Below are 57671 nucleotides of genomic sequence, written 5' to 3' on the forward strand. Positions count from 1 at the left end.
AACTATAGAATAGGAAGCGAAAAAGATACACCTAGAAAAAATATAGAAAAAATATATAATAAATCTTTAGCATATATAGATAGATTTAGATATCATAATGACAATCTTTTGTTTTATGGAAATTCTGGCACAGGAAAAACTTTCTTATCTAACTGTATAGCCAAGGAATTATTAGATAAGGGATACTTAGTAGTTTATAGAACTTCTGATGAGTTGATGAAAAATCTTAAAGATTTAAGATTTAATGAAAATAAAAACTTAGATCAGCTTATATTTAACTGTGATTTGCTTATAATAGATGATTTAGGCTCAGAGTCTATCACTGATTTTACTAGAACGGAGTTTTTTAATCTTTTAAATAAAAAATTATTAAACAAGAAGAAAATGATTATATCTACTAATCTTACCCTAGAACAACTTCTTCAAAATTATTCTGAAAGAATAACTTCTAGACTCTTAGGAAATTTTGATATAAACAAATTCTACTGTGAGGACATAAGAGTTTCAAAAAATTTAAATAAAATAATATAAAAAAAAGACTTCTAAAATTAGAAGTCTTTTTTTTGGAGCTGGCAATAGGAATCGAACCTACAACCTGCTGATTACAAGTCAGCTGCTCTACCGTTGAGCCATGCCAGCAAATTTGGCGACCCAGAAGGGACTCGAACCCTCGACCTCCGGCGTGACAGGCCGGCACTCTAACCAACTGAGCCACTGGGCCATATATAGTGGTGGGAACAACAGGGATCGAACCTGTGACCCTCTGCTTGTAAGGCAGATGCTCTCCCAGCTGAGCTATGCTCCCACATTATGGTGACTCCTAGGGGAATCGAACCCCTGATACCACCGTGAAAGGGTGGTGTCTTAACCGCTTGACCAAGGAGCCAGGTTTATTAAGTTTTATATGGCGACCCAGAAGGGACTCGAACCCTCGACCTCCGGCGTGACAGGCCGGCACTCTAACCAACTGAGCCACTGGGCCATATATAGTGGTGGGAACAACAGGGATCGAACCTGTGACCCTCTGCTTGTAAGGCAGATGCTCTCCCAGCTGAGCTATGCTCCCACATTATGGTGACTCCTAGGGGAATCGAACCCCTGATACCACCGTGAAAGGGTGGTGTCTTAACCGCTTGACCAAGGAGCCATATTTCACTTTTGTCTAGTCGCTTTATTTGCAAACCTGACATAGACTATAATACATAAAAAATCTTCCTATGTCAACATATTTTTTTAAAATTATTTTATTTTTGTTTATTTTTTAGGAAAATGTGGCTTTATAGCTGTTTTAAACTCATAAAACCACATTAAATCTCATAAACCTTAATTTTTACATTTTTGAAAGTTCCACTAATGCGCAACCTTCTATAGCTGTTATTTCATTTTCTCTGCAAAAATCTATTATTTCTTTGCTTTCTGCTCCTGGTTGAATAAGTATATATTTTATACCTACCTCTTTAGCTTCCTTTACTACGTTTATACCCTTTGATGGATGTATACAAAGATCTAACACATCAACAGCATAAGGTACATCCTTAACACTCTTATAAACCTCATTACTTTCAGACTTAGGGTTAACCCCTTTTACGTTATAATCTGAAGCCTTTAACCTATTTAATATCTTATATGCAAATTTGCTTTGGTTTAAAACATCTCCAACCACTACCCAATTTTTATATTTCATAAAATCCTTAGCTTGCATAACACTACACACCTCCAAATAATTAGAATATTAATTAAATTATATCTTACTTACAAGGATTTATGTTTAAAGATAATGTTAAATTTTATAATAGTTGTAGTCTTTATTATTTACATATTGTAAAATTAAATTCATAACTATAAAAAGGTGGTTAAAATTATGAGAGTTGGGTTAGGTCAAATAGATATAGCTTGGGAAAACAAGGGTGCAAACCTGTTAAAATGTGAAGATTTTCTTAAAAGAGCTAAAGATAACTCTATTGAGCTTTTAGTGTTTCCTGAAATGACACTTACAGGATTTTCAATGAATATAGAAAATATAGCAGAAGGTCCTCCTAAACAATCTCCATCAGTAAAATGGTTCTCTGAAAAGGCTATAGAGTATAATATAAATATCGCTTTTGGATATACAGAAAAATGTGGTGAAAAAGGACTAAACAATTTAGTTATAATATCAAACAAAGGTGAAGTTTTAAGCAAATACTCAAAGCTCCATCCTTTTTCATATGGCGAAGAATCAAATTATTATATAGCTGGAGATTCTTTTACCCTAACCAAATTAAAGGATTTTGTTGTAGGAAGTACAATTTGCTACGACTTGAGATTTCCAGAGCTTTATCAGGTTTTAAGTAAAAAAGCTGAACTTATATTAGTTATAGCTAATTGGCCTGAAAAAAGAAATAACGCCTGGATTACCCAGTTAAAATCCAGAGCTATGGAAAATCAATGTTATATAGTCGGTGTGAACAAAGTGGGGTTCTTTGGAAGCAATTATTATTCTGGGGATTCTATGATAATATCACCTTTAGGGGAAGTTCTGAAAAGCTTATCCCATAGTGAAGATTTAGTTTATGAAGACATTAATATAGAAGAAGTAACAACTCTAAGAGAAAACTTTGCATTAAAAAAAGATAGAAGAAATAACCTTTATATAAAAGGACTTACTTCAGATATTGCTATAATCAACGAAGGAGAGGTTTCTCATGATGTATCATGATATTTTAATAATAGGTGGAGGTGCCTCTGGCATATTTGCCTCCATAGTTGCTAAAGATTTTGGTAAAGATATAGCCATTATTGAAAGTAGTGATAGAATAGGCAAAAAAATTCTAACTACTGGTAATGGTAGATGCAATATTACTAACAATACTATAAAAAAACCATACTTAGCTTACCATAGTGAAGAAAATGAATTTTTTCACTATGTACTAGACAGCTTTACTGTAGAAGATACTGTAAATACTTTTTACTCTATGGGATTACCAATTATAAACTTAGAAGGTGGTAAAATGTACCCTATGTCACTACAAGCCACTTCAGTGTTAGATATATTAAGAATGTCCCTAGAGGATAAAAACATACCTGTATACCTAGGAAATAAAGTAAATAAAATAACATCCTCAAAAAAAGGATTTTTAATAAAAACTAATTCTGAGGAAGAGTTTTCTTGCAAAAGTCTAATAATAGCAACAGGAGGTAAGTCAGCAGCAAATACAGGTTCTGATGGTTCTGGATACAAATTAGCTGAAAGTCTAGGCCATAGTATAATTACTCCTGTACCTGCCTTAGTTCAATTAAAACTGAATTATAAAAATCTAAAGGCTTTATCTGGTATAAAGTTTGACGGAAAGGCTTCTATCTTGTTAGATGATAAAATTATAAGAGAAGAGATAGGCGAAGTCCTTTTTACAGATTACGGTGTTTCAGGGCCACCTATACTACAATTAAGCAGAATAGCTTCTAAGGGATTAAATAAAAATAAAGAAGTAAATATAACTATAGATATGATGCCTAATACCTCAAAAGAAGAGCTAACTATATTTTTAGAAAATCACTGGGGTCTTTTTTCTTATAGAAGTATCTATGAATCTTTTATAGGCATAATAAACAAAAAACTTATACCTATATTCTTAAAGGAATGTGGTATATCAGATATCCATACTCCCTGCTATCAGCTAGATTGGAAAGAAAGAGATAGATTAATTAATACGCTAAAGTGCTGGAAGTTTAAAGTTATTGATACAAATTCTTTTTCAAGCTCTCAAGTTACCGCTGGAGGAGTGAATACAAATGAGATATCTCCTGTAACTTTAGAATCCAAGATTGTAAAAAATCTATTTTTCTGTGGAGAAATAATAGACGTGGATGGTGACTGTGGAGGTTTTAACTTACAATGGGCTTGGAGCTCCGCAGCTGTAGTAGCTAAATCAATATAATAAACCAAACAAAAACTACTGGATTTTTGACTAAGTAATCCAGTAGTTTTTAATATATTTATTATATTTAAAATAAGAAAATAACTCCTACTGTTTTTTCCAAAATGTCTCTAAGAGTGTAAGTTCTTTTCCTTCCTCATCAAATATTCTATGTATACAGTACATGGAATCATCTTTATCCTCCACTTGAACCTTAGAATTTATACTATGACCATAGGTTGTCTCTTTTTGATATGTTACCTTTACTCTCTCTAATCTATATTTTAGTATCACATCTAAAGGTACTGCTTCTATAGCCCAGGAAATATATTTTGCATTATTAACATGCTTATTGGTATCTATGTCACTATATCTTATAGTAAAACTCTGCTCATGATCTACTCTGCTTAGCTCATTTATATCATCTATATGTAGCTCTTCTTTACAATTTTCATCAATTTCATAAACCTCATAAAATCTTTTTAAAATCTTAACAGGTCTTCTCTTTTTAAAATTAATTAAAAACCATATAGATTTGGCAGTACCTATTACTTGTCCCTTATCATTACAAATTTCATGCTCTCTAAAGGCATAGAATTTTTTTAAGGAAAAAGCACTAGTTTTAACAGTTATTTTATCACCATATGTAGGAAATTCTTTTATATCAATATCCCATTTATATAGCACCCAAGCAACCTCATTTTTCATAAGATAGTCAATGCCTACTCCTAGTTCTTCACTTTGATAAGTTGCCACATCTCCCAAAAAATTCACTAGGGATGTTATAAGAGCTTTTCTATTATAATCTATATCATGATAGTATATTTCATATTGTTTTTCTGTAATAACACCTCTCACTTAAACCCCTCCTAGAAATACTAAAAAATAAGTCCTTATAAATACAAAGGTGATTTACCCAAATCTGATTATCTTTTAAAGATTTAAGGCAAATCACTTATTGTTAACTTATATTAAATTCTACTATGCATTAAGAGCATTCAGTAATTCTTCTACATCAAACCCATGTACCATAGCAGCTTCTTCTAAAGTTTCCATTTGGGATGCTGGACATCCAACACAACCCATACCAAAACTCATTAAAACCTCAATAGTTTCTGGATATTGTCTAACTATTTCTCCTATTGTCATATCCTTTGAAATTTCCATGTATATCAACTCCTTTTTCTTAAAGAATATAATATCTTATTATACCCCTCAGAGCTACTTTATACAATAGAAATGCTGTAAGATATTCCCTAAATGTAAATTTAACTTAATACTTTATACTATTTATTTGAAAGACTAAATGCCCTTCAGTTAAATCTGAAGGGCTATAAAATTATATTTAGATATCACTTACCATTATTGTTTGATCTCTTCTTGGTCCTACAGACACTATAGATACCTTTATTCCTGTAAAATCTTCTATTCTCTTTAGATAAATCTTCGCATTATCTGGAAGTTCATCATAACTTCTAGCTTCTGCCACTGAATCATCCCAACCATCAAATTCTTCATAAATTGGTTCACACTTAGCAAGATCTTCTAAACTTGCAGGAAAATAATCTATAACCTTATCTTCAAACTTATATCCTACACAAATTTTTATTTTATCAAGCCCTGCTAAAGTATCTATCTTAGTTACTGCAAAGCTTGTAAGCCCAGACACTCTAGCTGTAGTCTTTAGTATTACTAAGTCAAGCCATCCACATCTTCTAGATCTTCCAGTAGTTACTCCATACTCATGGCCCTTTTCTCTTATCCAATCTCCTGTTTCATCTATAAGTTCTGTAGGGAAAGGTCCCTTTCCTACTCTAGTTGTGTAAGCCTTAGCTATACCTATAGCATTAGTTATCATAGTAGGTCCTATGCCAACACCATTAGATACTCCACCTGCTGTAGTGTTTGAGGATGTTACATAAGGATATGTTCCATAATCTATATCTAAAAGCATTCCTTGAGCACCTTCAAATAACACCTTTTTATCCTTCTTTATTTCATCATATACCCTTACAGAAGTATCCTCTACAAAAATCTTTAATCTTTCTGCATATTTACTATACTCTTCATATACTTCTTCAAAGTTTAAAGCTTCTCCGCCTAATACTTTAACTATATATTCATTTTTAAGCTCTATATTAGCCTTTAATTTTTCTTTGAATACTTCAGGCTTTATGAAATCACATACTCTGATACCACTTCTTTCAAACTTATCTGTATAGCAAGGGCCTATACCTTTTCCTGTGGTACCTATATCATTTTTTCCTCTAGCTTTTTCTTTTAGAACATCTAAGGTTTTGTGATATGGTAATATGATATGAGCCCTATCACTAACTACTAATTTTTCTCTTGTTATGTTTACACCTAGACTTTCTAGATATTCTATTTCATCAAAGAAAGCCTTTGGATCAACTACTACACCGTTACCTATAATATTTAACTTATTATCATATAGCACACCTGAAGGTATAAGATGCAACTTATACTGTTTATCTCCTACCTCTACAGTGTGACCTGCATTATTCCCACCTTGATATCTCACAACCACATCTGCAGATTCCGCAAGGTAATCTGTCATCTTGCCCTTTCCTTCGTCTCCCCATTGTGCACCTAATACTATAAAAGCTGACATTAATATCACTCCATTTCAATTAAATATTAATTTTTTTCTTTAGTTACTATGTCTCTAGCTACCACTACTCCAGTAACGGAAGCTTGCATAAGCCCCCTAGTCACTCCTGCTCCATCACCTATGGTGTATAAGTTTTTTATTTCTGTTTCAAACTTATTATTTGTTTCAAATTTACTAGAATAAAATTTAACTTCTACTCCATATAAAAGGGTGTTTTTACTATAAAGTCCTGGAGCTATCTTATCAAAGGCTTTTAGTGCTTCTACTATAGAAGTTAAATGCCTTTGAGGTAAAACAAAACTTAAATCCCCTGGTACTGCTGACTTTAATGTGGGAATGGTAGTAGATTTCTTTAATCTATCAGCATCTGTTCTTCTACCACTTAATAAATCTCCTAATCTTTGAACCATTATGCCTCCACCTGTTAACATATTACCTAATTTAGCTATATATTTACCGTAATTAATTGGTTCATTAAAAGGTTCTGTAAAGGTTGTGGAGACAAGTACTGCAAAATTAGTATTTTCTGTTCTTAATTCTTTTTCTGAATAACTATGTCCATTAACTACAGATATCTGTCCATCATCATAATGTTCTTCCGACACAACTCCTCCTGGATTCATACAGAAGGTTCTTACTTTATTTTCAAAGGTATCAGAGTAATATACTAGTTTAGCTTCATAAAGATCTTTTGTAAGGTGATCAATAACCGCATTTGGTACCTCTACTCTTACTCCTATATCCACCGCATTGTTGGTAACTTTTATATTAAGATTACTAGCCTTTTCTGATAACCAGCTAGCTCCTCCACGCCCTGGCGCTAATACTATATATTTTCCTTCAATCTCTATATTTTTTCCATCTTTATTATTAATTATAACCTTTTTAACTTCATTATTTTCGCATATAACATCTTGCACTTCTGTAAGTTCTAAAAAAGATGTGTTAGTCTTGTTTACAAGATGCTCATACATGCTTTTTAATACATTATAAGCAAGTTCAGTTCCCAAATGCCTTACAGGACACTCCACTAATTTAATGTTATGTTTACTTGCTTCATATTTTATTTCTTCTACTCTTTCATTATTAATACCATAAATCTTTTCATTTGCCCCAAAACTTAAATATATATCATCACAATAATTAATTAGTTCCTTACTTTCTTTTTCACTATAAAAATCTAATAATCTTCCACCTACTTCAGGGCTTAAAGATAGTTTACCATCTGAAAAGGCTCCTGCTCCAGACCATCCGTAAGTTATTCCACAGGGAGTACATTTAACACATCTACCAAGAGTTCTAGCTGGGCAAGTTCTCTTCTCTATACTCCTTCCTTTATCTATTATTAAAACAGATAAATCTTTATTGAGTTTAGTAACTTCTAAAGCTGTAAATATACCTGCAGGACCAGCTCCTACAATAATAACATCATAAAAATTATTCATTTTACAACCCTCCCATAACATAGTAGCAGAGGCAATAATTCAAGTCAATAAAAAATACGAATGTTTTTCATTAATTAACAGATATAATTCGTATGTATTTTCTTAAAAAAGCAACTCTGTAGTAGTTAATGTTACTACATAATATAGTGAAATATTAACTTTAATAGTATAAAGATATATGATATTATATACTTAAAATTCACTTGAGAATGGTAACAAAACCTACTATTGAACTCATATGTTATAATAGGTCTTTTAATTAATATAACCTTATTGTAGGAAGTTTACTATCATAAAATTCAAGGAGGTGAAAGTACTTTAATAAGTACAATTTATTATGAATATACCTAATATGTTAACCATTTTTAGACTTTTACTTATACCTGTTTTCTTAGTGGTGTTCTTTTCAAATGTTCCTAATTACTTATTATACTCTATAGTCGTGTTTTTAGTAGCTGGTGCTACCGATGTATTAGATGGATATATTGCAAGAAAATATGACATGGTTACAAAGTGGGGTATAGTGCTTGACCCATTAGCAGATAAACTAATGCTTTTAACTGTTCTTTTCAGTTTATCATACAAAGGAATTATACCTTATTCAATTTTTATAATAGTATGTTCAAAAGAAGTTCTAATGATAATTTCAGGCATATTTTTATATAAAAAAGATACAGTCATACCTTCCAACTTTTTTGGGAAAGCTTCTACTGTTCTTTTTTATGTTTCCATACTTACCGTAGCCTTTAATAAAAATATAGGTAAGATTTTATTAGATATTGCTGTGATTAGTGCTATAATAGCATTAATAAACTATGCAATCATTTACTTGAAAAATCAAAAAAACAACAACTAGTAATTGTTGTAAATATACTCTACGAAAGGAGAATACTAATGTCTATTTATGATGAAGCTTTAAAATTCCATGAGGAAAAAAGAGGAAAACTTGAGGTGGTTCCTAGAGTTGAGGTAAAGGATGCAAGAGATTTAAGTCTTGCTTATACACCAGGAGTCGCACAGCCATGTCTTGAAATTCAAAAAGATCCTAATAAGGCGTACATATACACAAGAAAATGGAATACTGTGGCAGTTGCCTCTGATGGTACTGCTGTTTTAGGTCTTGGGGATATAGGACCTCTAGGTTCTTTACCTGTAATGGAAGGAAAATCAGTACTTTTTAAAACTTTTGGTGATGTAGATGCTATTCCAATACTACTAGACACAAAAGACACAGATGAAATAGTAGAAACTTTAATAAGAATAGCTCCTAGTTTTGGAGGTATAAATCTTGAAGATATTTCTGCTCCAAGATGCTTTGAAATAGAGAAAAAACTTAAGGAAAAACTAGATATTCCTATATTTCACGATGATCAACATGGTACAGCCATAGTAACCTTATCCGCTTTATTAAACGCACTAAAAATAGTTAATAAAAAACTTGAAGACTTAAAAGTTATAGTTAATGGAGCTGGAGCTGCTGGTGTTGCTATTACAAGGCTTTTACTATCTTCTGGTGTTAAAAATGTAATTCTTTGTGATAGAACAGGAGCTATTTTTGAAGGAAGAGAAAATCTAAACTCTTCAAAATCTGAAATAGCTAAAATTACTAACCCAAATAAAGAACAAGGTTCTTTAAAGGAAGTATTAAAAAATTCAGATGTTTTTGTTGGAGTATCCGCCCCTAATACACTAAATGAGGAAATGGTAAAATCTATGAATAGTGATGCCATAATATTTGCTATGGCAAATCCTATTCCAGAAATTTTCCCAGAGGATGCTAAAAAAGCTGGTGCTAGAGTTATAGGTACTGGAAGATCTGATTTTCCTAACCAAATAAATAATGTACTTGCTTTCCCTGGAATATTCAGAGGAGCTTTAGATGTAAGAGCTAAAGATATAAATGAAGAAATGAAGCTTGCCGCAGCTTATGCTATTGCTAACTCTGTTAATGAAAGTGAATTAAATGAAGAAAATATAATGCCAAAATCCTTTGATACAACTGTTCAAGCAAAGGTAGCTGAAGCTGTTAGAGAGGCAGCTAGAAAGAGCGGCGTAGCTAGAATATAAAATTAATATTTAGTATGAAAAGCAACAATTCTTAAATTAGGAATTGTTGCTTTTTTATATGTTTTTGAATTTTATGATATTTTTGTAAACTATTTGTAACCATTGTCTAAATTTTTCGTATATTCATATAACATTAATATTTATATTAAATTTCAAAATTGGGGGGCTATATAATGAAAAAAGAGAAAAAAAATCTTAATCCTTGGAAGAAAACCGCCATCTTCTCTTTAGTTTCACTATCAACCATAACAATTCTAAGTGGTTGTAACTTATTTCCTAAAGAAGAAGCTGTAATGGCACCGCCACTTATTAAAAGTGCTCAAGCAAATTTAAACACTGCTAAAGTAGAACTAGGAACCATTTCCCACGATGTTAACGATACTGGATACCTGGTGCCTACAAATATATTTTTATGTGCTTTTGATGGAAGATCTGGCTATTTAAAAAATATAAACGTTGCTCCTGGAGATTCAGTGTCAAAAGGCGATGTATTAGCACAGCTAGACTCTGATGATCTAGAAAATAAGCTAAAACAACAAGAAATAAGATATAAAAAAGTGAAATTAAGATACGACAGCCTAGCGTCAAATCCTGAAGCCTCAGACGCAGATAAGCAAAACGCTAAACTAGATTTAGAGCTTGAGGAATTACAATTGCAAAACACAAAAACAGAATTATCCAAAACCACATTAGTAGCACCTACTAGTGGCATTATAACTTATAAGGCTGACTTACTTGTAGGTGATATGGTAAGAGGAGCCACGCCTTTATTTGCCGTAAGCAATACTTCTGAATTTATCGTAGAATATTCAGGAGAAAACTTGAAAAATTTAAAGGTAGGTATGGAGGCAAATTGCAAAATAGGTGATGATGAAATAAAAGGTACAGTATCAAGTATAGATGAAGGTTCTCCTGTTACATCTTTTCTTAAAAGTACAGAAAAAAAGGATAAAAAACAAACTGCTATAATCACACTTGAAAGCATGCCAAAAGAGCCTAAACTAGGAGCTCAAGTTCAATTAGAAATAAACATTAATAAAAAGTCGGATGTACTTATAGTTCCTAAAAGTGCAGTTAAATTTTTTAATCAAGCCGCTTATGTAAAAGTAGTAGAGAAGGACGATAAAGTAGAAAAATTTATTAAAATGGGAATTGATAACGGAAAAGATGTTGAAATACTAGAGGGATTAGAACAAGGCCAAGAAATAATAATTAATTAGGGGAGGGACTATTATGATTGCATTTTTATATCGAAAATTCTTAAAAAATAAATGGTTGTTTTTAAGTCTTCTCTTAGGCTTTACCCTCTCAGTAGCTATAGTTTCTTCTGTACCTATGTATTCTGCAGGTATATTTAAAAGAGTATTTTTGAAAGATATGGAGTCATTCAGTAAAAAAGAAGGGCTATACCCTGGAACCTTCTCTGTAAGAAAACGTGTTAATCTTATTACTCCAAATGAATATATAGACTTTTATAATGAATCAAATAAAACCATATCTTCCTCTGTAGAAAACTTAAATTTACCCATACAAGCTAGTAAATGCATTATGAGCACTGAAGATCTTCTTATAGGTAAATTAGATTCTAATGGAGTACCCTATGACGAGCAAGGTCCAAGTTTTAGTATAGAAACTATAACGGGTCTAGATAAAAATATAAATATTGTAGAAGGAAGACTTTACTCTGATAAACCAACAGAAGACAATATTTATGAGGTAATGATATCAGATAAAACCCAAAAAGTATTAGACTTAAAATTAGATCAAATTTATTCCATAAGAAGATTAGGTACTAATACTAATTTTGCAAAGGTAAAATTAGTAGGTATATATCAAGTTGATAATCTTAAAAATCATTACTGGCTTGATACAAAGCATTCCTATTCCAACGCTCTTATTATGCATGAGGATGTTTATTTGGATCACTACCTATTAGAAAATGATGGTTACATTTCTTTAATTGACTGGTTTTTTGCTTTGGATTACAACCAAATAAATCTATCTGATTTAAAAGGGTTTTTAAGCACTAACAGTAAAATTGTAAAAAACTTAACTTATGATCATAATCTAGATTGTTTCTTTCCAATGAATGAACTATTAACTAAATATCAAGATAAGCAAGGTAGGTTAAAAGTTACATTATGGACCCTACAAGCACCAGTAATTCTTATGGCCTTACTTTATGTTTTTATGTTATCTAGATTAATATTGGAGAAAGATAGCAATGAAATAGCCCTATTAAAAAGTAGAGGTAGTAGTAATACGCAAGTATTTTTATTATATTTTCTACAATTTTCCATGATGGCATTTTTAGGTGCTATTATAGGCCCTTTTGTAGCACTTTTTGCTTGTAGGTTATTGGGGGCTTCTGATGGATTTTTAAAGTTTGTAAATAGATTGCCATTGGATCTTAATATCTCTTTAAAAGAATGGAGATATTCATTTGTTACAGCTTTAGTATTCCTTCTTATAACCTTAATACCCATAATGAACCTATCAAAAAGCACAATTGTAGAAACAAAACGTAAAAAGCATAGAAGTAATAAGCCTTTATGGCAGAGATTTTACTTAGATTTTATACTATTAGCTGTCTCCATATATTCGTTATACAGTTATAAAAATATAGAAAAACTAATAAGCAAAAGTTCTGTTAGATCTACCGAACTACCTATTTCACCATTATTATATATTTCTATGTCTTTATTTGTAATATCCCTCGGTCTAGTTTGCCTTAGAATATATCCATATATAATAAGCTTTATATTCAAAATAGGTAAAAACAAATGGTCTGCTACCACCTATACTTCCCTTATTAATGTAAGCAGAAATAAAAATAAGGACAGCTTTCTTATGATATTTTTAATATTAACTGTTTCTATCGGTATATTTAACCTAAAATCCGCCTCTACAATAAATACAATGGCAGAAAATAAAGCTAAATACCTTATTGGTTCTGATATAGTGTTAAATCCTTGGTGGCTTTTATCAGATGTAATGGACAAAGATGGTAATGTTATATCTCTATCTGCCGGTGGTGACGCAGCAGAAGATGCTATACATAACGTTCCTTTTAAAGAGCCTCCTTTTAAACCTTATACTGAAATAGAAGGTGTAGAAAGTGCCACTAAAGTATTAAAAAGTACTGGTGGAATATTAGGCTATAATGATAATTTATCTCCAATGCGCTCTCAAGTTATTGCAGTAATACCAGATGAATTTGGTAAAACAGCTTGGTTTGATTACAAATTATTAAATTATCACTGGTACCACTATTTAAACATGATAGCACAAGAGCCTCAAGGTATATTAATATCTGAGAACTTAAGAGCAACATTAAATCTCCAATTAGGAAGTGAAGTCTATGTTAGATTTGGAGCAACATTAAATATGCAATGCTATGTCTTAGGCATTGTGGATTATTGGCCATCTTATGATCCAAATAAAGAAGCCTTTCCTGGGCTTATAGTAATGAACTATAATTATGTAAGGGAATTAAACGTGACCCTACCTTATGAAATATGGCTTAAAAAGTCTAGTAAAGCTTCCAATGATGCCATTTATAAAGACCTAATAAATAAGGATATAGGATATGAAGGCTTAAAAACCGTTCATGAGCAAATATATAATATTAAAAATGACCCTATAATTCAAGGAACCAACGGTACTTTAAATCTATGTTTCTTATCTTCAATACTAATAACCTGTATGGGATTTTTGATATATTGGACCTTGTCCATAAAAAACAGAACCCTTCAATTTGGAATCTTAAGAGCCATAGGTTTATCTATGAAAAATATAATTGGAATACTAGCAAGGGAACAACTATTAATATCAGGTATATCTATAATTTTAGGAGTTTTTATAGGAGGTTTGGCAAGTTCACTTTATCTGCCAATGATAAATCTATCTTCCAATCCTAAAGAAAAATTATTACCTTTCAGACCAGTATCTCATATTTCAAATTACATTAATCTAACTTTATTTATGTTTATGGTGCTATTTATAGTAATGCTTATACTCGCAAAAATAGTAAAACAAATAAAAATTGACCAAGCACTTAAGCTAGGGGAGGATTAGATATGAATGCTATAATGAAAACAGTCCAATTAAATAGGCAATATCAGTCCGGAGAGGAGACTATAAACGCATTAAAAAATGTTTCTATATCCATACCAGAAAAATCTCTAACCATATTAAGGGGACGTTCTGGATCTGGTAAAACCACTTTAATAAATTTATTAGGAGCCATAGACACTCCTACTTCTGGTCAGATATTTTTTGAAGAAAAAAAATTAGACTCTTTAAGTGATAATGAAAAAACTAATCTTAGACGTGTTCATGTAGGATTTGTATTTCAAAGTGGTGCCCTTATGCCTAATATGAATGTGTTTGAAAATATTGATTTTGCTCTAAGGGTATCTTCTCCCGAATTAAAAGATAGAAAATCTCGAATTGAGCATTGTCTTGATCTTGTAGGTCTAAAAAAAAGACAGCTTCATATGCCTTTAGAGCTTTCTGGTGGAGAGATGCAAAGGGTAGCCATCGCAAGAGCTATATCTCATAAACCTAAAATAATATTTGCAGACGAACCCACATCAGCTTTAGATACTTTAACAGGTCTTCAGGTTATAAAGGTATTTAAAGAACTAGTATCTACAGAAGACATAACCATTGTAATGACCACTCATGATCCTAACATGTTAGATGTAGCTGATTGCATATACACCTTAAAGGACGGTGAGATAGTGGATGAATAATATATTGAGTGAAGATACAATAAAGGATACCAATTATATGGTGCAATGCGAAAACCTAATAAAAATATATAAATCCTCTGATGATATAGAGGTAGTTGCCCTTCAAGGCCTAGATTTAAATATAGAACAAGGAGAATTAATGGCTATAATAGGTAACAGTGGTAGTGGTAAGTCCACCCTCTTAAACATGATAGGTTGTCTTGATATACCTACAGCTGGAAAGCTTATAGTAGACGGTAAAGATCTTTTTAAGCTATCTAAAAAAGAAATTATAGAGTATAAAAAACAAACTGTAGGTTTCGTTTGGCAGAATAATGCAAGAAATTTAATTCCTTATCTTACTGCTTTAGAAAATGTTGAGCTAGCTCTATCTATAAGTAAAGCAAAAAATAGAAGGGAAAAAGCCTTAAAATACCTTGATATGGTTTCTATGTCTCACAGAAAAAATAACTCCTTATCCCAACTTTCTGGTGGAGAACAACAAAGAATAGCCATAGCAATAGCTTTAGCTAATGAACCTAAAATTCTCTTAGCAGATGAACCCACAGGCTCTGTAGATACTAAAACCTCAAATCTTATACTAGATTTGTTTAGAAAACTTAACAAAGAGCTCGGTCTTACTATAGTAATAGTAACCCACGATAGACAGATTTCCTCTAAGGTAGATAGAGTAGTGGCCATAAGAGATGGTAAAACCAGTAGTGAATTCATAAGGAAAATAAGCTATGCAGAGGAGTTAAAAGATATAGAAGAAGGCCTTCAGGATCAAGTTGATTCAAAAGACACTCACATAGAACTTGCAATATTAGATAAGGCTGGAAGACTTCAAATACCCTCAGAGTATTTAGAGGCATTAAATTTAAAAGATAAGAATAAAATTAAAGTAGAGCTTGAGGATGAAAAAATAATATTGTGTTCACCAGATAAAGAAAATGCATCATAATATTAAAAAATATTAGCCTATAACTCCTTTGCTTTAAAAATAATTTGTTGTGTAAATTTTCTCTATTGAAGCAAATCAGCCAATTTTCTAAAAAATTATTGACAAGGTTCTAAATAGATATTAGAATTAAAATATAGTTATAATAAAATTTAACAACTAAGCATAAATAGAGGCGCAAATAAATGGGTAATTTTTAAATGAAAAGGAGAGGAACCTCCAAAGTTAAAAATGAAGGGTTTATTTGCCGAAAGATATCACAGGTTCTTATGTGATACCTTGGGAATGAAGTTCAAAACTTAATTCTTGCCATGATTAACGGACATGGAGCGCTATTTATGCAATGAAAATTTTCGATTTTCATTGCATGGATAGCTTTTTTTATTGCAATCCATAGGCTGAAAATCTTTCAGTGAATCAAAAATTTCTTTTTTGAATTATATCTCTCTGTATTTGTTAAAATTTAAACATTGTTTTTAATTATATAATAAGCTTTAACAATGTAATATAATTTTATATATTTAACATCCATAAATATTTATTTATTGTAAAAAAAGTAACAAGGAGGGGTTGTTTTGAAAGCAATAATTAGACTAAGAATGAGCCAAGCTGATGCTCACTACGGTGGAAATTTAGTAGATGGAGCTAAAATGCTGCAGTTATTTGGTGATGTAGCCACAGAACTTCTTATAAGGAATGATGGTGATGAAGGTCTTTTCAGAGCCTATGACAATATAGAGTTTTTAGCGCCAGTTTATGCTGGAGATTATATTGAAGCTACTGGGGAGATAATTAACTGTGGAAATTCATCAAGGAAAATGGTATTTGAAGCTAGAAAAGTTATAATACCTAGACCTGATATAAATGACTCTGCTGCTGACATTTTAGAGGAACCTATAGTAGTTTGTAGAGCTAACGGAACTTGCGTTGTTCCAAAAGGCAAGCAAAGAAAATAATAAGTGAAAGGTGGTATATAAATTGGATAAACTTATAATTACTGCTGCCATATGTGGTGCTGAGGTTACAAAAGAGCATAATTCTAGCGTACCTTATACCATTGAAGAAATAGGTAGAGAGGCTGAAGCTGCCTACAAGGCTGGAGCAAGTATAATTCATCTGCATGTAAGAGAAGATGATGGAACTCCAACACAGGACAGAGAAAGATTTAGAGCATGTATTGAAGAAATAAAAAAGAGATGTCCTGATGTTATAATACAACCTTCCACCGGTGGAGCTGTAGGAATGAGCAACGAAGAAAGGTTACAACCTGTGGACCTTAATCCTGAAATGGCTACATTAGATTGTGGTACTTGTAACTTTGGTGGAGATGATATTTTCGTAAACACGGAAAATACTATTAAAGAATTTGGGGAAAAAATGATAGGACTTGGAGTAAAACCTGAAGTTGAAGTTTTTGATAAAGGCATGATAGATATGGCTATAAGACTTCAGAAAAAAGGTTATATAAAGTCTCCTATGCACTTTAACTTTGTTCTAGGAGTAAATGGAGGAATCTCCGCTTCTCCAAGGGATTTAGTCTTTATGGCTGAAAGTATTCCTTGCGAAAGCACCTTCACTGTATCAGGTATAGGTAAAAGTGAATTCCCAATGGCTGCTATGGCTATTATTATGGGCGGTCATGTGAGAGTTGGTTTTGAAGATAACGTTTACTTATCAAAGGGCGTTCCTGCAAAATCTAATGGAGAATTAGTTGAAAAAGTTGTAAGACTTGCAAAAGAGCTTGGAAGAGAAATTGCAACTCCTGATGAAGCTAGAGAAATCTTAGGACTTAAGGAGCGTAGTTAACATTATGGATAAGGTAGTAAAGCTTCAAGAACTAAAGCATTTATTTAAAGATGGAATGACCATAATGATGGGTGGTTTTTTAGGTTGTGGTTCTGCACACACCATTATAAACTACCTTGTAGATTTGAATATAAAAGATCTAACCATAATAACTAACGATACCTGCTATCCTAATGAAGGTGTTGGAAAGCTTTTATCAAATGGACAAATTAAAAAATTAATAGCTTCCTATATAGGTGGAAATGCTGACACTGGAAGACTTATGAATGAAGGTAAACTTCAAGCTGAACTTATCCCTCAAGGTACATTAGCAGAAAAAATAAGAGCTGGTGGTTCAGGCCTAGGTGCTGTTATAACACCTACAGGGGTTGGAACAATAGTCGAAGAGGGCAAAGAAAAGCTTATTATAAATAACAAAGAATATTTAGTTGAACTACCTTTAAAGGCTGATCTCTCAATACTAAAAGGAACCATAGTAGATGAATTCGGAAACATTTTTTATAGAGGTACCACTAAGAACTTTAATCCAGTAATGGCAATGGCCGGAGATGTAGTTATAGTAGAAGCTGAAGAGATTGTTAAGCTAGGAGATTTAGATCCAGACAATATTCATACTCCAGGGGTACTTGTAGATTATGTTATAAAGGAGTTGGAGTAAAATGATCACAGACAGTAAAATAGCTAAACAAATCATTGCAAAAAGGGTAGCTAAGGAAATGAAAGATGGCCAACTTGTAAATCTTGGGGTGGGACTTCCTACTATGGTAGCTAATTATATATCGGAAGATATCCATGTATTATTACAATCAGAAAATGGAATGATTGGTATGGGCGAAACCCCATCTGAAGGTAATGAAGACAAAGATATCGTAAATGCAGGAGGTCAATGTGTAACCGTACTTCCAAATGGTTGTTTCTTCGATAGTTCTCTATCTTTTGCCTTAATAAGAGGTGGACACGTTGATGTTACAGTATTAGGAGCTCTAGAAGTAGACAAACATGGAAATCTTGCTAACTGGATAATACCAGGCAAAAAAGTTCCTGGAATGGGTGGAGCAATGGATTTAGTTACTGGGGCTAAAAAGGTTATAGTAGCTATGCAACATACTGGAAAAGGTAATCCAAAAATACTAAACCAATGCACTCTACCACTTACAGCAAAAGCTGTTGTTAATATGATAGTTACCGAACTTTGCCTCTTTGAAGTAACTGAAAATGGATTAATACTTAAAGAAATACAAAAGGACACAACCATAGATGAGATAAAATCTCTTACTGAAGCTGATTTTATTATTGCTGAAAACTTAAAGATAATGGATGAACAATAAAAATTAAATATATATTATTTTGGAGGGATTATTATGAATAAAGGATGTAAATATGGAACCCATAGAGTTATAGAACCTCAAGGTGTATTAACCCAAGCTGCACAAAAAATTGATAACAACATGGAAATATACTCAAATGAAATATTAGTAGATGTGCAATCATTAAATATCGATTCAGCTAGCTTTACACAAATCGAAGAGGAAGCTAATGGAGATGTAGAAAAAATAAAATCCAAAATAATTGAAATCGTTGGAGAAAGAGGAAAAATGCAAAACCCTGTTACAGGTTCTGGTGGAATGTTTATAGGAACTGTAGCTAAAGTAGGTGACGATCTAAAAGATAGGGACTTAAAAGCAGGAGATAAAATAGCTTCACTTGTTTCCTTATCCTTAACTCCATTAAAAATTGAAGAAATAATATCAGTTCATAAAGATATCGATAGAGTAGATATAAAAGGTCAAGCAATATTATTTGAAAGTGGAATTTATGCAAAACTTCCAAATGATATGTCTGAAAATCTAGCACTAGCGGCTTTAGATGTAGCAGGGGCTCCAGCTCAAACTGCTAAACTTGTAAAACCTGGCCAAAGTGTGTTAGTACTTGGAGCTGCAGGAAAATCAGGTATGCTATGCTGTTACGAAGCTATGAAGAGAGTAGGACCTACTGGTAGAGTTATAGCTATGGTTAGAAAAGAAGCCCAAGCTGAAAATCTATTAAAATGGGGACTTTGCCACAAGGTAATACTTACAGATGCAACAAAACCAATAGATGTTTTAAACAAAACTTTAGAAGCCAACAATGGTAAGGAAGTAGATATATCCATAAGTTGTGTAAATATTCCAAGCACTGAAATGTCTTGTATCTTACCTGTTAGAGATGAAGGTATAGTTTACTTCTTCTCCATGGCTACAAGCTTTACAAAGGCAGCTTTAGGAGCAGAAGGTGTAGGTAAAGACGTTACTATGATAGTTGGAAATGGTTATACAAAAGACCATGCTGAAATCACTTTATCTGAACTAAGAGAAAGTGCAACTCTAAGAGAAATATTCGAAAAGATGTACGTATAAAATATATAAAAAAATGCTACCCCCTTTAAAAACAGAATTATCTAGGGGGTAGCTAAATAAATAATAATAAAATATTTTCAATATTAAGTATAGCATATAATAAGCAACCTTTAAATTTAATCTAGGGGGTTTTTTAAAGTGAAGGTAAATAGACGCTTTGAATTATTTAAAGATATACCCGATGACTTATGGAATGACTGGAAATGGCAACTTAAAAATAGAATTGAGACTTTAGAAGATTTAAAAAAATATATACCACTTACTCAAGAAGAGGAAGAGGGAGTAAAAAAATGCTTAGGCACATTAAGAATGGCTATAACTCCTTATTACTTAAGTCTTATAGATCCTAATGACCCACATGACCCCATTAGAAAACAGGCTATACCAACAGGGTCAGAAGTTCATAAATCTTCTGCAGATCTTTTAGATCCTCTACATGAAGATGGTGATTCCCCTGTTCCTGGGCTTACTCATAGATACCCAGACCGTGTACTTCTTCTTATTACAGATCAATGCTCAATGTACTGTAGACACTGCACAAGAAGAAGATTTGCAGGACAACATGATAAAGCACTACCTATGAGTCAAATAGATAAAGCTATAGATTATATAAGAAATACTCCTCAAGTACGTGATGTATTACTATCTGGCGGTGATGCTCTTTTAGTATCAGATGATAAACTTGAATACATTATAAAAAAACTGAGAGAAATTCCTCATGTAGAAATAATAAGAATAGGATCAAGAATACCTGTAGTTTTACCTCAAAGAATTACAGAAGATCTTGTTAATATGCTAAAAAAATATCATCCTATTTGGCTAAACACACACTTTAATCATCCAAATGAAATAACGGAAGACTCAAAAATGGCCTGTGAAAGAATGGCTAATGCTGGAATACCTTTAGGTAATCAATCTGTACTTCTTAAGGGCGTAAATGACTGTGTACATGTCATGAAAACCCTAGTACAAGATCTTGTTAAAATAAGAGTTAGACCTTACTATATATATCAATGTGATTTATCTATGGGGCTTGAACACTTTAGAACACCTGTATCAAAAGGTATTGAAATCATAGAAGGATTAAGAGGACATACATCTGGATATTGTGTTCCAACATTTGTAGTAGATGCACCTGGTGGTGGTGGAAAGACACCTGTAATGCCAAACTATGTGATATCACAATCTGGAAATAAGGTTATACTAAGAAACTTTGAAGGAGTTATAACTACCTATACAGAACCTGAGCATTACGTAAATGAATGTAATTGTGAAGTATGTGAAGGTAAAAAAGATGTTAAATTAGTAGGTGTAGCTGGTCTTATTCAAGGAAATACTATTGCTTTAGAGCCTGAAGGACTAGTAAGAAAAAAGAGAAACCTTAAATAAACTATATTTTAAATGATTATTAGTCATAAATAATGTTAAGACAAACCCTTAGAAAAAATTCTTATAATTATAAGAGTTTTTTCTAAAGTACATAATATTAACCTTCCTTATTCCACAGGTTATATCCCCTATCCCGGATTTCCTGCAGGATAGACCTAAGCTCTACTTGTGGAATAAGTTCTTCTAAGATTTAGGTATATAAGACTTTATAATGATTAAGCTCAACCTGAGTCCAAGAATAAATTAATAAAAAGTTTAAGGGGAAATAAAATGGAATATAATCACAACAAAATAATGGAACTTATAAGAGGGTTTAAAACTATTTCCATTATAGGTATGGATAAAAACGTTGGCAAAACCACAGTTTTAAACTATCTTATTGAAAACTCAAGAAATTATATCTCTCCCCTTGGACTAACTTCTATAGGGCGAGATGGTGAAGATACTGATGTAGTCACTCTTACATCAAAACCTAGAATATATGTTGGAAGCGGAACCTACATAGCTACTGTAAAGCAATGCCTAGGAAATAGCGACATTACAAAAGAGATAATAAATACTACAGGTATTTATACTCCAATGGGTGAGGTTATAGTGACAAAAGCATTAAGCGATGGTTATGTAGACCTTGGGGGACCCTCTGTAAACTCACAGATGTCTAAAATTTGTAACTATCTTTTAGACTTGGGTTGTGAAAAAGTTTTAGTTGATGGGGCCTTAGGTCGAAAAACTTTTGCTTCTCCCGGAATAACAGAGGCTACGATTTTATCTACAGGAGCTTCAGTTTCAAGAAGTATGAATAAGGTTATAGAAAAAACTGCCCATACCGCTTCTTTATTATCTATACCCTCAGAAAAAGATCCTTACATACTAGAATTATGTAATAACACCTTAGATGAGCATAGGATAAATATAATTTATAATAATGGAACTATAAAGCACCTTAAAGCATCAACTTCTCTAGATGCTGGAAAAGACATAGTCTACAATCTTAATGAAAATGTTGCTTATATTTACATCAAAGGTATATTATCAGATAAGCTTTTATTAGACATAATTAAATCTACAGATGAATATAAAAAAGTTATATTTTTAGTTGAAGATGGAACTAAACTATTTTTAACGGAGGAAATATACAAAAAATTCATAGTTACAGGAGGACAAATAAAGGCCTTATGTCCAATAAATATACTATTTATAACCTGTAATCCAAAATCTCCTTATGGTTACGAATTTAATAAGGATATGTTTTTAAATAAACTAAGGAAAGCTGTAGATTTGCCAATTTTTAATGTGCTGTATGAAGCTTAAATAGATTTAGAGAAGGTGATTAAAATAATTTTTTTAGATAAAGACCAACGACATCAAGTGGGGTATTCCTTCATAATTGATAGAGTTGAAGTTATTACTCCCTTTGGAGAAGATTTAAAAAAGAATATAGCTCCTTATAAACCTAAAGATAAAGATGCCCTATTAATGGAACTCTCTAATATAGAGAAGATAACTACAACCTACAAAGAAAAAATAGCCAGCTATAGAGCCATGGAAAGGCTACTATCCAAAATAAAAGATATAAGGACATCTATTAATAGATGCTCACATTTAAACACTCTAGATGAAGTAGAACTTTTTGAAATTAAAAATTTTTGTATGATATCTGAAGAATTGTACAGCATTTATAAGGAATTTAATGAAGAAATATGTATAAGTAACATATCCTTTAATACCTTAGACAGAGTACTAAAGTTATTAGATCCAGATAATAAGAAACTACCTACATTTCAAATATACGATAGTTATTCTACAGAATTAAAAGCTATAAGGTTTAAAAAAAGACAATTAGAAGATAATATATTAGCTTCTAATGATGAAGATGAGATATGTACCCTTAAAGAAGAAAGATTAAAATGGGTAATATTAGAAGATGAAGAAGAGCTAGCTATAAGAAAAAGATTAACAGAAGAAATAAATATAGATATAAAAAACCTTGAAAATAATGTATATTCCATGGGGAAATTAGATTTTCTCATAGCAAAAGGTAAACTAGCCTTAAATTATAATGCTACAAAACCTGAGATATCAGACAAAATGGAAATATCTATTACTAATTCATTCAATCCCGAAGTACAACACATATTAGAGGAAAAAGGCAAATCCTTCACTCCTATAAATATGTGCCTTAATTCTGGTGTTTCTGTGATTACAGGAGCAAATATGGGTGGAAAGAGTGTAACCCTTAAGACCATAGTACTTAATCTACTATTAGGGCAATTAGGATTTTTTGTGTTTGCTGACCATGCAAAATTTCCTATATTAGATTTTATTTATTTTATATCTGATGACCTTCAATCCGTGTCACAGGGATTAAGTACCTTTGGTGCTGAAATAATAAAGCTAAAAACGGTAATAGAACATGCTAAAATAAAAAACGGATTCATTGCTCTAGATGAGTTTGCAAGAGGTACAAATCCTAAAGAAGGTTCCTTTTTAGTAAAATCACTATGTGAATACTTAAATACCTTAACCTCTATAAGCATGGTATGTACACATTACGATAATGTGGTAAATGAAGACATGGTTCACTATCAAGTTATTGGACTAAAAAATGTGTGCTTTGATTCATTAAAAAGAAAAATTGATCTTAATAGAACACATTCCATAGAAATAATTCAAGAGCATATGGATTATAGATTGGAACAAGTATCTAGTAGTAATAGAGTTCCTAAAGATGCTTTAAACATCTCTGTTCTTTTAGGTCTTCAAGAAGAAATAGTGAATATAGCAAAAAAATATTATTATGGAAATCCATATAGTAATAATGAGGAGGAATATCATGGAGAGTAAATTAAACTTAAACTTTGAAATGGTAGATAAAGCTAGATCCCATGCTAAAAATATAGCATTAGACACTCAAGAATTTATTGATATGCATACCACTGTAGCAGTAGAAAGAACCGTCTGTAGGTTACTAGGCATTGATGGTGTAGATGCATTAGGTGTACCTTTACCTAATGTGGTGGTGGATAACCTAACAAAAGGCAATGCTCTTTCTTTAGGCACAGCTTATTTTATAGGAAATGCCATGCTAAATACGGGTCTATCTCCTCAAGAAATTGCTGAAAAAGTAGGAAAAGGTCAATTAGATCTAACAACTTTAGAATCAAAAGACTTGTTTGAAATAAAAGCTACTATAATGCCTGTAGCCAAAGCTAGTGTAGAAAGAATAAAGAATAATAGAAAAAAAAGAGAAGATTACCTTGAAAAATATGGTGATAAAAAAGGGCCTTATCTATATGTAATAGTTGCCACAGGTAATATTTATGAAGATATAACTCAAGCTACTGCAGCTGCAAAACAAGGAGCAGACATAATTGCTGTAATAAGAACTACAGGACAAAGCCTTTTAGACTTTGTACCCTTTGGAGAAACTACAGAGGGCTTTGGCGGAACCTTTGCTACACAAGAAAACTTTAGACTAATGAGAGAAGCTCTTGATAAAGTAGGTGAGGAACTTGGTAGGTATATACGACTTTGTAATTACTGTTCAGGACTATGTATGCCAGAAATTGCAGCTATGGGAGCTTTAGAAAGACTAGATGTTATGCTAAATGATGCCCTATACGGAATACTATTTAGAGATATAAATATGAAAAGAACTCTAGTAGACCAATATTTTTCCCGCATAATTAATGGTTTTGCAGGGGTAATAATAAATACTGGTGAGGATAACTATCTTACTACCTCCGATGCAGTAGAAGAAGCTCACACAGTGCTAGCTTCACAATTTATCAATGAACAATTTGCATTAGTTGCAGGATTGCCTGAAGAGCAGATGGGACTTGGTCATGCTTTTGAGATAAATCCAGATCTTAAAAATGGATTTTTATATGAACTAGCACAAGCTCAAATGGCTAGAGAGGTATTTCCTAATGCACCACTTAAATATATGCCTCCTACAAAGTTTATGACAGGAGATATATTTAAAGGACATGTTCAAGATGCCTTATTTAACATAGTTACCATATTAACTAATCAAAAATTACACCTTTTAGGAATGCTTACAGAAGCTATTCATACACCTCTTATGTCTGACAGAGCCTTAGCTATAGAAAATGCCAAATATATATTTAATACTATGGAAGACTTAGGAGAAGAGATATCCTTCAAAAAAGGCGGTAAAATGGAGGAAAGGGCTAATGAAGTATTAAGTAAAGCCTCTGAACTCCTACATGAAATAGAAGGTGAAGGATTATTTAAAACCATTGAAAAAGGTATATTCGCTGGAATAAAAAGACCTATTGATGGTGGTAAGGGATTAAATGGTGTAGCAGAAAAATCAAAAGAATATTTCAATCCATTCATAGACTTAATGTTAGGGGGTAATAGATAATGAGCAGCGGACTATACTCTACAGAAAAAAAAGAATTTGATAAAACCTTAGATTTAACTCAATTAAAACCCTACGGAGATACTATGAATGATGGTAAAGTTCAATTAAGCTTTACTTTACCTGTACCTGACAATGATAAGAGTGTTGAAGCAGCTAGACTTCTTGCTAAAAAAATGGGACTTGAAGAACCTAATGTTGCCCATCACTCTGCTTTAGATAAAAACTTTACCTTTTTCGTAGTATATGGAACCATAAGTCATAGCGTAGATTATGAATCCATACATGTTCAAGCTGTAGAAGTAGATACTTTATCTATGGAAGAAGTAAATGATTATGTAAAAGAAAATATAAAGCGTAATATCGTTGTTGTAGGAGCTAGCACAGGCACTGATGCTCATACAGTAGGAATAGACGCCATAATGAACATGAAAGGCTATGCTGGACACTATGGATTAGAAAGATATGAAATGATCGATGCCTATAATTTAGGAAGCCAAGTTCCTAATGAAGAGTTTATTAAGAAAGCCATTGAACTTAAGGCTGATGTTCTTTTAGTATCTCAAACCGTAACACAAAAAAATATACACATACAAAACCTTACAGAACTTGTAGAACTGTTGGAGGCTGAAGGTTTAAGAGATAAAGTAATATTAATATGTGGTGGCCCTAGAATAACCCACGAATTAGCTAAAGAGTTAGGCTATGATGCTGGTTTCGGACCTGGGAAATATGCTGATGATGTAGCTACTTTTTCAGTAACAGAAATGGTAAAAAGAAATATGATTTAAAAATATAATTAGACTCTATTTAACATAAAATAGAGTCTAATTTATTTAATGCTTATTCTGTATGGTTATAAATAATAAGTTTAAAATCTTATTCATAGACCTCAATCCTATTTCTTCCAGATTTTTTAGCTAAGTATAAAGCCTTATCTGCCTCTTCTAATAGGGATTTAAAATCCTCATGATAGAATTTAATTTCTTGAATACCTAAGCTAATTGTAACATTAATATTATTTTTACCTATAATTATAGTAGTTTTCTCTATGGTACTTCTTAAATCCTCTGCAAAATCTACTGCTTCCTTAAGACCTTTATCAATTAAAGTTATACTTATCTCTTCCCCTCCATATCTTCCTATAATGTCCTGATCCCTTAACTTATTATTGCAAATGCTACTTATTTCTTTTAATACCTTGTCACCAATAACATGTCCAAAAGAATCATTAATTATCTTAAAATGATCAACATCTATCATTATGGTAGAAAGTTTAGTATCTTTAATCCTAGCCTTTTCAAACTCTTTATTACTTAATTCAAAAAAATATCTTCTGTTATTAAGTCCTGTAAGCCCATCAGTTATAGCTAAATATTTTATTTCTCCAAATAATTTAGCATTCTCAATAGCAATACTTGCTTGGGAAGCAAAAGAAAGGACTATATCCCGCTCTGCTTCTTGATATATGTCTCTTTGCTTATGCTCTAGTATGAGTATTCCTAAAATATTTTTATGCGCAATTAAAGGTATACCAATCCAGCTTCCCGGACTATTACAGCAATTGCATCCTTCTATCTTCCTATAATTACTTGAGAGTAAAGTAGTATCTGTAAGGATAACTGGTTGACAAGTAGAAATAACTCTCTCTATAAGCGGATTAGATCTATCTACCTTTTTATCCTTATCCACTATATCACAGCTTTCAAAATTACAGGAGGCCGTAACATAAAGATCTTCATCTTTGAATAGCATAACACAGGCACTATCATAAGGTACTACATCCTTTAAACTACCTAAAAGTCTTACCATAAGTTCTTTCATATCCAAAGTAGAGTTAAGAAGTTCAGTAACCGCTCTAAGCTTCTCTGCTATTCGCCTATAATATTTTTCTAGTTCTAAATCCTGAGCATTTAACATGGCTTGATTTACTGCATCCTTCAAGATTATAAATGTCTTAATCTTTGCTAAAAGCTCTTCTCTTAAAAAAGGCCTTATTATATAATCATTAAATCCAACTTCAAAACCTAAATTTATTTCCTCTGAATTAAAGTCATCCATCATCATTATTATAGGAACATCTGACATTGAGTACTTCTTTCTTATCTCTTTACATACCTTAAAACCAGATATTTTAGGCAATATAGAATCCATTAAAATTAGGTCATAATTATTTTTATATAAAACTACTTCATTTATAACTTCTAAGCCATTGTTTACAATAGTTATTGAATAATTTTGATCTAAAAGCTCAGCTAATATAAGATCTATATTATATATATTATGATCTGCAATGAGTATCTTAAACTCCCCTAATGGATTAATAGTTTTCTCATAAAAATGATGTTTAAATACTGGTATAGACAACGACCTATGTTCTATATTATCTTTAATTTTATTGTTTTTGAATTTTGATGTATACTTTAAATTACTTATGATATTTATAAGATTTTCTGAATTAGAATAAATTATATTAAGCTTTTCGAAGTTTTTTACCTCTATTGTATTGTCCCTAAGCTCTCCTGACATAAGTTTAATTATAGATAAGGAGGACTTCATTTCTTTAATAATAATACTTAATCTTTTTCTTTGCCTTTTATATAGTAAAAAAATGCACATATTGATTAGAGATAATATTGTTATTAAAACTAAAATCCGATTCTCTTTTAGCAAATTACTTAAATACATTATAGAATGAAGTCACCTCCTATTTTTTAGTGAAACCAGTATATCATAGTACTTTAATCATTACAATATAAACAATAATCGTTATTCTTTATGTAACAATCCTTGCTTTAACTTGTTATCTTTTTCCTTTTGTGTTTTTTATTCCAGGGGAAAGAGCAGAGTTACCAGTAGTCTTATATCCTGTTTTTGAATTTCTACTATCTTTACTATGCTCTTCCATACTTTTATTTATATCCTGTTGATTAAATGCTTTTTTCATTTCTTTTCCTCCCTTTTTTATAAAATGTAAATATACTTCAATGCTTATTTTGTCCTTATTTATAATAAAAATTCAAATACAATACATTTAAAAAAACTAGCTACCTTTAACAAAATAAGTAGCTAGTTTATATATATTTACTTTATTTTTTAAATTAAAATACTAAATTATTAAAATAACATTTTAAAACATAAAGCAGCTATGAGCCCTCCAATTATAGGTCCAACTACTGGTATCCAAGCATATCCCCAATCTGAATCTCCTTTACCTTTTATAGGTAATATAGCATGAGCTATACGAGGTCCAAGGTCTCTTGCTGGGTTTATAGCATATCCTGTTGGTCCTCCTAGAGATAATCCTGCTGCCCAAACTATACCTCCAACTACTAATGGTGATAATCCATCTACCATCTTAGTGTTGGCAATTCCTAATATAGCAAATACTAATACGAAAGTTCCTATTATTTCAGTGATTAAATTAGTTGTAGTATTTCTTATAGCTGGTCCTGTACAAAATATTGCAAGCTTGCCAGCCTTATCTTCTGTAGCTTCAAAATGTGGTAAGAAACTTAACCATACTAAAGTAGCCCCAATAAATGCTCCAATTAATTGAGCTATAATATACATTGGAACCTCTGCCCAAGCAAATTTACCTATGGATGCAAGTCCAATTGTAACTGCTGGGTTAAAATGAGCTCCACTTATAGGTCCAAATATATATACCGGAATAGCAACCGCTAGTGCCCACCCTGTTGTAATTACCATCCATCCTCCACCTTCAGCTTTGGATTTTTTAAGTACAGTATTAGCAACAACTCCATCACCTAGTAGAATTAAAATCATAGTTCCAAGTAACTCTCCCATAAATGTTGACATTTTTATATCCCCCTTAAATTAAACAGATAATGGTTATTCTTATGACTTTATTTAATAGCTTACAAATAGAGTTTTAAAAATACTTAAGTCCTATTAATCTATGCTTTTATTTTCCCATTTCATTGATCTATTAACAGCTTCATGCCATCCTTTTAAAAGATTTTTTCTCTTAGCTTCCTCCATATCTGGCATAAATGCTTTTGATAGAGCCCAATTTCTAGCTACATCTTCTTTGCTTTCCCAATACTTAACAGCAAGGCCCGCTAGGTAAGCTGCACCTAAAGCTGTAGTTTCTATTACTTCTGGTCTATCAACTTGTACATTTAATATATCTGATTGGAATTGCATTAAGAAGTTGTTTGCACAAGCTCCTCCGTCTACCTTTAATGCCTTTAACTCTATACCAGAGTCTTCTTGCATAGCTTTTAATATATCATTAGTTTGATATGCTAAAGATTCTAATGTAGCTCTTATAAAGTGTTCTTTCTTTGTTCCTCTTGTAAGTCCTACTACTGTACCTCTTGCATAAGGATCCCAGTAAGGCGCTCCTAGCCCAACAAAAGCAGGTACTAAGTATACTCCATCAGTATCTTCTACTTGTACAGCATACTCTTCTGAATCCGGAGCATTCTTTATCATTCTCATTTCATCCCTTAACCATTGTATAGCAGCTCCGGCAACAAATACGCTTCCTTCTAAAGCATACTCTACTTTTCCATCTATTCCCCAGGCAATAGTTGTTAATAATCCACTCTTAGAAGTCACTGCTTTTTCTCCAGTATTCATAAGCATGAAGCAACCTGTACCATAAGTGTTTTTAGCAGTTCCTTCTTCATGGCATATTTGTCCAAATAAGGCCGCTTGCTGATCTCCAGCTACACCTGCAATTGGAATTTCGTGTCCAAATAAAACTTTATCTGAATTTCCGTAAACAAAACTTGATGGTTTAACTTCAGGAAGCATTGACTTTGGTATATTAAATAATTTTAGTAACTCTTCATCCCACTGTAGATCATGTATATTAAATAATAATGTTCTAGAAGCATTAGAATAATCAGTTACATGTACTCTTCCTTTAGTTAGATTCCATATTAGCCAAGTATCTATAGTACCAAATATTAAATGACCATCCTCAGCTTTTTTCCTTGCCCCTTCTACATTATCTAATATCCATTTTACCTTTGTCCCAGAAAAATAAGCATCTAATAATAAGCCAGTTTTTTCTCTAATAATTTTGTCATAACCTTGAGCTTTAACTTCATCACAATATTCAGCAGTTCTTCTACATTGCCACACTATAGCATTATATACAGGTATACCAGTTCTCTTGTCCCAAACTACTGTAGTTTCTCTTTGATTTGTAATACCTATAGCTGCTATATCAGTAGCGTCAGCACCAATTTTAGCCATAGCTTCTATAGCTACTGAAAATTGAGAGGACCATATTTCCATAGGATCATGTTCTACCCATCCACCCTTAGGATAGATTTGAGTAAACTCCTTTTGAGCCACACTAACTATAAGTCCTCTTTCATTAAAAAGTATACATCTTGAACTTGTTGTTCCTTGGTCTAATGCCATTACATATTTAGCCATACCATATCCATCCTTCCTTTTTGTAAAATAATGTTAAATATAAAAAAAGCCGCATAAAACAAAGGTTATCTTTATTTTAAACGGCTCTTATTCTCTGCCATAAATAAAATATACTTATTAAATATATTCTACTGTAAACCTTTGCAAATTTCAATAGTGTTTTTTGCAATTTTTTCTCTATTGAAGGATTTTATGTTTTAAAAAACAAAATTTCCTCTGTGATATATTTTACTTTATCCTAGAGGAAATTATTACTATTTTATTATTCATTTATAGATTCTTTTAAAGTATGCCAAGAAAGCACTGCACACTTTACTCTAGCGGGCATATTAGAAATATTTTTAAATGCCATAGCATCTTCTAATGCTTCTAGCTCTTCATCATTTTGTATTTCTTTTTTTATCATAGATATAAAGGTCTCTACTAGCTTTAGGGCCTCTGTCTTAGTTTTTCCCTTTATAAGATCTATCATTATTGATGTTGAAGCTTGAGATATAGCACATCCATGTCCTGAAAATGCAGCCTCTTCTATTACATCTCCTTGAAATTTTAACTCTAAGGTTATTTCATCTCCGCAACTAGGATTATGTCCCATCTCAATATGATCTGGCTTTTCTATATGTCTTTTATTATGACTATTTTGATTGTGTTCCATTATAAGCTCTGTATATATTTCGTTAAGATCCATATCCTAACCACCGCCTTACGTTTTTAATTCTATCTAAGAAAATATCTATTTCTTCTTTTGTATTATAAAAATAAAAGCTCATTCTACAAGTTGAATTTAAATTCATGTATTTCATAAAAGGTTGAGCACAATGATGTCCAGCCCTTATAGCTATACCATAGCTATCTAATATGGTAGCAACATCATGAGGATGAGCATCTTTTACATTAAAGGATATTACCCCGCCTCTATTAATTGTATTTTTAGGTCCATATAATTCTATATAAGGTATTTCATCTATTCCTTTTAAGGCGTATTCTGTAAGTTCCTTTTCTACCCCTTCAATAAAATCAAAACCGATATTTTCTATATAATCTATGGCAGCACTAAGTCCTGCAGCTCCTTCTACATTTTGAGTTCCAGCTTCAAACTTATAAGGAAGCTCTGCAAAAGTAGTCTTTTGTTCCCATACGTATTCTATCATGTCTCCACCAAATAAAAATGGAGGCATTTTTTCTAATATTTCCTTTTTACCATAAAGTACACCTATTCCCATTGGTCCAAGCATCTTATGAGCTGAAAAGGCAAAAAAGTCAGCGTTAATCTTTTGTACATCTACTTTCATGTGAGGAACACTCTGTGCTCCATCTACTATAGCTATAGCACCTACCTTATGAGCAGCTTCAACTATATATTCTAAATCATTTATTATTCCTAAAGTATTATTCATTTGAGCTATAGAGACTATTTTAGTGTTTTCACTTAATGCCTTCTCTAGCTTTTCTTTTTCTATTCTGCCTTCTTCATCTAAATAAATGTATTTAAGCTTTAATCCCTTTATCATAGCTATTTGTTGCCAGGGTATTAAATTACTATGATGCTCTGCAATGGATATTAAAATTTCATCTCCCTCTTTAAGGAAGTTTAGTCCATAAGAGTATGCTAGTAAATTTAAAGACTCTGTAGTGTTTTTGGTAAAAATTATTTCTGTTGTGCTCTTAGCATTTATAAACTTTCTTACCTTTTCTCTAGCACCCTCATAAATCTCTGTAGATTTAATACTTAGGCTGTGAGCACCTCTATGGGGATTTGCATTAAAACCTTTATAGTAATCCTCTACAGCCTTTAAAACTTTATTAGGTCTTTGAGTAGTTGCAGCATTATCAAAATATACTAGTGGGTTTCCATTTACATTTTGAGATAATATAGGGAAATCTTCTCTTATGCTCTTTACTTTTAAAAAATCTGCGTTATTCATTTATCAATCGCCTCTGAACTTCCTTCTCAATATGTTCTCTCAAATCTTCTACAGGTATTTCATCTATTATATGCCTAAAGGATCCTTCTACTATAAGAAGTTTAGCTTCCTTTTCATTAAATCCTCTGCTCATAAGATAAAATAACTTTTCCTCATCCACTTTCCCTGCACTAGCAGCATGAGCTCCTTCTACATCATCCTCATCACATAAAAGCAATGGTATAGCATCAGACTTTACAGTAGAATCTAAAAGAAGAGCATATTCTTCTTCTGAACCTTTAGACCTAGCTGCACCCTTTTTAAAATCTAAAGTTCCTCTAAAAGTCTTTCTCGCCTTATCCTTTAATACCCCTCTTGTTTCTATGTTACTTTCTGTACGTCTTCCTATATGGTTCATCTTATAGCTTAAATCTACTATCCTATCTTTGTCTGCTAGATATATTGATTTCAAATCTGCCTTACTAGTTTCCTTTTCAAGATCATTAACATAGTTTGTTACACTAACCTTTCCTCCTAATTCAACAGATACATAGTTTATCTCTGCTCCATACCCTATGAATCCTACATTAGAGTCAAAATGGTAGGAGTGATCATTCATAGTTTGAACTTTTATTATATTTACTCTTGCTCCATCTTTTGCATATATTTTAGTAATACCATTATGAAAAGCTTGAACTTCTCCTTCTGTTTTATACTCCATAACCACAGTTATGTGACTATTCTCCTCAGCAACTATTATATTATTATCAATAACTGAAGCATTATTTTTATCCATAACAAACTCTATTTTAATAGGCTCTTTACTAGCTTCATTTCTAGGTGCATGGATAAAAACTCCTGTGTTTTTATGATCTTTAGCTATTTTTAATACTTCTTCTGATACTCCATACTCTGTACTTGAATCTTTTATACTGTTATCAAAATCTATTATGTTAAACTCACTTTTTACTACCACATTGCCGTGAGAAGAAGTCTTTAAAAATTCTCTCTCATAAGGCTTTATTTCTGGCAAATTTAATTCTTTAAGATTTAACTCGTTAACTTTAAGCCAACGCCAAGTTATAACTGGCAATCTATTTATTTCTTTAGCTTCATTTAACATCCTCTCACCCCCTAACCTATGGCTCCTTCTAATTCTATTTTTATAAGATTATTCATTTCTACAGCATACTCTAAAGGCAATTCCTTTGCTATAGGTTCAACAAATCCTCTAACTATCATAGCCTTTGCTTCATCCTCACTTAGTCCTCTGCTCATAAGATAGAATATGGTCTCATCGCTTATTCTACCAATTTTAGCTTCATGTCCTAAGTCAACTTCATCATTCATTATATCTATTACTGGTATAGTATCTGATTTTGATATATTATCAAGCATCAAAGATTCACAGGAAACTGTTGATTTAGAATGATGTGCATTCTGAGCAACTCTTACAGCTCCTCTATATATAGCTACTCCTCCGTCCTTTGATATGGATTTTGAGTTTATATTAGAAGATGTATATGGTGCTGCATGTATAACTTTAGCTCCTGTATCTAAATATTGTCCTTTTCCTGCAAAGGTTATTCCAGTAAACTCACATCGAGCTCTTTCACCTTTTAAAACACTCATAGGATATAGCATAGATACTTTTGAACCAAAGGATCCTGATACCCACTCTATTGCTCCATCTTTTTCTACAATAGCTCTTTTAGTATTTAGGTTATACATATTTCTTGACCAATTTTCTATAGTACTATATCTTAATGTAGCGCCCTCTTTTACAAAAAGCTCTACACACCCTGCATGAAGATTATTTACTGAATACTTAGGCGCAGAACAACCCTCTATAAAGTGAAGCTTTGCTCCCTTTTCAACTATTATTAAAGTATGTTCAAATTGACCAGCTCCAGGAGCATTAAGTCTAAAGTAAGATTGAAGCGGTATATCCACCTGAACACCTTCTGGTACATATACGAAAGAACCTCCAGACCAAACAGCCCCATGCAGAGCAGCAAACTTATGGTCACTAGGTGGGACACACTTCATAAAATACTCTTTAATTATGCTCTCATACTCTCTAACAGCACTTTCCATATCCGTATATATTACACCCTGTTTTACTAATTCGTCTTTTATGCTATGATAAACAACCTCTGAATCATATTGAGCTCCTACTCCAGCTAAAGACTCCTTTTCAGCTTCAGGTATACCTAGTAAATCAAAGGTTTTCTTTATGTCCTCAGGAACCTGATCCCAATTTGATTTCATATCTGTATCTGGTTTTACATAGGTTACTATATTCTCTATATCTAATTCACTTAAGTCCGGACCCCAAGGCGGTACCTCTATACCATTATAAATCTCTAAAGATTTTAATCTAAAGTCAGTCATCCACTGTGGTTCGTTTTTCTCTTTAGATATGGACTTTATAATTTCTGGAGTTAGACCATTTTCAGCTTTATAGCTATATCTAACTTCATTTTTTATATCATAAATACCCCTATCTATATCTTCTATATGACTCTTTTTTCTTTTTTCCACTTTATATCACCACCTTAATTAAGCCATGTGATTTTTAAACATCTCATAACCATTGGCCTCTATTTCTTTTGCCAAATTCATATCTCCAGTTTTTACAATCTTTCCATCTACTAAAACATGAACAAAGTCTGGATTTAAATAATCTAATATTTTATTATGATGAGTAATTATGATTATTGCTCTTTCCTTATTTGCCTCACTACTTACTCCTTTAGATACTATTCTTATAGCATCTACATCTAGCCCTGAATCTGTTTCATCTAATATAGCAAGTTTAGGCTGTAAAATAGACATTTGGAGTATTTCATTTTTTTTCTTCTCACCACCAGAAAACCCTAAATTTAAATACCTTTTAGCATATTCTTCATCCATTTCTAAAAGTTCCATTTTTTCTTTTAATGCTTTTCTAAAGCTCATGATTTTTAAAGGTTCACCAGTTACAGCTACCTTAGATGTTCTTAAGAAGTTTTCTACAGTAACTCCTGCTACCTCTTCCGGATGTTGAAATGATAAAAATAATCCCTTTTTAGCTCTTTCATCTGCTCTTAAATCATTTATTATTTCTCCATCAAATACTATCTCACCCTCTGTAGTATGGTATTTAGGATGGTTCATTAATGCATATGCAAGAGTAGATTTTCCTGCACCATTAGGTCCCATAATAACATGAACCTCTCCTTTGTTTACAGTTAAGTTAACTCCCTTTAATATCTCTTTGTCCTCCACTGCAGTATGAAGGTTTTTTATATCCAAAAGTATTTCTGACACCTTTTCCACCCCTTATTTTTATTCATATTTTGGTCTTTATATCATAGTAATCCACTCTGATATTTATATACATATATCATACTACCTTACCCTGAATTAGTCAAAGAATAATATTAATTTTTTTAAATATAATTGTGTTAACAAGTAAATATTAATTAAAATTATATTGACTTATTGGTATTACAGATGTAGTATAATGTTATGGACTACATTTGTAAGGAGGTGGTGATACTATGAAAGACTATCCTAAAATATCAGATGCAGAGTGGAAAGTCATGGAGATTTTATGGGAAAAATCCCCTATGTCTTCCACAGAAATAATTTCAGCACTAAAAGACTCTACAGATTGGAATCCTAAAACCATACATACCTTAATAAGTAGGCTTGTAAAAAAGGAAGCTGTAGGAATAAAAAAGGGAAACAATATTAATGAATACTTCCCATTAATTGAAGAGACTCCTTACAAAAACCTTGAAACAGAGTCATTTCTTCATAAGGTATACAATGGTTCTATAAAACTTCTTGTTTCTAATTTTATAAAAGATGATAAGCTATCTCCAGAAGAAATAAAGGAATTAAAAAACATATTAGAAGATAAAGAATAATATGTTTTTCAATTTGTTTAATAAAATCATGATGTTACAACAAAAAATATTTGTAAACATTATCATTTAATATTAGTTAAATTTTACTCTTGACTTAGTTTTTTTTAAGTTATATAATGATTTTAAAATTTAAATAAATCACGCTTCTTATCGTGAGTGGTGGAGGGACTGGCCCTATGAAACCCGGCAACCAGCACATCCTATTTAATATAGGGTGCTATGGTGCTAAATCCTGCAGCTAAAAAGCTGAGAGATAAGAGAATGAACAAGGTTTCAGCACCAGAGTTTATTCTCTGGTGTTTTTATTTTATATAAAATAAATGAGGTGAAGATATGATTGAGATAAGTAACTTAAAGAAAGGCTATGATGGCTTATCTGTATTAAAAAACATAAATTTAGATATAGAGGAAGGAGAGATATTTGGAATAATAGGACATAGCGGTGCAGGTAAATCTACCCTATTGAGATGTATAAATGGTCTAGAAAACTATCAAAATGGATCTGTTAAGGTAAATGGTAAATATATAGAAAAGTTAACTTCTAAGGAATTAAGAGTAGCTAGAAAAGATTTGGGCATGATATTTCAAGGCTTTAATCTTTTAAATAGAAAGACTGTCTATGAAAACATAGCCTTACCTTTAGAAACTTGGGGTTACAAAGATGATATAAAAAGAAAAAAGGTATATGATCTACTAGACTTAATCTCTTTAAGGGATAAGGCTAATGTTAAACCCACTAAATTAAGTGGTGGACAAAAACAGAGAGTAGCTATAGCAAGAGCATTGGCTCTGGAGCCTAAAATTCTTCTTTGCGATGAAGCTACTTCAGCCCTAGATCCTAAAACTACAAAAGACATACTAGCATTATTAAATGAACTAAATAAAAGACTAGGTATAACTATAGTGATTGTTACTCATCAGATGGAAGTTATAAAGGAAATTTGTCATAAAGTTGCTCTTATAGAAGGTGGAGAACTTTTATACAAAGGCCCTGTTGAGGATTTATTTTTAAAACCACATAGTGATTTAAATGCCTTTATAGGGGAAAATGAATCAAACTCTAATCTCCCAGGAGTAAATATTAAATTATTTTTTCCAAGTGATTCTAGCAGTAAATCTATAATAACATCTATGGCTAGATCTTTAGATTTAGACTTTTCCATAATAGAGGGAAAGGTTGAACGGTTCAGAGAATCCTTGCTTGGAACTCTCACAATAAATATAGAAGATCAGGATAAAGAGAAAATAATTAATTATTTAGATAAAAATAATATAGGCTGGGAGGTGAGATAATAATGATTAAAACTCTTATATTACCTGCTCTATTAGAAACTACAGAAATGGTATTATTCTCTACATTATTTTCCGTTATATTAGGATTTATACTAGCTATAATACTTGTAACAACTTCACCAAAGGGATTAAAACCAAATAAAATTATATATAGCATCCTGGACTTTTTCATCAATATATTAAGATCTATGCCTTTCTTAATATTAATGATATCTATAGTGCCATTAACAAAATTTATAATGGGTAAAAGCATAGGAACAAGAGCTGCTATAGTTCCTTTGACCATAGGAGCAATGCCTTTTGCCGCAAGAGTCATTGAATCTGCTTTAAACGAGGTAGATCCTGGCATAATTGAAGCTGCAAAATCATTTGGAGCAAGCACTATGCAAATTATATTTAAAGTAATAATAAAAGAAGCTATGCCTTCCATAGTATCAGGCATAACTCTTACAGTTATCAATGTCATAGGATATTCAGCTATGGCTGGTGCTATAGGAGCTGGAGGATTAGGGGATGTTGCTGTTAGATACGGCTATCATAGATTTAAGGTTGATGTAATGATCGTAACTGTAATTACTCTGATTATATTAGTTCAATTGATACAAGTTATAGGAAATATATTATATAAAAAATTAAGTTCATAGGAGGATTTTAAAATGAAAAAAATAACTACTTTATTAACATCATTATTATTAGTATCTACTGTGTTTGTAGGCTGCTCAGCTAAGGATAACTCAGCGGAAGGTTCATCAGATAAAAATAAAACTATAAAAGTAGGTGCAACCCCACTACCTCATGCAGAAATTTTACAGGAGGCTAAAAAAATATTAGAAAAGGACGGCTATAATTTAGAAATAGTAGAGTTTACAGATTATGTTACCCCAAATACATCTCTTTCTGAAAAAGAAATAGATGCAAATTTCTTTCAACATGTACCTTATCTTGAAAAGTTTAATAAAGAAAGAAATACTAAGTTAGATTATACTGCAAAGATTCATCTAGAACCTTTGGGATTATACTCTAAAAAGCTAAAGGATATCTCTGAAATAAAAGATGGAGCTGAAATAGCTATACCAAATGACCCTACCAATGGAGCTAGATCCTTAAAATTACTTCAAGATAAATCACTGATTAAATTAAAAGATGTAGAACTTGCTACTGTAAATGACATAATAGAAAATCCTAAGCAATTAAAAATTCAAGAATTAGAAGCTCCCCAGTTACCAAGAGTTCTTCAAGATGTTGACATTGCTGTAATAAATACTAATTACGCTCTTGAAGCAGATCTTAGCCCACTAAAAGATGCTTTAGCTATAGAATCTAAAGATTCACCTTATGCTAATATTTTAGCTGTAAGAGAAGACAATAAGGATTCCGAAGGTATAAAAGCCTTAACTAAAGCTTTAACTTCTTCTGAAATTAAAAAGTTTATAGAAGATAAGTATAAAGGAGCTATAGTTCCTTCTTTCTAGGCAGAATATATAACTAAAAAAAGAAGAAAGATTAAAGATGATTTTTTTAGCTTATAAAAGCTTTTTAAAATGATTCTCTATCTTTCTTCTTTTTAATTTTTTAATAAATAGATTTAAAAAGTTTTAAAGCCATCACCCAAGGTTTCAAATACTTCTGTTACATTAACAAAGGCTTTAGGATCAACATCTTTTATGAAGTTCCTTATCTTTATAAATTCTTTAGTATCTACTATAGTACAAAGCACCTCTATATTATGTTTAGAATAAGATCCCTTAGCATAATAAGTAGTGGCCCCTCTTCCCAGTTTCTTTAATATAAATTCTTCTATTAAATCTCGCTTTTCACTTATTATCCTAACCTCCATGCAGGAATTAAGCCCTTCAATCATTCTATCTATAACCATTCCATTCAATGTAACTGCCATAAGAGCATATAACCCCTCTTTAAGTCCAAATGTAAAGACTGCCAACACCGTGATAGTTAGATCTGACATAAGAACTCCCTTGCCTAAATTTGTATGGAAATACTTATTTAATATCTTAGCTATAATATCGGTCCCTCCTGTAGAAGCATTTTTATTAAATATTATTCCCATACCTGCTCCCTGAATCAATATACCAAAGAATAACTCAAGCAAAGCATCATCTGTAAAAGGTACATTATGTGGATACACAACTTCAAGTACCCTTATTACGCCTGAAAGTAAAAAGCTTGCATATATTGTTCTAGCCCCAAATGTCTTCCCTATCATTATAAATGCTATTATAAAAAGTATTATATTCATAAAAAACATCGACGTACCTACAGGTAGTACAGGGAAATGCTTATTTATTATCATAGCGAGTCCATTAACTCCTCCCGCAGCTATATCATTAGGCATTAAGAAAAAATATGTACCTATAGCCACAAGAGTAATACCAAAGGTAATAATCACATAATCCTTAATATTTTTTGTAACTTTATTCATAATAAAACCCCCTTAAGTAAGTATTCATGTCAATACTTTGTAAACCTTTACATTTTTCATGAATAATTATTCATTTCTTATTACTTATTACCCCCTAATGTATAAATAAATGATAAAAATATTATCCTTCTAGTGGCTATAATATAAGTATACACTAGCTTTCAGTAAAAAAATAGTTGTTTTACTTTGCTATGTAAAATTCTTTATCTTAATGCTTTTAAATAATAAAAAACGAGGTTACCCCCGCTTTTTATTCTTGATGTATCATATCTAACCTTCCAAACTTACTATACTGTCCAAGCCATGCTAACTTAACAGTTCCCACGGGACCATTTCTTTGTTTTGCTATTATACATTCAGCTATGTTCTTCTCTTCTGTTTCTTTATTATAATATTCATCTCTATAAAGGAACATAACAAGGTCAGCATCCTGCTCTATAGAACCTGACTCTCTAAGGTCTGATAGCATAGGTCTATGGTCTGCTCTCTGCTCCGGAGCACGAGATAGCTGTGATAGAGCTATAACAGGGCATTGCATTTCCTTTGCTAATGCTTTTATAGATCTTGATATTTCTGAAACCTCTTGCTGTCTACTTTCACTTCCACTGCCTGACATAAGCTGCAGGTAGTCTATAAGTATCAAATCTATACCATGTTCTATCTTTATCCTTCTACACTTAGATCTCATTTCCATAACAGTTATACCCGCAGTATCATCTATATATATCTTAGCTGCCGCTAAAGGTCCAGAAGCTTTAGCTATATTTTCCCAGTCTTGATCTTCAAGATTACCAGTTCTAAGTTTTAACATATCTACATTAGCTTCTGCACATAGAAGCTTATAGGCTAACTGTTCCTTAGACATTTCTAAGGAAAATACAACCACACTCTTATTTGCTCTTAAAGCTGCATACTGAGCTATATTCAATGCAAATGTAGTTTTACCCATAGAAGGTCTTGCTGCTACTAGTACCATATCTCCGCTCTGAAATCCTGAGGTTTTACTGTCTAACTCGGGAAACCCTGAAGGAACTCCAGTTATATCTCCTTTATTATTAAATAATCTCTCAATTTCTAGAAAGCCTCTTTCCAAAACAGAACTAATAGCTTCAAAATCGCTGGTACTTCTTTTTTCTGCAATATCAAATATCTTTTTCTCAGCAAAATCTAGAACTTCCTCTACATTATCTTGTTTATTATAACTATTTTCTATTATCTCTGTAGATGATCTTATAAGTTTTCTAAGCATGGATTTATTAGCTACAATATTTATATATGATTGTAAGTTTGCTGTAGAAGGTACTGAGTTACTTATCTCTGCTATGTAAGTTATTCCCCCTGCACTTTCAAGCTTTTCTACAGCCCTTAGATGCTCAATCAAAGTTACCATATCTACCGGTACATCCTTTTGATATAACTCTAATATAGCTTGAAATATAACCTGATGTGCATCTCTATAAAAGTCATCTCTTTTTAATACTTCTGCCGCTTGAGCTATGGAAGTCTTATCTATTATCATTGATCCTAAAACTGATTGTTCTGCTTCCATATTTTGAGGTAAGCTTCTCATTATAGGTGCTTCCATCAACATCTCTCCTATTTTTCAAAATGTAATGTAATAGACTCCTTCTTTGAAAAGAGGAGTCTCATTACTTTAAATTATTTAAATACTTTCTCTAAAACTTCTTCAATACTTTCTACTGCTTTAACTTCTATATCTCTTAATCCTTGAGGTATTTCCTTCTCATTTTCTTTAGGCACTAAAACTAAATTTATGCCTTTTCTTCTAGCTCCATATATTTTTTCAAATATACCACCTACAGGCTTAACTTTACCTCTAATAGATATTTCTCCTGTTATAGCAATATCTTGTCTTATGGGCTTTTCTAAAAGAGCACTTATTATGCATGCAGTTATAGCCGCTCCTGCTGAAGGCCCATCAATTTTTCCACCACCTATAACATTTACGTGGACATCATAGTCTTTAATATCCTTATCTGTTATTTTTCTTATTACTGAAGCAGCATTAAAAACTGAATCTTTTGCCATACTACCTGCTGTATCATTAAATCTCATTTTACCTTGCCCTTTTTCTCTTGCAGGAAAAACAGCAGCCTCTATTTCAATAGTAGAACCCATAAAGCCACTTACACCTAATCCATATATATGTCCAATTTCATACTTACCTGAGTTGTCCTCTAATGTATCGTAAGGCGTAAATCTTCCTATGGCTATTACCTCTTCAACATCCTTTTTGGTTACATATATTTCTTCTTTATCACATTTGCCTCCATAAAGTACATATCCATAGGCATCAGATAGTATATTAACTGCTTTTCTACCTTCTATAGTATATCTACTAATTAATTCAGAGACTCCCTCTTCTAATTTAACTTCTAACTTTATAGCAGCATTTTCTACAATTTGTTGTATATCTTTTGAGGATAGAGGTTCAAAATAAACCTCAGTACATCTTGATCTTAGTGCTGGATTCAACTCTCCAGGTTCTCTTGTAGTTGCTCCAATAAGAACGAAATCAGCTGGAGCTCCATTCTCAAATAGGTACTTTATATATTTAGGTGTATTTTCATCATCTGGATCATAATAAGACGATGAAAATTCCACTCTCTTATCCTCTAATACCTTTAAAAGTTTATTTTGAAGAATAGGATCTAACTCTCCTATTTCATCTATAAATAAAACCCCGCCATGAGCATCTGTAACCAATCCTGGTTTTGGCTCTGGAACACCAATCTCTGCTAAATCCCTTTTACTTCCCTGATATATAGGATCATGTACCGATCCTAAAAGTGGATTAGTTATTTCTCTTGGATCCCATCTTAATGTTGTACCATCTACTTCTATAAACTTAGCACTATCTTCAAAAGGTGTAAACTTAAGCTTTTTAGCTTCTTCTAAAGCCAGTCTAGCTGCAGTAGTTTTACCTACCCCTGGAGGACCATAAAGTATTATGTGCTGAGGATAAGGTGAAGCTATTTTAGATAGTAGTGATTTTATAGCTCTTTCTTGCCCTACAATTTCATCAAAACTTTCAGGTCTTAAAAAGGTTTGAAGACTTTTTCCTAATTTTTTTGAATCTAAAACCTCTAATTGAGCATATCTTTTAAGTGTTTTAGCGTTTTCAGGTCCCTTTTGTTTCCTTATTATATTAAGTCTCATTTCATCAATATACTTATCTTGTCTTTCCATAAGAGCCTGCTCAACTTGAGTTTCTATTTTACTTTGTATATACTTTCTTGCTAAGTTTTCAGATATCCATTTATTGGTATCTTCCATGACTTTATCTATTTCTTTTTCGCTTGGTACAGAGGTGCAGATTCCTTTACCATCGCTAGCTATTTTATTTAATGCATAAACTCTTTTATATAAATCATCACTTTTAACATATTTTTGTAGCTTAAACTTTACAGTCCTAGATCTTACTGAACCTTCATCTAACACATTATTTAGCACCTCAAATAACACATTTACCTGAGACTCTAGTTCCAATTCTTCATTTAAAACTTTTTGCATTTCTGATGCTTCTACTTGTGACTTCAATGTATATCCTCCCCGTTATTCTGTAACAATAACAACCTTCATCTTTGTGGATATCTCAGGATAAATCTTTACCTCTACATCGTAAGTTCCTGTTTGTTTGATTGTATCCATAACTAACTTCTTTTTATCTATATCCACACCATATTGTTTTTTAATAAGTTCTGATATATCTTTACTTGTTATTGCTCCAAATAGTCTTCCATTTTCACCTGTCTTAGCTGTCATCTTTATCTCTTTTCCCTTTAATTCATTTGCAGTTTTTTGAGCTTCTTCTATTTCAGCTAATTTCTTTTTTCTATCGTTTTCTTTTTTTGTATTTAATATGTGTAAATTTTCATTAGTTGCCTCTTGTGCAAGTTTTTTAGGAAATAAGAAATTTCTTGCGTATCCGTCTGATGCGTTTACAACCTCTCCTTTTTTTCCTAATCCTTTAACGTCTCCTAATAATATTACCTTCATTTTTTATCACCTTCCCTTAAGTATTTGGTTATAGCCATTTTTACTGACTGAACAGCTTCATCCAAGGAAGCATCATAAATTTTAGCACCAGCCATAGTCATATGCCCACCACCACCAAGGGATTCTAAAATAACTTGTACGTTTATATCCCCTAAGGATCTTCCGCTTATATTAACGTCCTTATCTATTGTAACAAGAACAAAGGAAGCTTGAATACCTGTAATATTTAGTAATTCATCCGCTGCCTGTGCTGCTATTATAGTATCTTGAATATCTGGTGGACAAGTAGCAATAGCAATATTATTTTCCACTACTGCCGACTTTATTATTTCTGCCTTCCTTAAATAAGAAGATAAATCATGTCCAAACATCTTTTTAACGTCTATAGTGTCTGCACCTAATCTTCTTAAAAAAGAGGCTGCTTCAAATGTTCTAACTCCTGTTTTAAAATAAAAGTTCTTGGTATCAAGACAAATTCCTGCTAAAAGGGCTTCTGCTTCAATTTGTGTAAGCTTTGGCTTATCTAACATATATTGTATCATTTCTGTAACTAATTCTGAAGTAGAGGATGCATAAGTTTCTATATATGTTAATATAGAATCCTCAATAAAATCAGGGTTTCTTCTATGATGATCGATTATAACTCTTCTTTTTATCAAATTAACTACATCAGCATCTTGAACATATCCCATGCTATGGACATCCACTAAGATTAAAAGACTGTTATCATCAATCTTATCCTTACATCCCTCCGGATTCAAAAACAATTTATCATATTCACTATGTTGACTTAATTTATCTAAAATATATTTTATGCTATTGTTTCTGTCCTGTAAAACAACATAGCACTCTTTATTTTTCTTCTTTATAGCACTGCTTAATCCTACTGCAGCCCCTAAACAATCCATATCGGGGTTTCTATGCCCCATTATGAAAACATTACTACTTTCACTTATAAGGTCATTTAGCGAATGAGCTATAACTCTCGCCTTAACTTTAGTCCTTTTCTCTACTTCTTTTGTATTACCTCCATAGAAGGACAGTTTCTCTCCATCTTTTATAACAACCTGGTCCCCACCTCTTCCTAAAGCTAACTCTTTAGCCTTATTAGCATAGTTATGGTTTTCTAAAGGGTTCTTTCCTCCCCTCCCTACCCCTACACTTAAGGTAACTGCCAGTTTATTATGTAAATTTATCTCTCTAATAGAATCTAATATTTCAAATTTCCTTCTCATTTCTTTTTCTATATAAAGACTCTGAACGGAAAGCACATACTTATTAGAGGAATATTTTCTTATCATAGCATTTAAGCTTTGTGCATAACTATTTATAGTTCTCTCAATTTCCGCTACCAATAAAGGTCTCATATCTTCTTCAGTACTTTTTATAACCTCATCAAGGTTATCTACTTCTATAAGCATTATATTTTCTTTAGCCTCTATATTTTGCTTATTTGTTGTTACATCATAAAAGTATAGTATCAAAATAGAGTGCTTAACATAATTTTTATCGGAAGTATTTACAATGCTAGTATGAGCATCATAATATCTCTCATTAATCTTTATATTATTATAGACACTTTTATCACCATTTAAGCTTTTTGTCATATCAAAGTCTTTAATTAAATAATTTATACTTTTGCTTAATATATCCTCTTTGTCCATTATAGCCGAGAATCTGTTATTATACCAAGATATATTACCCTTTTCACCTACTATTAACAATGGAAATGGAAGATTAACCAAAGTATTTCTTGTTGCCTCATCTAGATTTTGAGAGAAGTCCTCTATAAATTCCTTCCATTTATTCTTTTTTTCTCTTAAACTATTGAAGTTGTAATATGCAAGAAAAAAATAAATTATGCAAAATATAATCCCTTCAATTATATTTCCTTTTATAAATAATAAAGCTATAAGTATAGCTATGATTACCATATAAACCTTTGTATTAGGAACTAAATTTTTATATTTATCCACATTAAGCCGCCTTCCTTATTAAAAAACTAGCTAATCGCTAAATATATTTGAAATTTAAGTCAATTTAACATTTACTTTTTAAATTTCTTTTTCAAGGAATTGTATAAGCTATTAGGATCTAACCTTCTTAAGTCTAACAAAATATCCATAAGACCTAAAAGTGTAGCAAAAATGTATAATGGTTGAAATACAAAGGCAAAAATTATTATAAATATCATTAAACCCTTTTTAATATTAAACTTATACTTTAGATAGTAACTTATTACTGAAAGCCCACTTAATAGTATTGTACATTGAAACACAATGGTACTGGATGTGTAGATATAATCTCCTATAGGCATATTTAATGACTTAAGTATAACCCCTAAACAAATTATAATTATAAAAAGTGCAGCTACCCTATTATCGAAATACCAATGAGTAAAAGGTTTTGTTTCTTCTGTTTTGTACCCTAGCTTATTTAAAACAGACTTAGAAACTATAAAATTCACATAGGATGATATTAATCCAGTTAATATTAAAACTGAAGGTATCATCAATAAAATAAATCTCACATCCATTGAATCTATTACAGAAAATATTGGGTTAGAAGAAACATCAATACCCATACCTTCATATAAACTTTTACTTATATTTAAACTTTCTTTAAATGGTTCTATAAACATAGTTTCTATATATTTATATAGATTAACCTTAAGTATCAAAGCAATATAAAGATAAGTCTTAAGTATAGTACCTGCTATACTTGCTATAGTTTGATATATAAGGGTCTTTACAAATCCTTTTTTATTTTTGATACAATATCCTAAAGTAAACCCTGAAAAAGTTATAACTATTATGGATATCAATGCAGATAAAGGATTAATAAGCATTACCATTAATAAAAAGCTGACTACAGAAGCTGCAATAGCAATCTTCACATCATGTCTCACATATAATATCACTATAGGTATTGGTAATATTATAGAAGCTAACAAGTCAAAAATAGGAACATAGTTTACTATAAAAGTAAATATAATGATAAGCCCAGCCATTAACCCCATTTCTAACATTTGTCTAGTATCATATTTTCTATTTTGCATCTTTTCCTCCTAAGATATATGTTTGTTAATTTTAGCTTTATAGGTTTAATTTCTTTCTTTTAGATGAGAGTGTAATTTCGAAAGATCCTTACCTTCTTTCTCAACTATGTCTTCTTCTATAATCCCAAGCTTAAGCTTTTTCTTCATTGTTTCATCCACAGCTGTATAAGAATAACCCAACCTCTCTGCCAGTACATATAATATTATTATTGCCCCGGAAATGCATTCTAATATAGCTTCTTGAGCTACATTACTTCCCCTGGTTAATAGTTTGAAGAGTTCTCCGATTACACATAGAAGTTGTGCTTTAAGCTCTTCAATTATTTTTATATCAGACATTATATTAAAGCTATCCTTTTTCAATATAAACCCTCCCCAAATACCTCATCTATACTTTTAATGCTATTATACCTTAAAGACTACCATTAAAATATATCTCTATTGTAGTTTTTTTTCAATATTTATGCAACACTATAATAAAACCTTGATTTATCTTAGTTTATAAGCTTTACATGATATAAAAAAAATACATTAAGCATAATCTCTTAATGTACTTTTTAATTAGTAATTTCTTTATTTTAAACTTTTTTTCTTATTTTATAATAATTAAAGCCTAATATACCTGTACAAATTGTTAATATAATAGATATATTAACCTTCTTCTTATTTAAATAAAACTCTCTTGCTTTTCCTTTTTCTAAAACCTTAAAGTCTTTAAGGTGTATATCTACATCTCCACCGTGCTCACTACATTCTCTATGAAACTCCCCTAAAACTTCAACCATATCTCCAGTACTTTTATAATTACCAAATGTTGATGCTTCTTTTATAACATCACTTTTTCCCCAAATGCCTATAGCACTTGATCCATCATTTATATTTATCCAACTATAATCTCCTCTTTTCATTGCCTCGCCTATTGCCTCGCCCTTTACAAGCACAGTTGTCTTATCAAATTCCTTTGATTTTTCTACTAAATCATTTATAGATATATAATCCTTAGCAAAAGCTGTTTTATTATAAAATAACAATATTATAAAAATACTTATTAGCGATTTGATAATTTTACACATTTATTTTTTATACCTCCAAAAACAAAGCCTATAAGAGCAAATACAGATAAGAATTCAAGTCTACCTAGGTACATAGAAACTATATAATAAATTTTCATAACAGAAGGCATATCAGTAGAAGTAACACCTATACTTAGACCAACATTTCCTACAACTGAAGCTGCTTCATAAGCTGAACTTGAAACAGAATAACCATAATAACTTCCTAGTGCTGTACCTATGGTAAATAAAACTATATAACATATCATTATTATAGCTGAGCTCTTTATTAGGTTATCATTTAATACCAAATCTTTTATATGATGTATTTTAAAAACATTAACTTTTCTTTCAGGGCTTAATAACCTTTTTACCTCTGAAATTATTCCCTTAAAAACTATCCCTACTCTAAGACCCTTAAACCCTCCAGCTGTTGAACAGGCAGAGCCTCCTATAAGCATTGCTATAACCATAACAATCACTCCAAATTCTCCCCATTCTAAAGCAAACTGTCTGGCATATATATTGCTAAATCCTGTAGTTGTATGTGCAGATAATAGATTATATATACCTCTTCTAAAGATTCCTATAGCATTAGAGTATACATTTAACTTATTTAAAGCTATAACTAAAAAGAATGAAGTTAAGGTAGCAGTAATAAAAAAGCTTTGAGTTTCTATATTTTTTAATATTTCTTTTTTTTGACCCTTCCAAACAGCATAATGTAATCCAAAATTAAAAGAACCTATTATGAAGAATATTATTGATATAATTTCATAACTCATACTGTGATAAAACATAATATTTTGAGACATAGGTGCAAATCCACCAGTACTCCATGCGGACATAAATATAAATAGTCCATGGAAAAATGCAGTGCTTGGCTTTAAGCCTATAACTATACCATTTATCCATAATGCAAGTGTACCAATTAAAAGGTATACAATACTTATTATCCATATAATTTTTGTGGTTTCTTTAACATTAGGTAAAAGCTCTATATCTTTACCTTCACCAACATACATTTTATATGCACCCACAGTATCCTTAACAAGAAAGGATAAAGCTAAAACTACCATTCCTTGTCCTCCAACAAAGGTTATTATATGCCTCCACATATTTAAAGATAATGAAATATGATCTAAGTCTTGTATTAAAATTAATCCTGTAGTAGTGAAACCGCTCATAACATCAAAAGCAGAATCTAAAAATGACTTATAATTTCCACTTAAATAATATGGTACGGCACATAACAACATAAGCACTAACCAGGATAAAGAAGCTATAACTAAACCATGCTTCCATTGAACTTTTATAAGATTTAAAGACCTTCTTCCATATATAAGCAGTGAAAACCCTATAATAAAGGATAAGTTCATACTAATTAGAAAATCTATAAAACTTGGCCACTCAGCATATAATAAAGAAATTAGAATGGGTATTAACATTAAAAAAGCTGTACCCATTAATATAGCACCTGTATAATAACTTATTATTTTCAAATCTAAATTTTTATTTTTCATATTAAGTTACCTCGTAATTATAAGTTCTATGAAGAATATAAGCATAATTAAAGTTAAAGTAAATGCACACTCTGTCACTACACCTGAAAACACTCTTTTTTTATTTAACATACTTCTCACCCTCAATATATAAGCTATATATATTTTTCTAATTCAAATTTTTTCGATGAAGGAATAGACATTAACATCCTATCATCTTGCCTTATTTCTATATTACCTTTAGGATAAATAACATTATCCTCTCTAAATATAGATACTATTACGCACCCCTTTGGTAAATCTATAGAGGATATAGATTTATCTTTCAAAATACTTTTTTTATTAACCATGGCTTCTACTAAGATTATTTCACCTCTATTTAAGGTTTGAATAAATTTTAATTTTTCATTGCCTAGTTCTCCCTCTATAATGGTTGATATGACCTCTGTGCTACAAACCGTATCATTTATTCCAAGTGCCTTAAAGATCTCTCTATTTTTAGGATTATTTATTCTTGCTATAGTCTTTTTATCACTGAAATTCATTTTTACCATTTGGCATATAACAAAATTTTCCTCATCTTTGCCTGTTACTGCTGCAACTATTTCACTTTCCTGTATATTAGCCTCCTCTAATACTTCAATACTTGTACCATCTCCATGTATAACATCAACATCAAATTCTTCCGCTATTTTATTGCATAAATTTATATCTTTTTCAATCAGTGCCACATTATAATTCTCTTCTAACAATGTTTTTAAAAGATAGTACCCAACTTTTCCTCCACCAACAATTATAGCTCTCATATAACTCTCTCCTTTAAAAGCTCTGATATAAGTCTGTCTTTATCTTTAACAGATATTGTGCAAACTATTTTATCTCCCTTTTGAATGATTTCATTTCCTTTTACTATTTTAAATTCACTATTTCTTAAAATTGAGGATACAACACAATTGTATTCCTCCTCTAAATCTCTAACTTTAATCAAATGTCTGTCATATACTGGTATATCCGTCACCACTATATCATTGTCCAAGTTCACTATATCTCTGCTATTACCAAGATTTATTTTATTTCTAACTACATTGGCATTTAACATTACTGGGCATACATAATCTATACTCATTTGCCTATATATATACTCTTTTTCTCTATCATAAACCCTTGATATAACCTTCTTAACTCCAAATATATTTTTAGCTATTTGGCAACTCATTAAATTTACATTATCATTAGATGTCATAGCTACAAATACATCAGCCTCATTTATTCCAGCATCAACTAAAACGTCCTTGTCTATCTCTATTCCTCTTATCCTTGTACCATTAAATACAACTCCAAGATTCTCTAACTTACTGCTATCTTTATCTATAACTACTACATTATGTCCTTCGTTAGCTAGTTCTTTTGCTAAGTTACTTCCCATTCTTCCACAGCCCACTATTATTATATACAAGCTAAATTCCCCCTTTATAAACTTTATTCTAAATCTATATTAAAATTTTTATAAAGCTTCAGATTTTGTATTATCCTCTAAATTTTTATTTATAGGATAAGTAAATTCTAGGTCATCTATTTTTTTAAATAATCTTTTTTCTTCTACATAATATTTTTCTGCATTAAACTCTCCAAATATATTTTTATCCGTAAATCTTATAGATCTCATATAATTAGTATCAAAAGTTGATTCTAAGTTGATCTTTTTACCCATGAAATCTAGAAATACATAAAACCAGTCTAATACTTCATTTTGTCTAGCTATTATTTTATTAGTTAAATCCTTAACCCTTACAGTTTTTAATTCACAATTAAAATTTAAGCTTTTAAAAACTGTATAAAGTAAAATGTTCTTTCTCTTATTATCTCCTCTTCCCATAACAAGTGTTTCTGAAGCTTTTTCTTCTTTATAAATATAAGGATCATAATAAATAAAATTTTTTATATCTATATAAATTCTATTTATCAAATATATACCTGAATAATTTTGTGAAAACTTTGAAGCATAATTTATTATTCTTTCATTATCTATATCACAATATTTTTCAATCAATTTACTCACCCTCTTTTATCAGAACATTCATATCCAAATACCTCTGAAACCTTAAAAAACTTTAAAGCTTCATTTACATTACCTTCTCTTTCGTAAGCTTTACCAATCAAATAATAAATTTTGCCATTTGAAGGCTCTATACTTAAATATTTCTTTAATATATTTGTAGCTTCTTCTAATTTACCTTGTTCTAAAAATTCTTCTGCCATTTTTATGTGATATTGACTTTTTTCTACTTTAAAAGTACTTTCTTTTAAAATAGCTTTAATCTTATCTGTAGTAAAAGGTTTTTGAAGATAAGCTACAGCACCTAATTTAGTACAATCTATAGCATTCTTTACAGTTGCAAAGGCTGTCATAATTATTACCGGAGTATTTATATTCTGTACTCTTATCTTTTTTAATAATTCTGTGCCACTAACCTCTGGCATCTTTATATCAATAAAAGCTAACTCTAGCTCTTCTTTTTCAAACACTTCTAAGGCCTCATAACCATTTTTACACTGTATTACATCATATCCTTCTATTTCTAAACAGGTAGTTAGCATCATTCTTATATTTTTTGTATCATCTACAACTAGTACTTTTCCCATAACTGTGAACCTCCTAAATATTTTCACTTATTGGTAGAGCTATTATAAATTCACTTCCCTCTCCCAAAGTACTATCACACCATATATCTCCCTTATGCATATTAATTATTTGTTTTGATATAGCTAACCCAAGTCCCGTACCTTTATGATCTTTATCTTCCGAATTAACTTGAATAAATTTTTCAAAAATTTTTTCTATATATTCTTCTGGAATACCTATTCCGGTGTCTTTTACTGATATATATAGCTTACAGTCCGTCCCATAGGCTCTAATCTCTACATTCTCTCCTTCTTTACTATACTTAATAGCATTAGATATAAGATTATTCATAACCCAAGTCAATCTCTCAAAGTCCCCATTTATATGTGGTAGATCTTTTGCAACTTCATAATACAAATCAATATTTTTGCTTTCTGCTAAGTTATAAAACTCCTTCACAGAGGTTTGAATTATATCTCTTATATCACAGGACTTAAACTTAAAAATAGACTTGTCATTTTCTATTTTTGAAAGCTTTAGTAAATCATTAACTAAGGCTAAAAGTTTTTCCGAATCTTCTTCAATAGTACATATAATTTCTTTTTGCTTAGGATTTATTTCCCCTAAACTTCCATCCATAAGAATGCTTGTACCTATCATTAATGACGTCAAAGGTGTTTTAAATTCATGAGAAACTGTTGAGATAAATTCAGTTTTCATATTTTCAATTTGTTTTAATTCTGTAACATTTTGAAATAATACTACTACACCATTTATTTTTTCATTATCATTACTATCTCTTACAGCAGCTACTACAACATTAAAATAATACTCTTCTCTTTTTAAGTTAATCTTCATTATCTTTTCCTTATATTCATTTACATTATCTATAATCTTGTATGATTCCGATATGTAATCGAAGATTTCTCCGTCATGTACTGCTTCAAGAAAATGCTTGTTTAATACCTGATCTTCTTTTATATTAAAAAATTTTTCAAAGGCTGTATTTAAAAGATTTATTTTATAATTAGTATCTAAAACAATTAAAGGTGTTGAAGAACTTTTAACTATAGCCAAAGTTTTATTCCTTTCTTGAATCAGCTTTCCTAGGGTACTTCTTTCAAACTCATATAATCTCTTTGTCATATTGTTAAATTCTTTTGCCATTATTCCTATTTCATCTTTAGAAACTACTGGAGCTTGTTGATTCAAGTCTCCTTCTTTTACTTTTTTTATTGTTTCTGTAAGAAGATATATAGGCCTAAAAGCTTTATTTATATAATATCTAGATAAAATAAAACCCATTACTACCGCAAATATAGAAAGAAATAATATTAGATACATGGAACTTTCAGCATACTTGGTTACCTTGTCCTTACTATTTAGCATTGATATTTCATTCAAAGTTCTAAGGTCATTTAGTGACTTCTTTATATCCTTTTGTGATTGAATCATTACATCACTATAAAATTTTTCTACATTATCCTCACCTGAACTATTCAGCTTTATTTGTAGCTGAGAAAAATTTTTAATATAATTTAAATATTGATTTCCCAAGGTGTTTACTAATTCTTTTTCTCCCTTTTCTGTAATATTATTTGCTTCTATGTTGTACCATTTTAAAAACATATCACTTTCATTGTAAAAGTCTTCTAAAACATCTTGCTCTTTATTATACATACTGGATATTATCATTAAATCTTGGCTTTCTATAGACTCCGACATATTATTAGATGCATTTATACTTTTATAATTATCTATCATCAATCCATTAATAGAGTTTTTTAATTTATATAAATTCACTACTGAGCATATTCCCACAATACCTATGGTTATAACTAAAGATAAATATACAAAATTTATCTTTGCTTTAAATGTTTTATTCATAACATTTCTCCTCATCAATATCCTTTAAATAAATTTGAATTTAATGATATAAGTATATTACTTCCATTTATAGCTTTCAATTTGATCTATCATAGGTAAATGGAAAGAAATGCATATAGTTATATGAAAAATGGAAATACTTTGTTATAGCAGTATTTAATATACTGGAAAAGACTAATTTTGAGAACTACTTGAACTTCTTATATTAATTTTATTTTTAATTATAAAATCTTTTTAGAACAGGCTTTTAAGAAATGCTTATTTGTATTTATTAAATTTTTTAAATTTAATAAATGATTGATTTTAATTAGTATAACTTTTATTTAATCTACTAAATTAAGAGATTTTTAAATATAAAAAAAGATAACCTCATCTTAAGATAAGGTTATCTTTTAAGTACAGATATTATTCTGTTGTGAATGGTAACAATGCTATATTTCTTGATCTCTTTATAGCATCAGTTAATTCTCTTTGGTGCTTAGCGCAAGTTCCAGAAATCCTTCTTGGAAGAATCTTGCCTCTTTCAGTTATATATTTTCTAAGCTTATTAACATCTTTATAATCTATTTTTTCAGACTTATCAGCGCAAAAAGAACAAACTTTTTTTCTTGTTCTTCTCATTTTTCCGCCGCCTCTTTTCATGTTGTCTCTTTGATCTCTACTCATGCTATTCCCTCCTTACTTTATAAATTAAAACGGAATGTCTCCATCATCTACTGGAGTCATATCATCATCACTATACTGTTGCATACCTCCGAAAGAATTTCCTCCTGCTGAAGGCATACCATAGTCAGGATTGTTACCGAATGCTGCTTCTTTGTTGCCCCATTCTAAGAATTGAACTTCATCTGCCACAACTTCTGTAACATACCTTCTAGTACCATCTTTGGCATCATAAGACCTAGTTTGAATCCTACCACTAACTCCCATAAGTCTACCTTTGCTCATGTAGTTTGCTGTAGCTTCTGCTTGCTTTCCCCATACCACCACTGGTATAAAGTCTGCTTCTTTTTGAGCAGCTTTAGGATTATACCTATCTACTGCTAAGGTCAAGGTGGCAACTGCTGTCCCATTTCCTGGAGTAAATCTCAGTTCAGGATCTTTAGTCAATCTTCCGATTAAAACTACTCTGTTCAATTAACCCACCGCCTTAATTTTCTTCTTTAACTATAATATGTCTTACAATACCATCAGTGATTCTGAATATTCTATCTAATTCCTTAGGTAATTCAGGACTTGCACTGAAGTTTATTAAAGTATAGAATCCTTCATTAACTTTATTGATTTCGTAAGCTAACTTTCTTTTGCCCCAAACATCAACATTGTCAATTACTCCACCACCATTTTCGATTACACCTTTAAACTTCTCGATGTTAGCTTTAACAGCTTCCTCTTCCATTGATGGGTGTAATATGAATATAGTTTCATACTTTCTCATTGTACTTCACCTCCTCCCCCCGGACTAACGGCTGTGACTTTATCACAGCAGGGATTACATCATATGATTCTATCATAAGTTAAAGATAAAATCAACACTTTTATTATTCTGAATCTATTACCTTTTTCACATCTTTTTCAAATTTACTTCTAGGAATCATAACTATCCTTCCACAGCCTTTGCACTTTATCTTAATATCTGCTCCAAGTCTTATTATCTCCCAATTATAGCTCCCACAAGGATGTTGCTTCTTCATTTGAACCACATCTCCTAGCTCAAAGGTTTTAGTCATTATTTATCTTCTCCTCTCCCTTTGACTTATTAGAAAAACTACTATGATTTATAAACATTCTCTTTGGGTAAGGTATTTCTATTTTATTTATATCTAAAGCTTTTTTAATTTCTCTTCTTAAAGAATTTTCACATTCCCACTGACTCATAGATTTTGCCTTACCTAATACTCTTATAGTAACCCCTGATTCCTTAAATGCTGTTACACCAATAACCCTAGGTCCATCTACCATATTTTCATGAGTTTTAAAATTTTCACAAACTAAATTTAATACTTCAATAGCATTATCTATATCTTCTTCATAAGCTATATCTACATCTACAAGGACTCTCATGTCTCCTCTAGAGTGATTTGTAACTTTATTTATAGATCCATTGGGTATTAGGTGAAGATCTCCATTAAAGTCCTTAATTTTAGTTAACCTTAACCCTATACTATCCACAATTCCAGCCTTATCTTCAATACTTATATAGTCTCCTACAGCAAACTGATCTTCAAAAAGTATAAAAAATCCGTTAATAATGTCCTTAACAAAGTTTTGCCCTGCAAAACCTATAGCCACACCACCTATACCTGCAAAGGTTAAACTTATAGGTCCCACAATTTGAGTAAGTATGGAGGCTATGCCAAAAAAGTATACTGTATACCTTAATATACTCTTTAATAAGGCTCCTAATGTATTAGCCTTTTTTTCATCTAAAGAAATTTTCATCTTACTTTGTTTCTTTATAAATTTATCAATAATCTTTGTGCCTACCTTTACTATGACATACATAATAATTATTATTACTGTTATAGTTAATAGCTTAGATAAAAAATTGTGAACTTTTTCCACCGGAATCCAAAACTTTCCTAATGAAATAAATTGATCATTAATTTCAATAAAAGAATTTAATAATGACATGATTACCCCCTGTACAGTAATGCTTATATAATTTGTTCAAAATCATTTTCTGTTTTGTGATAAAGGTTTTTTATATTAATTCCTTCTTTATCAATTATATCTTTAATTTCCTTATAAAATTCCTGAGAGAACCTTATGCTTATTCCACAGCTCTGAGTTATATATGTTGGTGTAGGCATTATAGTAACCTTAATACCTTCATTTTTAA

The 57671-nt window shown here is 31.3% G+C and carries 57 protein-coding genes, 7 tRNA genes and 2 riboswitches (2 of these 66 running past the window's edge); of the genes, 23 read left to right on the forward strand and 41 right to left on the reverse strand.

From position 1 onward, the window contains the following. Positions 1–531, forward strand: partial view of an ATP-binding protein gene (locus KQI89_RS11225; RefSeq protein ID WP_032123366.1) — the 3' portion only. Its footprint begins 450 nt before the window's first position; the window shows 531 of its 981 coding nt (coding positions 451–981); its start codon lies beyond the left edge, outside the window; it ends in the stop codon at positions 529–531. Positions 532–564: 33 nt separating this feature from the next. On the opposite strand, the gene KQI89_RS11230 is transcribed toward KQI89_RS11225, so the two are convergent. The 8 genes from KQI89_RS11230 to KQI89_RS11265 all read right to left on the reverse strand — a co-directional run bounded on the left by KQI89_RS11230 (position 565) and on the right by KQI89_RS11265 (position 1702). Then, positions 565–639 (reverse strand) — tRNA-Thr (locus KQI89_RS11230). Between the two features lie 5 nt (positions 640–644). Beyond that, a tRNA-Asp gene (locus tag KQI89_RS11235) sits at positions 645–721 on the reverse strand. An 8-nt stretch (positions 722–729) separates the two neighbouring features. Continuing rightward, positions 730–805: transfer RNA gene (locus tag KQI89_RS11240), tRNA-Val, on the reverse strand. 6 nt (positions 806–811) lie between these two features. After that, positions 812–886 (reverse strand) — tRNA-Glu (locus KQI89_RS11245). Between the two features lie 19 nt (positions 887–905). Next, positions 906–982 (reverse strand) — tRNA-Asp (locus KQI89_RS11250). A gap of 8 nt (positions 983–990) precedes the next feature. Further along, positions 991–1066 (reverse strand) — tRNA-Val (locus KQI89_RS11255). A 6-nt stretch (positions 1067–1072) separates the two neighbouring features. After that, positions 1073–1147: transfer RNA gene (locus KQI89_RS11260), tRNA-Glu, on the reverse strand. 183 nt (positions 1148–1330) lie between these two features. Continuing rightward, positions 1331–1702: a CoA-binding protein gene (locus tag KQI89_RS11265; RefSeq protein ID WP_216457145.1), complete on the reverse strand. Its 372-nt coding sequence runs from the start codon at positions 1700–1702 to the stop codon at positions 1331–1333. A gap of 159 nt (positions 1703–1861) precedes the next feature. Here KQI89_RS11265 and KQI89_RS11270 point away from each other — a divergent pair, with 159 nt between their 5' ends. Next, positions 1862–2698: a nitrilase-related carbon-nitrogen hydrolase gene (locus KQI89_RS11270; protein WP_216457146.1), complete on the forward strand. Its 837-nt coding sequence runs from the start codon at positions 1862–1864 to the stop codon at positions 2696–2698. Beyond that, positions 2688–3917 carry a BaiN/RdsA family NAD(P)/FAD-dependent oxidoreductase gene (locus KQI89_RS11275; protein WP_216457204.1) on the forward strand — a complete coding sequence of 410 codons (1230 nt, stop codon included), beginning with the start codon at positions 2688–2690 and terminating at the stop codon, positions 3915–3917. Before KQI89_RS11270 ends, KQI89_RS11275 begins: the two co-directional genes overlap by 11 nt. An 87-nt stretch (positions 3918–4004) precedes the next feature. Here KQI89_RS11275 and KQI89_RS11280 read toward each other — a convergent pair whose 3' ends face one another. The 4 genes from KQI89_RS11280 to KQI89_RS11295 form a co-directional block, all read right to left on the reverse strand. Continuing rightward, on the reverse strand, positions 4005–4754 hold the full coding sequence (locus tag KQI89_RS11280) for an acyl-[acyl-carrier-protein] thioesterase (RefSeq protein ID WP_343216357.1): 750 nt from the start codon (positions 4752–4754) through the stop codon (positions 4005–4007). Positions 4755–4877: 123 nt separating this feature from the next. Further along, positions 4878–5063: a DUF1858 domain-containing protein gene (locus KQI89_RS11285; protein ID WP_032123361.1), complete on the reverse strand. Its 186-nt coding sequence runs from the start codon at positions 5061–5063 to the stop codon at positions 4878–4880. A gap of 178 nt (positions 5064–5241) precedes the next feature. Beyond that, positions 5242–6528: an adenylosuccinate synthase gene (locus KQI89_RS11290; RefSeq protein WP_216457147.1), complete on the reverse strand. Its 1287-nt coding sequence runs from the start codon at positions 6526–6528 to the stop codon at positions 5242–5244. 26 nt (positions 6529–6554) lie between these two features. Then, positions 6555–7973 (reverse strand): NAD(P)/FAD-dependent oxidoreductase, encoded by a 1419-nt coding sequence (locus tag KQI89_RS11295; RefSeq protein ID WP_216457148.1) that lies wholly within the window; start codon positions 7971–7973, stop codon positions 6555–6557. 337 nt (positions 7974–8310) lie between these two features. Between KQI89_RS11295 and pgsA the strand changes: the two genes are divergently transcribed. The 16 genes from pgsA to kamE all read left to right on the forward strand — a co-directional run bounded on the left by pgsA (position 8311) and on the right by kamE (position 26506). Further along, positions 8311–8829: a CDP-diacylglycerol--glycerol-3-phosphate 3-phosphatidyltransferase gene (pgsA, locus tag KQI89_RS11300; protein ID WP_032123358.1), complete on the forward strand. Its 519-nt coding sequence runs from the start codon at positions 8311–8313 to the stop codon at positions 8827–8829. Between the two features lie 38 nt (positions 8830–8867). Beyond that, positions 8868–10040 (forward strand): NAD(P)-dependent malic enzyme, encoded by a 1173-nt coding sequence (locus tag KQI89_RS11305; protein WP_216457149.1) that lies wholly within the window; start codon positions 8868–8870, stop codon positions 10038–10040. Between the two features lie 173 nt (positions 10041–10213). Then, positions 10214–11260: an efflux RND transporter periplasmic adaptor subunit gene (locus KQI89_RS11310; RefSeq protein WP_216457150.1), complete on the forward strand. Its 1047-nt coding sequence runs from the start codon at positions 10214–10216 to the stop codon at positions 11258–11260. A 13-nt stretch (positions 11261–11273) separates the two neighbouring features. After that, entirely contained in the window at positions 11274–14117 is a 2844-nt protein-coding gene (locus KQI89_RS11315) for an ABC transporter permease (protein ID WP_216457151.1), read from the forward strand. A gap of 2 nt (positions 14118–14119) precedes the next feature. Then, positions 14120–14797 carry an ABC transporter ATP-binding protein gene (locus tag KQI89_RS11320; protein ID WP_216457152.1) on the forward strand — a complete coding sequence of 226 codons (678 nt, stop codon included), beginning with the start codon at positions 14120–14122 and terminating at the stop codon, positions 14795–14797. Next, positions 14790–15740, forward strand: a complete 951-nt coding sequence (locus tag KQI89_RS11325; protein ID WP_246583080.1) for an ABC transporter ATP-binding protein — start codon at positions 14790–14792, stop codon at positions 15738–15740. The genes KQI89_RS11320 and KQI89_RS11325 overlap by 8 nt, the downstream gene beginning before the upstream one ends. Before the next feature lie 159 nt (positions 15741–15899). Next, a riboswitch (Lysine riboswitch) is annotated at positions 15900–16080 on the forward strand. Between the two features lie 232 nt (positions 16081–16312). After that, positions 16313–16693, forward strand: coding sequence for a 3-aminobutyryl-CoA ammonia lyase (kal, locus tag KQI89_RS11330; RefSeq protein ID WP_216457153.1), 381 nt, complete (start codon positions 16313–16315; stop codon positions 16691–16693). 22 nt (positions 16694–16715) lie between these two features. Beyond that, positions 16716–17543 carry a 3-keto-5-aminohexanoate cleavage enzyme gene (kce, locus tag KQI89_RS11335; protein WP_216457154.1) on the forward strand — a complete coding sequence of 276 codons (828 nt, stop codon included), beginning with the start codon at positions 16716–16718 and terminating at the stop codon, positions 17541–17543. A 4-nt stretch (positions 17544–17547) separates the two neighbouring features. Beyond that, positions 17548–18201, forward strand: a complete 654-nt coding sequence (locus tag KQI89_RS11340) for a CoA transferase subunit A (RefSeq protein WP_246583081.1) — start codon at positions 17548–17550, stop codon at positions 18199–18201. Position 18202: 1 nt separating this feature from the next. Then, a complete protein-coding gene (locus KQI89_RS11345) occupies positions 18203–18871 on the forward strand; it encodes a 3-oxoacid CoA-transferase subunit B (RefSeq protein WP_032123350.1) in 669 nt (222 codons plus the stop codon). Positions 18872–18904: 33 nt separating this feature from the next. Then, the gene (gene kdd, locus KQI89_RS11350) at positions 18905–19939 is read left to right on the forward strand and encodes an L-erythro-3,5-diaminohexanoate dehydrogenase (protein WP_032123349.1); all 1035 of its coding nucleotides are present in this window, start codon (positions 18905–18907) and stop codon (positions 19937–19939) included. A 138-nt stretch (positions 19940–20077) separates the two neighbouring features. Beyond that, positions 20078–21328 carry a lysine 2,3-aminomutase gene (gene kamA, locus KQI89_RS11355; RefSeq protein ID WP_216457155.1) on the forward strand — a complete coding sequence of 417 codons (1251 nt, stop codon included), beginning with the start codon at positions 20078–20080 and terminating at the stop codon, positions 21326–21328. A 270-nt stretch (positions 21329–21598) separates the two neighbouring features. After that, on the forward strand, positions 21599–22639 hold the full coding sequence (gene kamB, locus KQI89_RS11360; RefSeq protein WP_216457156.1) for a lysine 5,6-aminomutase reactivase subunit KamB: 1041 nt from the start codon (positions 21599–21601) through the stop codon (positions 22637–22639). Positions 22640–22654: 15 nt separating this feature from the next. Further along, on the forward strand, positions 22655–24172 hold the full coding sequence (gene kamC, locus KQI89_RS18025; RefSeq protein ID WP_051986448.1) for a lysine 5,6-aminomutase reactivase ATPase KamC: 1518 nt from the start codon (positions 22655–22657) through the stop codon (positions 24170–24172). Beyond that, on the forward strand, positions 24162–25718 hold the full coding sequence (gene kamD, locus KQI89_RS11370; protein ID WP_216457157.1) for a lysine 5,6-aminomutase subunit alpha: 1557 nt from the start codon (positions 24162–24164) through the stop codon (positions 25716–25718). The genes kamC and kamD overlap by 11 nt, the downstream gene beginning before the upstream one ends. Then, positions 25718–26506 carry a lysine 5,6-aminomutase subunit beta gene (kamE, locus tag KQI89_RS11375; protein ID WP_032123346.1) on the forward strand — a complete coding sequence of 263 codons (789 nt, stop codon included), beginning with the start codon at positions 25718–25720 and terminating at the stop codon, positions 26504–26506. Before kamD ends, kamE begins: the two co-directional genes overlap by 1 nt. 88 nt (positions 26507–26594) lie before the next feature. Here kamE and KQI89_RS11380 read toward each other — a convergent pair whose 3' ends face one another. The 9 genes from KQI89_RS11380 to sufC all read right to left on the reverse strand — a co-directional run bounded on the left by KQI89_RS11380 (position 26595) and on the right by sufC (position 36349). Then, a complete protein-coding gene (locus KQI89_RS11380; RefSeq protein ID WP_216457158.1) occupies positions 26595–28403 on the reverse strand; it encodes a GGDEF domain-containing response regulator in 1809 nt (602 codons plus the stop codon). Positions 28404–28518: 115 nt separating this feature from the next. Further along, positions 28519–28662, reverse strand: a complete 144-nt coding sequence (locus KQI89_RS11385; RefSeq protein ID WP_187117434.1) for a hypothetical protein — start codon at positions 28660–28662, stop codon at positions 28519–28521. A 170-nt stretch (positions 28663–28832) separates the two neighbouring features. Continuing rightward, positions 28833–29537, reverse strand: coding sequence for an MIP/aquaporin family protein (locus KQI89_RS11390; protein WP_216457159.1), 705 nt, complete (start codon positions 29535–29537; stop codon positions 28833–28835). A 93-nt stretch (positions 29538–29630) separates the two neighbouring features. After that, the gene (gene glpK, locus KQI89_RS11395; RefSeq protein ID WP_216457160.1) at positions 29631–31133 is read right to left on the reverse strand and encodes a glycerol kinase GlpK; all 1503 of its coding nucleotides are present in this window, start codon (positions 31131–31133) and stop codon (positions 29631–29633) included. A gap of 262 nt (positions 31134–31395) precedes the next feature. Continuing rightward, entirely contained in the window at positions 31396–31821 is a 426-nt protein-coding gene (sufU, locus tag KQI89_RS11400; protein ID WP_216457161.1) for a Fe-S cluster assembly sulfur transfer protein SufU, read from the reverse strand. After that, a complete protein-coding gene (locus KQI89_RS11405) occupies positions 31811–33058 on the reverse strand; it encodes a cysteine desulfurase (protein ID WP_216457162.1) in 1248 nt (415 codons plus the stop codon). The genes sufU and KQI89_RS11405 overlap by 11 nt, the downstream gene beginning before the upstream one ends. After that, complete coding sequence (gene sufD / locus KQI89_RS11410; RefSeq protein ID WP_216457163.1) at positions 33051–34160, reverse strand: Fe-S cluster assembly protein SufD; 1110 nt, start codon at positions 34158–34160, stop codon at positions 33051–33053. Before sufD ends, KQI89_RS11405 begins: the two co-directional genes overlap by 8 nt. A gap of 11 nt (positions 34161–34171) precedes the next feature. Beyond that, a complete protein-coding gene (gene sufB / locus KQI89_RS11415; RefSeq protein WP_032123340.1) occupies positions 34172–35581 on the reverse strand; it encodes a Fe-S cluster assembly protein SufB in 1410 nt (469 codons plus the stop codon). Between the two features lie 18 nt (positions 35582–35599). Beyond that, positions 35600–36349, reverse strand: a complete 750-nt coding sequence (gene sufC, locus KQI89_RS11420; RefSeq protein ID WP_032123339.1) for a Fe-S cluster assembly ATPase SufC — start codon at positions 36347–36349, stop codon at positions 35600–35602. 233 nt (positions 36350–36582) lie between these two features. Between sufC and KQI89_RS11425 the strand changes: the two genes are divergently transcribed. The 4 genes from KQI89_RS11425 (at position 36583) to KQI89_RS11440 (ending at position 39719) form a co-directional block, all read left to right on the forward strand. Next, positions 36583–36954, forward strand: coding sequence for a BlaI/MecI/CopY family transcriptional regulator (locus tag KQI89_RS11425; RefSeq protein WP_216457164.1), 372 nt, complete (start codon positions 36583–36585; stop codon positions 36952–36954). Positions 36955–37098: 144 nt separating this feature from the next. Continuing rightward, a riboswitch (SAM riboswitch) is annotated at positions 37099–37214 on the forward strand. Between the two features lie 73 nt (positions 37215–37287). Beyond that, positions 37288–38247: a methionine ABC transporter ATP-binding protein gene (locus KQI89_RS11430; protein WP_216457165.1), complete on the forward strand. Its 960-nt coding sequence runs from the start codon at positions 37288–37290 to the stop codon at positions 38245–38247. Positions 38248–38249: 2 nt separating this feature from the next. Next, positions 38250–38891, forward strand: coding sequence for a methionine ABC transporter permease (locus KQI89_RS11435; RefSeq protein WP_032123336.1), 642 nt, complete (start codon positions 38250–38252; stop codon positions 38889–38891). Positions 38892–38903: 12 nt separating this feature from the next. Beyond that, a complete protein-coding gene (locus KQI89_RS11440) occupies positions 38904–39719 on the forward strand; it encodes a MetQ/NlpA family ABC transporter substrate-binding protein (protein WP_216457166.1) in 816 nt (271 codons plus the stop codon). Positions 39720–39832: 113 nt separating this feature from the next. Here KQI89_RS11440 and KQI89_RS11445 read toward each other — a convergent pair whose 3' ends face one another. From KQI89_RS11445 to KQI89_RS11540, 20 genes are all read right to left on the reverse strand, one after another. Then, entirely contained in the window at positions 39833–40687 is an 855-nt protein-coding gene (locus KQI89_RS11445; protein WP_216457167.1) for a YitT family protein, read from the reverse strand. A gap of 250 nt (positions 40688–40937) precedes the next feature. Next, positions 40938–42272, reverse strand: coding sequence for a replicative DNA helicase (locus KQI89_RS11450; RefSeq protein WP_032123333.1), 1335 nt, complete (start codon positions 42270–42272; stop codon positions 40938–40940). A gap of 74 nt (positions 42273–42346) precedes the next feature. After that, positions 42347–44221 (reverse strand): Lon family ATP-dependent protease, encoded by a 1875-nt coding sequence (gene lonC / locus KQI89_RS11455; protein ID WP_096878004.1) that lies wholly within the window; start codon positions 44219–44221, stop codon positions 42347–42349. Positions 44222–44263: 42 nt separating this feature from the next. After that, on the reverse strand, positions 44264–44707 hold the full coding sequence (gene rplI / locus KQI89_RS11460; protein ID WP_032123331.1) for a 50S ribosomal protein L9: 444 nt from the start codon (positions 44705–44707) through the stop codon (positions 44264–44266). Beyond that, positions 44704–46641, reverse strand: a complete 1938-nt coding sequence (locus KQI89_RS11465) for a DHH family phosphoesterase (protein WP_042439866.1) — start codon at positions 46639–46641, stop codon at positions 44704–44706. The genes rplI and KQI89_RS11465 overlap by 4 nt, the downstream gene beginning before the upstream one ends. A 113-nt stretch (positions 46642–46754) precedes the next feature. Next, entirely contained in the window at positions 46755–47765 is a 1011-nt protein-coding gene (locus tag KQI89_RS11470) for a YybS family protein (protein ID WP_216457168.1), read from the reverse strand. Between the two features lie 45 nt (positions 47766–47810). After that, positions 47811–48128: a MazG-like family protein gene (locus KQI89_RS11475; protein WP_032123328.1), complete on the reverse strand. Its 318-nt coding sequence runs from the start codon at positions 48126–48128 to the stop codon at positions 47811–47813. Positions 48129–48343: 215 nt separating this feature from the next. Then, positions 48344–48838, reverse strand: coding sequence for a hypothetical protein (locus tag KQI89_RS11480; protein WP_216457169.1), 495 nt, complete (start codon positions 48836–48838; stop codon positions 48344–48346). Next, on the reverse strand, positions 48814–50340 hold the full coding sequence (locus KQI89_RS11485) for a TrkH family potassium uptake protein (RefSeq protein ID WP_216457170.1): 1527 nt from the start codon (positions 50338–50340) through the stop codon (positions 48814–48816). Before KQI89_RS11485 ends, KQI89_RS11480 begins: the two co-directional genes overlap by 25 nt. A 134-nt stretch (positions 50341–50474) precedes the next feature. Continuing rightward, positions 50475–51125, reverse strand: a complete 651-nt coding sequence (locus KQI89_RS11490; RefSeq protein ID WP_216457171.1) for a potassium channel family protein — start codon at positions 51123–51125, stop codon at positions 50475–50477. Further along, entirely contained in the window at positions 51122–51775 is a 654-nt protein-coding gene (locus KQI89_RS11495; RefSeq protein ID WP_216457172.1) for an NAD-binding protein, read from the reverse strand. Before KQI89_RS11495 ends, KQI89_RS11490 begins: the two co-directional genes overlap by 4 nt. A 48-nt stretch (positions 51776–51823) precedes the next feature. Beyond that, positions 51824–52369, reverse strand: a complete 546-nt coding sequence (locus KQI89_RS11500) for a hypothetical protein (protein WP_216457173.1) — start codon at positions 52367–52369, stop codon at positions 51824–51826. Between the two features lie 5 nt (positions 52370–52374). Further along, positions 52375–52962: a tetratricopeptide repeat protein gene (locus KQI89_RS11505; protein ID WP_216457174.1), complete on the reverse strand. Its 588-nt coding sequence runs from the start codon at positions 52960–52962 to the stop codon at positions 52375–52377. 13 nt (positions 52963–52975) lie between these two features. After that, complete coding sequence (locus KQI89_RS11510) at positions 52976–54829, reverse strand: HAMP domain-containing sensor histidine kinase (protein ID WP_216457175.1); 1854 nt, start codon at positions 54827–54829, stop codon at positions 52976–52978. Positions 54830–55234: 405 nt separating this feature from the next. Beyond that, positions 55235–55495 (reverse strand): 30S ribosomal protein S18, encoded by a 261-nt coding sequence (gene rpsR / locus KQI89_RS11515; protein ID WP_032123321.1) that lies wholly within the window; start codon positions 55493–55495, stop codon positions 55235–55237. 24 nt (positions 55496–55519) lie between these two features. Further along, positions 55520–55966 carry a single-stranded DNA-binding protein gene (locus KQI89_RS11520; protein ID WP_032123320.1) on the reverse strand — a complete coding sequence of 149 codons (447 nt, stop codon included), beginning with the start codon at positions 55964–55966 and terminating at the stop codon, positions 55520–55522. A gap of 13 nt (positions 55967–55979) precedes the next feature. Further along, positions 55980–56267: a 30S ribosomal protein S6 gene (gene rpsF / locus KQI89_RS11525; RefSeq protein WP_032123319.1), complete on the reverse strand. Its 288-nt coding sequence runs from the start codon at positions 56265–56267 to the stop codon at positions 55980–55982. A gap of 103 nt (positions 56268–56370) precedes the next feature. Next, positions 56371–56559, reverse strand: coding sequence for a DUF951 domain-containing protein (locus KQI89_RS11530; RefSeq protein WP_216457176.1), 189 nt, complete (start codon positions 56557–56559; stop codon positions 56371–56373). Beyond that, positions 56552–57463: a mechanosensitive ion channel family protein gene (locus KQI89_RS11535; RefSeq protein WP_216457177.1), complete on the reverse strand. Its 912-nt coding sequence runs from the start codon at positions 57461–57463 to the stop codon at positions 56552–56554. Before KQI89_RS11535 ends, KQI89_RS11530 begins: the two co-directional genes overlap by 8 nt. A gap of 23 nt (positions 57464–57486) precedes the next feature. After that, positions 57487–57671 carry the 3' portion of a putative Se/S carrier protein gene (locus tag KQI89_RS11540; RefSeq protein ID WP_032123316.1) on the reverse strand. It continues 64 nt past the right edge of the window, so the window shows 185 of its 249 coding nt (coding positions 65–249); its start codon lies off the right edge, out of view; its stop codon occupies positions 57487–57489.

Origin of the sequence: Clostridium simiarum, from assembly GCF_018919175.1 — a bacterium.
In the GTDB taxonomy this organism is placed as follows: domain Bacteria; phylum Bacillota; class Clostridia; order Clostridiales; family Clostridiaceae; genus Clostridium_L; species Clostridium_L simiarum.

What these genes read in the sequence shown, in the direction of transcription:
- KQI89_RS11265 (WP_216457145.1), bottom strand. Translation starts at nt 1,702, where the DNA reads ATGCAAGCTAAGGATTTTATGAAATATAAAAATTGGGTAGTGGTTGGA.
- KQI89_RS11270 (WP_216457146.1), top strand. Translation starts at nt 1,862, where the DNA reads ATGAGAGTTGGGTTAGGTCAAATAGATATAGCTTGGGAAAACAAGGGT.
- KQI89_RS11275 (WP_216457204.1), top strand. Translation starts at nt 2,688, where the DNA reads ATGTATCATGATATTTTAATAATAGGTGGAGGTGCCTCTGGCATATTT.
- KQI89_RS11285 (WP_032123361.1), bottom strand. Translation starts at nt 5,063, where the DNA reads ATGGAAATTTCAAAGGATATGACAATAGGAGAAATAGTTAGACAATAT.
- KQI89_RS11290 (WP_216457147.1), bottom strand. Translation starts at nt 6,528, where the DNA reads ATGTCAGCTTTTATAGTATTAGGTGCACAATGGGGAGACGAAGGAAAG.
- KQI89_RS11295 (WP_216457148.1), bottom strand. Translation starts at nt 7,973, where the DNA reads ATGAATAATTTTTATGATGTTATTATTGTAGGAGCTGGTCCTGCAGGT.
- pgsA (WP_032123358.1), top strand. Translation starts at nt 8,311, where the DNA reads ATGAATATACCTAATATGTTAACCATTTTTAGACTTTTACTTATACCT.
- KQI89_RS11305 (WP_216457149.1), top strand. Translation starts at nt 8,868, where the DNA reads ATGTCTATTTATGATGAAGCTTTAAAATTCCATGAGGAAAAAAGAGGA.
- KQI89_RS11310 (WP_216457150.1), top strand. Translation starts at nt 10,214, where the DNA reads ATGAAAAAAGAGAAAAAAAATCTTAATCCTTGGAAGAAAACCGCCATC.
- KQI89_RS11315 (WP_216457151.1), top strand. Translation starts at nt 11,274, where the DNA reads ATGATTGCATTTTTATATCGAAAATTCTTAAAAAATAAATGGTTGTTT.
- KQI89_RS11320 (WP_216457152.1), top strand. Translation starts at nt 14,120, where the DNA reads ATGAATGCTATAATGAAAACAGTCCAATTAAATAGGCAATATCAGTCC.
- KQI89_RS11325 (WP_246583080.1), top strand. Translation starts at nt 14,790, where the DNA reads ATGAATAATATATTGAGTGAAGATACAATAAAGGATACCAATTATATG.
- KQI89_RS11340 (WP_246583081.1), top strand. Translation starts at nt 17,548, where the DNA reads ATGGATAAGGTAGTAAAGCTTCAAGAACTAAAGCATTTATTTAAAGAT.
- KQI89_RS11345 (WP_032123350.1), top strand. Translation starts at nt 18,203, where the DNA reads ATGATCACAGACAGTAAAATAGCTAAACAAATCATTGCAAAAAGGGTA.
- kdd (WP_032123349.1), top strand. Translation starts at nt 18,905, where the DNA reads ATGAATAAAGGATGTAAATATGGAACCCATAGAGTTATAGAACCTCAA.
- kamB (WP_216457156.1), top strand. Translation starts at nt 21,599, where the DNA reads ATGGAATATAATCACAACAAAATAATGGAACTTATAAGAGGGTTTAAA.
- kamD (WP_216457157.1), top strand. Translation starts at nt 24,162, where the DNA reads ATGGAGAGTAAATTAAACTTAAACTTTGAAATGGTAGATAAAGCTAGA.
- kamE (WP_032123346.1), top strand. Translation starts at nt 25,718, where the DNA reads ATGAGCAGCGGACTATACTCTACAGAAAAAAAAGAATTTGATAAAACC.
- KQI89_RS11380 (WP_216457158.1), bottom strand. Translation starts at nt 28,403, where the DNA reads ATGTATTTAAGTAATTTGCTAAAAGAGAATCGGATTTTAGTTTTAATA.
- KQI89_RS11385 (WP_187117434.1), bottom strand. Translation starts at nt 28,662, where the DNA reads ATGAAAAAAGCATTTAATCAACAGGATATAAATAAAAGTATGGAAGAG.
- KQI89_RS11390 (WP_216457159.1), bottom strand. Translation starts at nt 29,537, where the DNA reads ATGTCAACATTTATGGGAGAGTTACTTGGAACTATGATTTTAATTCTA.
- glpK (WP_216457160.1), bottom strand. Translation starts at nt 31,133, where the DNA reads ATGGCTAAATATGTAATGGCATTAGACCAAGGAACAACAAGTTCAAGA.
- sufU (WP_216457161.1), bottom strand. Translation starts at nt 31,821, where the DNA reads ATGGATCTTAACGAAATATATACAGAGCTTATAATGGAACACAATCAA.
- KQI89_RS11405 (WP_216457162.1), bottom strand. Translation starts at nt 33,058, where the DNA reads ATGAATAACGCAGATTTTTTAAAAGTAAAGAGCATAAGAGAAGATTTC.
- sufD (WP_216457163.1), bottom strand. Translation starts at nt 34,160, where the DNA reads ATGTTAAATGAAGCTAAAGAAATAAATAGATTGCCAGTTATAACTTGG.
- KQI89_RS11425 (WP_216457164.1), top strand. Translation starts at nt 36,583, where the DNA reads ATGAAAGACTATCCTAAAATATCAGATGCAGAGTGGAAAGTCATGGAG.
- KQI89_RS11430 (WP_216457165.1), top strand. Translation starts at nt 37,288, where the DNA reads ATGATTGAGATAAGTAACTTAAAGAAAGGCTATGATGGCTTATCTGTA.
- KQI89_RS11435 (WP_032123336.1), top strand. Translation starts at nt 38,250, where the DNA reads ATGATTAAAACTCTTATATTACCTGCTCTATTAGAAACTACAGAAATG.
- KQI89_RS11440 (WP_216457166.1), top strand. Translation starts at nt 38,904, where the DNA reads ATGAAAAAAATAACTACTTTATTAACATCATTATTATTAGTATCTACT.
- KQI89_RS11445 (WP_216457167.1), bottom strand. Translation starts at nt 40,687, where the DNA reads ATGAATAAAGTTACAAAAAATATTAAGGATTATGTGATTATTACCTTT.
- KQI89_RS11450 (WP_032123333.1), bottom strand. Translation starts at nt 42,272, where the DNA reads ATGGAAGCACCTATAATGAGAAGCTTACCTCAAAATATGGAAGCAGAA.
- lonC (WP_096878004.1), bottom strand. Translation starts at nt 44,221, where the DNA reads ATGCAAAAAGTTTTAAATGAAGAATTGGAACTAGAGTCTCAGGTAAAT.
- rplI (WP_032123331.1), bottom strand. Translation starts at nt 44,707, where the DNA reads ATGAAGGTAATATTATTAGGAGACGTTAAAGGATTAGGAAAAAAAGGA.
- KQI89_RS11465 (WP_042439866.1), bottom strand. Translation starts at nt 46,641, where the DNA reads ATGGTAATCATAGCTATACTTATAGCTTTATTATTTATAAAAGGAAAT.
- KQI89_RS11470 (WP_216457168.1), bottom strand. Translation starts at nt 47,765, where the DNA reads ATGCAAAATAGAAAATATGATACTAGACAAATGTTAGAAATGGGGTTA.
- KQI89_RS11480 (WP_216457169.1), bottom strand. Translation starts at nt 48,838, where the DNA reads ATGTGTAAAATTATCAAATCGCTAATAAGTATTTTTATAATATTGTTA.
- KQI89_RS11485 (WP_216457170.1), bottom strand. Translation starts at nt 50,340, where the DNA reads ATGAAAAATAAAAATTTAGATTTGAAAATAATAAGTTATTATACAGGT.
- KQI89_RS11490 (WP_216457171.1), bottom strand. Translation starts at nt 51,125, where the DNA reads ATGAGAGCTATAATTGTTGGTGGAGGAAAAGTTGGGTACTATCTTTTA.
- KQI89_RS11505 (WP_216457174.1), bottom strand. Translation starts at nt 52,962, where the DNA reads ATGGGAAAAGTACTAGTTGTAGATGATACAAAAAATATAAGAATGATG.
- KQI89_RS11510 (WP_216457175.1), bottom strand. Translation starts at nt 54,829, where the DNA reads ATGAATAAAACATTTAAAGCAAAGATAAATTTTGTATATTTATCTTTA.
- rpsR (WP_032123321.1), bottom strand. Translation starts at nt 55,495, where the DNA reads ATGAGTAGAGATCAAAGAGACAACATGAAAAGAGGCGGCGGAAAAATG.
- rpsF (WP_032123319.1), bottom strand. Translation starts at nt 56,267, where the DNA reads ATGAGAAAGTATGAAACTATATTCATATTACACCCATCAATGGAAGAG.
- KQI89_RS11530 (WP_216457176.1), bottom strand. Translation starts at nt 56,559, where the DNA reads ATGACTAAAACCTTTGAGCTAGGAGATGTGGTTCAAATGAAGAAGCAA.
- KQI89_RS11535 (WP_216457177.1), bottom strand. Translation starts at nt 57,463, where the DNA reads ATGTCATTATTAAATTCTTTTATTGAAATTAATGATCAATTTATTTCA.